Source organism: Mesotoga sp. UBA5847 (genome assembly GCF_002432735.1).
Classification (GTDB): domain Bacteria; phylum Thermotogota; class Thermotogae; order Petrotogales; family Kosmotogaceae; genus Mesotoga.
Genome location: NZ_DJGL01000083.1, coordinates 57672 through 115342 on the forward strand (window position 1 = coordinate 57672; position 57671 = coordinate 115342).

Here is a 57671-nt window from a genome sequence, read left to right on the forward strand (position 1 = left end):
CTGATCTTCTCACTCGCACTTTCTGCAACAACAATCCAGTTCTGGCATGCAATGGGTGGCTGGAGAATTGACTTTCTGCAGTCTCAGGCAGATGCATTTATGGAATTGCACCCTGACATCAAGGTTGAAGTGCAGTACACCGGAAGCTACAGAGACACTCTGAACAAGATGATCGCCGGTGTTCAGGCAGGAACGGCTCCTCATGTAGTTCAGGTCTTCGAAATTGGTACTCAGATGATGATTGATGGAGAGGTCGCAATTCCAATCGAAGAGATGATGGAGGCCGATCCGTCCTTTGACATCGGGAAGTTCATGCCTCAGGTGCTGAACTATTACAGAGTGAACGGCAAGCTTTATTCTATGCCCTTCAACTCTTCTAATGCCATCGTATTTTATAACAAAACGCTTTTTGAGAAAGCAGGCTTGAATCCCAACGATCCACCAACGACTTTCGAGAGCTTCATCGATGTGGCGCGAAAGCTCACTGTGAAGGATGCCTCGGGGAATGTTGAGCAGGCAGGCTTTACTGTATCTTTGAATTCCTGGTTCTTTGAACAGCTTATGGCAGCTCAAGATGCTCCGCTTATCAATCAGAACAATGGTAGAACGGGGAGACCTACTGCAGCTGTGTTTAACACGCCAGAGGGTCTTGCGATTTTTGAATGGTGGAATGCCATGTCCCAAGAAGGCACCATGATTAACACGAAATTTGAGGATTGGACCGCAGCAAGAAACCTGTTCATTTCTCAGAAAGCCGCAATGCTCATGACTTCAACTTCAGATGTAGCTCTTATGATGGAATCTGCAGAGGCAAACGGATTTGAACTTGGCAGTGTTTTCTTGCCTAGACCGGCAGACTCAAAGGCCGGAGGAGCGATTATCGGCGGAGGAAGTCTGTGGTTGATTGATGGCCATCCTGAAGCAGAAACAAGGGCAGCATGGGAATTCATAAAATTCATGGCCGGAACAGAGCAGCAGATTGAGTGGCACAAGGCGACCGGCTACTTCCCAGTCAGGAAAGACTCGGTTGAAAAGCTTGTTGCAAGTGGTTACTACGGTGATTATCCCGATCACCTAACGGCGTTACTGCAGCTGCTGCTTTCTGTGCAAAGCTACAATACAAACGGTGCAATAACTGGCGCTTTTCCTGAGATCAGGACGGTTGTGACCACTGCCATCGAGAAGATGATTGCAGGGGAAATGACACCTGCACAGGCGCTAAAATATGCCGAGGACGGTGCAACAAAGGCAATTCGCGATTATAACGAAGCTAACTACTGATACTTTTCTTTAGTTGGAGCGGGCTGGCTGCCCGCTCCGCTTAATGCTGGAGGTGTAGAATGCGAAAGTGGTTACCATACCTTCTGCTGGTACCTACCTTTCTAGTTATTGTTTTATTCATTTATTATCCTGCAGTAGAAGCATTCAGGATGAGTCTCTACAGAGTCTCCACCTTTGGCAACAAAACGACATTTGTGGGAATTCAGAATTACATAAACCTTTTCAACAATGAGCAGTATCTCTCCTCAGTGAAACTAACGGTGGTCTATGTTGGGCTTTCTGTAACACTATCTGTATTCCTCGGCTTCATAATTGCTATGCTCCTTACTCAAAACGTCCCGGGGACGAAGCTTTACAGAACCTTTCTCTTTGCGCCTTATGCTGTTTCTCCGGCGATTGCCGGCACACTGTGGACCTTCCTTCTCAACCCGGTTGTTGGTCATGTCAACTATGTGTTCATGAAGCTTTTCGGAGTTCAGGTCGAATGGTTGACTTCGAAACCGTATGCATTCTATGCCTTGCTCTTCGCCACTGTCTGGAAGATACTGCCTTTCAATATGATATTCTATATCGCGAGTATTCAAAACGTCTCGGGAGACCTTCTCGAAGCTGCAACTCTTGATGGGGCAGGGGTGATGAAAAAAACCTGGAGAATCATCTTCCCCATGGTTTCTCCGATAACTTTCTATCTGGTAATTATGAATATTGTTAGTACGATGTTTTCCTCATTTGCAATAGTAGACGTGATGACAAGAGGAGGTCCTGCAGGGTACACGACAAACATGATTTATAGACTATATCTGGATGCCTTCACTTTCCAGAAAAGAGGACCTGCCTCGGCTCAGAGCGTGATAATGTTCATGATAATGGTAGTTGTTACTATCATCTACTTTGCCGTTGCAGAAAGGCGAGTTCACTACCAATGAGGTGCGGCTATGAAGAAGTCTACTAGGAAACTACTGAATACAGTGATTATTGAAGTCGTGCTGATTTCGGTCTCTTTCATTTTCATCATGCCGGTGATCTTGGCTATTACAATGAGCCTTCAGCCGCCTCAAAGTGTCTTTTCCTTTCCTCCGAAGTTTTTCCCGACTGCGTTTTATATCAAGAACTACTTCGATGCTTTCAAGACAGTTCCTTTTGCACGCCTTCTTCTGAACAGCGCAATCGTGTCAACAGCGATTACTCTTGGCAAGCTCGTAACGGGAACACTTGCGGGATACGCCTTTTCAAACTTTAGGTTCACCGGAAGAGGACTGGCCTTCGGTTTTCTGTTTGCAACGCTGTTCCTGCCGGCAGAGACGATAATGATAGTTCCTCTCTTCTCGCTTATGAACAGATTTGGATGGGTAAATACTTACTGGGCGCTGACTATCCCATTTATGGCCAGCGCAACAAACACTTTTCTGATGAGACAGCAGTTCATGACGATTCCCCTATCTCTGGAGGACGCTGCAAGAATCGATGGAGCCGGTCCTATCAAGTATTTCTTGAAGATTCTTCTGCCTCTTTCAAAATCGGTTATCGCAGGCTCGGCGATCATAAACTTTGTTTATTCTTGGAACATATATCTGTGGCCCCTAATAGTTACGATGGAAGATAAGATGAAGACTGTGCAAATTGGAGTGAAAATGCTTATCGATGCCGAATCTGCGAACAATTGGGGTATTATTATGGCCGGCACGATGGTTGCAGTGATTCCCACATTACTGGTCTTCTTCTTGCTGCAGAACCTCTTTGTGAAAAGCCTTGTCGGCACAGGCATAAAGGAATAAGTCGACCAGGAGCGCGCATAAGATAAGCAAGAAAAAACAGATAAAATTCCGTGTTATCAACTTCTTCAGGGAGAATAGAGAAACGATAGATCTCTTGACATCTTCTGCAGCAGAGCAAAACAGTGCTTATTGCAAAGCGACAAAGCGAGACCTCTCTTGGTTCTTCCGCTTTCAGGGTCTAGTCTTCTTTGGCGCTTTTTGCGCCAGTCAGATTCGATATCGAGTCGTTGAGTATGAGATACTTCGACGCAGCTATCTGCTGTATGGAATCTTTATATCCGTCCAGGCAACTGAAAGGAACTATCTCTATACCGCTCTTCCTGTCAATTGCTTTGCTGTTCTTAAGTATTCCATCGCTTGACATTATGAAGACCCTATTATCGTCTATGAATGATCCCTCGGGGACGTAATGGGTGAGAGCGGCGAACCCAAACGAGATGTTTAGTAGATCCCTTCCAAACAGAATCCCATTTCGTTCCACTATTCCCATAAGATTGAGAAGTGTCGGGAACAGATCAATCTGTCCTCCTACTGTTGAGCTAGTTACCTGGATTTCGGAACCGGGTATGTGAAAGATCAGAGGTATGTTCATAGCCTGTGTGAAATCGTATTCTGTTTTCAAGAGTTCGGTAAGTATGTCCTTGTTTTCCTTGTTGAACGGGTATAGACCCGCATGATCACCGTAAAGGACGATCACGGAATCCTCGTAGAGACCTGATTCTTTCAGCCCCTCAACGAAATGACCGAGCGCTTCATCCGCGTAATGAACGGACTGAATATAGTTACCAAAAAGCGTGTCTTCATGTTCGGGCAGCAAATTCAGTCCCCTCAGTTCTTCTGGCATATCGTATGGATTATGGCTTGTAAGCGTTACTATGAAGGCAAAGAACGGTTCCTCAAGAAGCCCTAGATGCTCCAGAGTTTGTCTGAAAAGAGAGGAATCACTAAGCCCAAATCCGATGATCTCGTCGCTTTCCATGTCTTCAAGGCTTACGAAATCCGAAAACCCTAATGAAGGGTAGATATTCTCTCTGTTCCAGAACCATCCGTTGTTTCCATGAAATGCAACTGTATGATATCCATTTGATTTCATTAGTGAAGGCAAAGCATAGAAGCTGTTGCTTTCTCTTGTCTGATAAACGGAAACCTCCCCAAGAGCGTGCATTGAGTTGAGCACAACAAACTCGCAGTCAGATGTATTGCCAGCACCTATTTGCTGATAGATCTCCTCGAAGTAAATCGAATCTCGTGAGACAATCTTATTTATATTAGGAGTTACTTCCTGTTCATTGTACTCAAAACCTACCAAGAAGTCCTGAAATGACTCTAGTTGGATCATGATGACGTTCCTATCCTTTGCAACGGAGAAGTATTTTCCCTTATCGGCCATCTTGTTGATATAGCCTTCGTAAGAGACCCTTTCATCAACTTCTATTCCTCTATCAACTCCTGGAATCGCTCTTACCAGGTCGAACACGTGATAGGCAAACACCCCATATCTGTTGAAGACAAAATAAGGCTGCAAAGCCTCTGACGAGAAAGGGATGAGCAGACTAATGAGCAGAATTATCGTCACAAGAGTATCTGGATACCCCGGTTTTCTTACTGTTCCTTCCGAGGCTCTCAAAGTCTTCTTCCTTAGATACAGTCCTGTTGGAATCAAGTCGAAAATGAAGATAAAGCTAATAGGATTAAGGACATACATAATGCTTTCTCTTACGGCTCCAACTTGGCCTACATGAATGAGCTCCTTAACTGAAGGTAGAAATCCGAAATACTGGAAGTATATGAAATCTACGAATAGTATACACGAGATTATGCAGTAGAGCAGGAAGAACTTTCCCCTGAAAACAATCCAGAAAAGCAGCATCAAGAACGACATCCATGCTAGTGTTCCAAGCAATATCGATGCTCTTGCAAGCTCTGCAGTATAACCGTAAAATATCAACGATTTTATTAGGATCAGGACGATCATAACGGTAATTGTTTTGGTTGTCCATTGATGAATCCTTTTCATGCGAATCGCATCCTAAACTCAGATTTTTGCGGGCAGTAGAATTATACTAATTTAGGCCGAAACGTTCAATGCGTAGTTGGTTGATGGCACAGAGTTGCATGATCCAAAAAGCAGGAGGATGATTATGGATGTGTGACGAATTACATTTCTTCGCAGATGGATTTGACTCGGAAAGCCCCTATTCTTCAGTGAAAGAGAATAGAGAACTCGAACTTGTCTTCGGGTTATATGATGGCAGGACAATTCTTGAGAAAATCTGTGGTCTAGATGAATCTAGTCCGCTTTTTACTGAGATTTTGCGGGCAGGAGAAGATTTTGACAGATTATCCTCAGTTCTTGGTGTGGAGGATCTTTCCTCTATCATCCTCAGCGCACATTCTAGGAGGGAAGTTGACTTCGCGTTTCGCTCAGAGGTTCTTGACGAGGGCAGGTATTATCTGGGTCATGCGGAAAGGAGCGATGAAAGTCTCGTTTCGGTAGTGTTCGAGGAGCTCGAGCACTACTTGGCAAGAAACAAGAACCGGGAACGCCTATTCGCTAACCTGGTCAGAATCTTGGAGAATTCTCCCGTTGCTCTTTGCTTTTACGACAGCAACTTTGACTCTGTATTTTTCAACAAGAGAGCGAAGGAAGCAGGTTTTGACATTTCCGCCTTATCGGTTTCGTCTGAAGGGAAGCCCTTCATTGAGTCAGTTGGATCGGAAGAGACCAAGAGATATTTCAGGAGCCTCATTGTCGACTTTCAGTGGGATGGTTCGCATACGGGCCGGGCAAAGTACTCGGTCGACATAACAGATAGCGAAAGAGCTAAGCTTAAGCTTAAGAAAAGCAGGAACAAGATCAAGAAGCTTCACGAAATAGCTCTGAAGCTTTCAAAAGCCGATAGTGAGGAAAGGGTGTATGACCTCATCGTGGAAGCTTCGCAGAAGATACTGGAGTTCGATGTATATAGTCTCGATATTGTGGAGGGGGATTTTCTGGTAGTAAAGAGAGTTACAAATTCCGTTCCCGATAAAGGGGATGATTGCTACAACAAGCACGAGGGAATTGCCGGAAGAACTCTGAGGGAAGGCAAGACACTTGTCTTCCCGGATATCTCAATAAGCATCGAGGCAAAACCTAAAAGCAGTGATTATCGCTCTGCTTTGAGCATTCCAATAGGCAACTTCGGTGTGTTTCAGACGATTTCTACCGAGCTTGACGCTTTTGATAGTGAAGACGTAGAGCTTGCAGAGATTTTGGCCGCTCATGGGGCCGAAGCCATCAATGGAATAAGGAACAGAGGAGAAATCACAAGACTCACTTACAATGATCCTCTAACGGGAGCACTCAGCAGGAATGGTCTGGAGAAGTTCACTTCTGTAGAGATTGAAAAATCAATCAGACACTCTGTGCCCTTGTCGCTAATGATGCTCGACATTGACGATTTCAAAGGGATAAACGACTCTTTCGGTCACGTTTATGGTGACTCGGTTCTCTCCTGGTTGGTAGAGTCGGTTAGAATGATTATCAGGAGTACCGATCAGGTTATTAGATGGGGAGGCGATGAGTTCTTGATTGTCTTGCCGGAAGTAACTCTGGAGGGAGCGGAATCTATGGCGGAGAGAATACTTGACCACTTGAAGAAGAGAACCATTGAAGAAAGGGCAGAAATAACCGTCAGCATTGGAATTACCAGCTTTCTGGGTGATGGGGATGATATTGACCGTATGATACACCGCGCCGATTCCGCATTGTATGAAGCCAAAAGTAAGGGTAAGAACCGCTTACACGTTTTCAGAGAGAGTCAGAGCTAAATAGAAGGGACTGTTCTCACGATCGAAAAGTTGCCATCGGGACCCTCTTCAAGGTAGACAGAAATCCTTATGTCCTTTATCCAGTTTCCCTCGCGAGAACCCAACGAATTCCACTTGCAGCTGTTGATATCGAGAGGCTTAATGGAAATCGATGCGGTTAGTATGGCTATACCGTTGGATTCCTCATGGACCTTCATATTCTCAATCAAGAATCCCGTCAGTCTCGACTCCGGAGGAAGCCCACGATCTTCGTATCGCTTCATGTATTCACGAAGAAGAGAACTGCCGGTTTCTCTTATGCTTGCCTCGCGAGCAAAGGAGCTTTCTACAGAAGAGTGAAACAGAGTGTCGCCGAAGAAAAGCACAGTACCTAAGAGAGCTGCCTGCAAAAGGATTATCAGATAGATCCATCTGTGATCTTCCACTAAAAATCATCTCCTCTGACTCCTGACAAAGATCTCTACGCGTAGATTATACCTCATTTGTCTGTCTTATCAGAGTTCACAACAGTTAGTCAAGCACGACCAGTTGAGCAAGAGCATCATTATGGTTATTAGCCTTTTCCCTTTGAACTAATGAAAGTCATAGTCTGAAAAAGGCTGGTGCCAAAAAAACTCAAGCCTTAAAAACGGCAAGAGTTAAATTGCACAAGAACTTCTTCACAAATCTAGCTGATTGACTTCAGCACCTGCCTAGCCCAGTTGACGCTGGCGTTGGCCGCATAATTGACGCCAGATCCGATTGGATCGTAGAAATCAACAGCTCCAATTATCTTGTTGGCCGACAGTTTGCTAATCATCTCCTGAAAAACTATCCCCATAAGGCCCTCATGAGTGCAGAAAAGAGCTATCTTCTTTTCAGAGAGATTTGCTTCTTTTAAAAAGCTCTCCATCGGTGGTGCGTAGCTCATCGCCCAGACAGGCGAACCAAGGAATATCAGGTCATATTGATTCGGATCGATCGAATAGGGTTCAAGCTCAGGCACGGGATCCATGCTGACGCTTTTGCCTTCCCAGATATACCTGACCTTTCTTCCGCCCTTCTTCTCTATAGGTCTTAGCTCTAGCAAATCTGCATTCGTTTCGTTGGCTATAGACTCTGCAATCGATTTAGTACTCTCATCGTGAGAGTAATAGACAACGAGAATCTTCTTATCATCTTCATTAAACATAAATCTTACCTCCTATATCCGACTATTATTCTCGTTATTATTCTCTCACATATTTCCTTTTCTTCCAAGTGGTTTCCTTTCTCTTTCGAATACTACTCTTGGGTGAATCTCATTTCCGCGTACTTAGTTTTGAAACCCATCTTCTCATAAAGGAATCTTGCAGGATTATTCTGCTCGACATGCAAGGCGATATCTCCGTTGCATAATCTCTTTATCTGTTTGATGAGCTTCTTTCCGATGCCGGTACCTCTCGCCGTTTTGTCGACAGCAATATAGACCAATATGTGTTCAGGAATGTACCCCTTCATTCCTGTATCGTTGATAACCGAAACACCGAGAACCTTTTCGCCCTCCATGGCCGCCAAAACAAATCCGCCTTTTCCTTCTTCGTTAGAGAAGGCGTAATCTATGGATCTTCTTATGGCCTGTCTATCGTCACCGTACTCTTCCAAATGCTTGTGAAGGAATTCGACGATCCTGCCTATTCCTATATCACTCTCAACTTTCTCTAGATTCTTAAATCGTTTGATCGTTATTTTGTCGGTTTTTGTTAGCAACTTCAAAGAACCACCTCCGTGTGAAATAGCTATTCGTTTGTATAACCAAAATCATTATAACATCGTCAATTGTTAACGTGTGTAAAGTCCTATTATGAGGATTTCCGTTATCCGGAGTGATGAGCAGTTATCCCTAGACGTGTAAGATGTTGTTCATATTGACTAGAATACCAACCAATAACAACTCCCATCGGGCCTTCGATCGATCAAACCGTATTCAATCAGATATCTCCTAAGAAGAGCGTAGTCATCATGGAACTTTCTCAGATTCTCATTTGTCTGTTCTTCGGTATACTTCACACCTGGCTTGAAGACTTTAGCAATCTCTCTCAGGACAATCACTCTGTCCTTTTCTCTCTTTGGAAATCTCGCCAATTTCCGGTCTTCACCGAAGAATCTCGCCACTCTTTCATTGCGCTCGGCCTCGGTCACAGCATATCGTTCATCGATCATGGTGGCGTTTCTATGTACGTCAACAATTCTGTCTTCCTTGCCGACGCTTCTTTCCATCATAAGATGGAGTACAAGGAAGATTTTTGCCTGCCTTGCCTTTTCCTTCAACCTGAAGCGATAATTCCTAACAGTTGACTGACTAAGGCTTAGTTCTCTTGCGATCTCCTTATCACTCATGCCCTTGTAGAATAGCCGCATCAAGGTCTGTTGTTGTTCAGATAGGCCTGTGTACTTGCGATCGAGTTCCAATAGGGTATTAAAGGCCGACCCGTGGCAGGAAGAAATATGTTCATTTACTGCCTTCTCGGCATCCATCAACAGATCGTTACTGCTTTTGAAGACAATACCCTTTTCGAAGGTCTTCCCACAAGCAAGACAAACAAATGAATCGTTAAGGAGTTTGTAGCCGGCTTCAAGTTCTTCAATGCTGCTATCCCAGAAAAGCTCCGATGACTCCATTATCTCACCTCCCGAATAAGAGTATAAGAGAAAAACAAGGTTTTGCAAACAATGTAGAGCAATGTTTACTTATATATAGACAAAAGAAGGATTAGCAAATGTAATGGGTAATCATCTGGAGATGACTGACTGTGATCTGGTCGTTCACTCTACCTCGGTGAAAGTACTCAGATCTCTACAGACAGCACTTCCTTGCTATATGTTGTGGTGAAACCAGCATCTTCGTAGATGCGTTTTGCCGCGAGACGGTCAGAAGTAACAGAGAGCAACGCCTTCCTTTTCCCGGCCTTCCGGAGATAGTCAAGGGCATTAGAGACCAGTGCCCGCGCGAGACGCTTTCCTCTCCATTTTTCAACGACAAAGATCTCTTCCGTGAAGCAGTATTCGTTGTTCAGTCTGTCAGGATAGATCATCACACTGCCTGCAATTGAGCTTTTGGCGTCCAGTGCTGCAAGGATCACTCCCTCTTTCTTCCAGTAAGGTCTGTTGAAGAAGTAGTGGAGATACTTGTACTCGAGCGGCGAGTCAGGGAAACACGATTGCTCTGCACGTAGATAATTGATAATCTCAGGTTCCTTTCTGGGCCTAAGTCTTGACATTGATAGACCTTCGGGAAGTGGATAAGAAATGACTTCATCCTTCAAGTCTCTTTCCATGTAATTGAAATCTTTCCATCGACTGAACCCCAAAGACGAGAAGAAATCTCTCTTTGTCTTTTCGCTTTCGGCAATCCTTACACAGATTCTAGTTCCAGCTGCAGGGAAAAAAGAGTTTGTGGATTCGGAGATCAAAGGGAGTGAAGCCTCGAAGAGAAGTGACATCAAGTTGGTAGCGGGAGAGTCGGCTACATTTATGTCGAGCCATATGTGATGAAAGTGAACTCTTGAGAAGTTCTGTCGGGAAAGAAACCTGGAGAAACCGAGCACTCTTCTTTCGTTTATGGCCAAAAGAATGTTTCCTCTCCCATTTAACAAGGGGTTCTTGAGATCATCCGCGGTGAACCTCTCCGCATAGGGGTGATCTTTCTCGTAACTGCTCTGAATGGCTAACATTTGATCTGTGTATTCTTTAGAGTAGCCGACTATTCTCACAAAATCGCCTCCGTGAAACCGAGAAGCATTCGCCGCTTCATAGGATTCTGATAATCACCACTTACATTATAAGTATATTGGAATTTGAATTCGTGCTCAGCTTAATTCATCATAGTTCATCTTCTCGAGAACCAGTCGGATAACTCTGAGGTAAAAGTGGCATAATATATAAATAATAGAATCTATTAGAGTCTTTCAAGTACACCAAAGCAGATAAAGATGACAGGGTGTGATGAGATGAAGGGAAACGGAGGCTCTAGTAGATTTGCTAGTATTCTGATGCCCGGAGGTGGACCTCTTATGTTCTTTGGTAAGAAAGAAGTGGCGATTATTCAGCTTTTTCATGAGCATCTGGATTTCATCTCAAGAACTCTGGAAAACCTTGAAAAGGTATTCATTTCCATCCAGAATGATGACCTATCTTCTGTGGAGATCTATTCGGAAGAGGTACGAAAAATGGAATCGGCCGCCGATGCAAAGAGACGCGAGATGGAAAACGCGATGTATCAGGGTGCTTTTCTTCCAAACTTCCGCGGAGATTTTCTTGGTCTGGCGGAATCCTTCGATAAGGTGGCCAATGAAGCAGAGAATGTCGTTGACCAGATTGAGCTGCAGCGTCTTGTGATCCCGGCAGAACTGAAGGCCGATCTTCTGAAACAGTTACAGCTTGCTGTTGAGACATATGAGACATCAAAGGAAGCGGCTATCAATCTCTTTCAAGAGCTAAGCATTGCCGAAGAGAAAATCAAGGAGACTGAACGACTCGAAAACATTGAAGACAGTCACGAGCGAGCTCTAGTCAAGAAGATCTTCGAGATGAATTTGTCCCTCGCAGAGAAGAGGCAGCTCCGGGAACTTGTTCTATCAATAGGTGATATTGCGAATCTCTCTGAAGACTGTTCCGACAGAATGGAAATTATCGTGCTCAAGAGAAGGGTTTGATCAAAAGAGAGCTCTGATAGCGTTAATCGAAAGGTACAGCCCAACTGAAACTAGTCCAGCGATCAAAGGGGTCTGTAGCCAACCAAGAACGATGTTTCGAAGGATTTTGTAGTTGATGTTTGTCGAGCCTCTTGCCAGTCCAGCACCAATTACTGCACCAACGATTGCCTGTGAAGTTGAAACAGGGACTCCAATTAAAGCGTAGATCCATACCGTAATTGCCTGGGCGAGAACAGCTATTACGGCCGAGAAGTGATCTAGCTGGATAATCTGCTTTCCAACAGTGTACATGACCCTCTTGCTGAAAGTCAACACGCCTAGGCCGATGCTCAATCCGCCTACGAGAGCGGCGACTTCCAGGGGTATGATTCCGGCATACGGTCCAGTAACATTTGCAACATTGTTGGCGCCCAGAGCGTAAGAGCCATACGCGCCAATGATCAAAGCTCCTACCTTCAGAGACAAGTCCTGGGCCTGGATAGTCTTTATTCTTCGAAAGAATACCGCCGAAATCTTATAAAGGAAGAACGCACCTGCAGCGGCTCCTATGGGTGTTGTTACCCAGCAAGTGACCACCTTTGTCAGTACTGACCAGTCTACAGTGGAATTCAGAATTCCGATTCCGAGAATCGCTCCCATCATTGCCTGAGATGAAGAAGAAGGAATTCCCAAATATGTCATTACAATCATGGAAAGAGCGGCTCCTATGGTACTTATTGAAGCAGTAAGAAGCGTCTGGGTGCTTACACTCGAGATCGCTTCAAGACCTCGGGAACCCTCAAGCAGTGAACCGATTAGTATGAATATCGCCGACAACACGACCGCAACACGATATTTCACAAGTCCCGAAGTAACCGCCGTACCGTATACATTTGCAGCGTCGTTTGCCCCTAATGCCCAGCCAAAAACAACTGCCGGAATTATCGCAAAGAACATGTTAGCCTCCATAGGGAGAAAGAAAAGTTGATAGATTATATCACGGTATTACATAGATTCGAAGCCATCTTTGAGAGATCGGGCAGAAAGAGACGAAGGTAGCAGAAACTGAAGGGAAATCCATTGGAGAATAGGCGGAATTCAGAACTCGATGAATAAGATCTCGGGAGGACTTGCCAGTCTTCCGGGAAACCAGCCGCCTATACCTCTAGTAACGAAAATCTTTGTTCCGTTTGTTTCGTAAAGCCCGCGATAGTAATCGCCACTAAAACCTCTAGAGCTCTTCAGGATGATTTCTGTAAGCCAGGGTATGTAGAATTGACCCCCGTGAGTGTGTCCTGCCAGCACAAGATCGAATTTTTCAAGAATGTCAGGATGTTCTTCGAGCATATTAGGTGCATGGACCATGAGTATCTTCAGATCATACTCATCATCAGGAAGGAACTTAGTCCACGAGAAGTAATGATGGGACGGAGTGCCCGTCAATCCCAGCTTTTTTCCTGCAATTTGAATCACAGTCGAGCGGGTATGAATCACGTTTATCCCCAGCTCCTCGTAGATCTTCCCCATGACATCTGTCTCGGATTCCTCCCAGTTTCCATATACGGCATAAACGGGCGCTATTCTGACTAGTTGCGAAAAGTAATTCTTCATAAACTCCATATCTGTATAAGGAGACAAAACATCGCCCCCAAACAGAATCAGATCTACACCTTCGTCGACGAGCCTTTCAAGAAGATGATCGTGAATGGGTTTCTTCATCCAAATGTGAATATCGGCAAAGAAGGCAATTTTCGCCGAAGGTTCTTCCGAGAACGTAAGCCTTTCGATCGTCAGAATGTTTGGTTCTATCAAAAAAACGTAGGCGATTATGCCGGCAACAATTAACCAGATCTTCCAATGCTTCAAAAAACCATTCCCTCATAAAGTTGTGTCATGCGAACCGATTCTACATGATTATTCAGCAGTCGGTTCAGGCAGTCACTAAAATAACCGTGATTTCTTCTTTACAAGCACCCTACCTTTCCATTTCGTAGCTCCACAAAGGTGAGCAACTATCGAATGGAATCCGATAATTGATGAGACGAGTGTGATCAGCGGATACAGAATAATCACCAGGGGTCTGAGTGAAAACTTCACGCTGGCGAGAAGCCACATACCGAATGAGAGTGTCAGACTAATCAGAGACAGAATCCCGGCGGACTCTGGAACGGCGGCTCCAAGAATGAATAGTAAAGCTACAGTGAGAGGAAAGAAATCCAAAGTAAGCATCCAACCCCAAACAAAGGCAGCGGGGACTATTCTGTAGTCAAACAGGGAGAAGTAATTCTTGAGAAAGCCCAAATATGCGGCTTTGAATCCATCGTACATCTTGCACTCTACAAGATCTGAAGCATCGTACAGTCTCCACTTCATCCCAGCCTTCTTTATCAGCCTGCCAAGAGAGATATCATCGACCCCGTGGTCCTTCACGGCCTCATGGCCTCCGATTGAGAGATAGGATAGCCTCCTGAACATCATGAACTGACCGCTGGCTGCCGCGAGTGATTTGCACCTCTTGCCATACGTGATAATGAGTGGAAAGATCGAGAAGACACTGTGAATCATAAATGGTATAGTTATCAACTCACCCAGCGTGTCGGTCTTCTCCTTAACCACGGCCGTCAACAGATCTGTTTTTTCTCTAATCATGACGCTTACAGCGTGTGAAATTGTGGGGGAAGCGTGAACGGTATCGGCATCTGTGAAAAGGAGGATCTCTCCCTTCGCTTCTCTTGCAAGCTGGTGGCATGCCCAGTGCTTCCCAAGCCATCCTTCTGGCAAAGCTTCTCCCTTAATTACTCTGAGGTTGTTAAACTCACTTCTCATTGATTCAAGGATTTGGAGTGTTGCGTCGGATGAGCTATCGTCGAGTACGATTAGTTCGAGATTGCGGTAATCTTGATGGAGAAGGGAGTAAACGCACCTCGAGATGTTTTTCTCTTCGTTTCTGGCAGGAATCAGTACTGAAACCAGAGGGCCATGCAGAACCCTTTCGAAACGGCTGATCTTTTTCATCAGAATCGCGTTAGAGATTGAAATTAAAAACATCATACCTAGGAAGAGAGCAACTGAAACTGACTGGGAGAGAAGAGAGGTCATTTTTCCTTCCTCCGAAACCTGAATGCTATGGGAAAAGCAAGCTGATCCCTGTGTTTGAAAGCAAGGATTGTTGTGTTTATTGTCCAAATTGAGATAGCAATAACGTCCTTCTGAACGACGAGAAAGATCAGGAGGCCGCACATGCTAAGAATTACCTTCCAGCCATCGGTCCTGGGATTAATGACGAACGAGAATAACAACATAAACGCTCCGATTATTGAAGGTCCGACCCATTGGGTTACACCTGACCAGATGCCGAAAGAGACCGCTACAGCCTTACCTCCATTCATTCGCAGAAAGGGTGAAAAGGCGTGACCCAGAACCGGAGAGACTGCGACGGGTACTATCTCCCAGCCGGAAATTCCTCCAATCGAAAGGGCGAGCAGCACGGGAAGATACCCCTTGAAGTAGTCGAGCGCCATCGCTAACAACCCAAGTGCTAGTCCTGCTCCCCTTATCACATTGGAACATCCCGGGTTGCCGTCGCCAATCTCCCTGATCTTCTTACCGGTCGTCTTCTCATAAATCATTTTAGAAAACATTATTGAGCCTGAAAAAAAGCCAATGAGAGTCCACAGGATGAACATCAAATCTTCCTCCGGCATAGAGCATATTACTTTCCTCATCTAAATGCCCCGAATGCTTGACGAGGAGGGATCTCTCCTCTTGTTGACTGTCCAAACTTCTTTCCGAGCTACGATTTCGCTTATTACTTGGTATCTTCTTCCAAACAACTTACAAAGGAGAGAGCCACTTGTATGTCGACTGAGCCCAGGATTCACGATATCAACTCTCTGCTTCTATTGAACCATGAGAAGTCAATTATACATAGCAAACCGGGCAAAGCGCTTCTTCTTGAGAGCGAATAGCTTGATTTCTGCAAGACCTGAAGTAAATGATAAAATCTCATCGAATATCGGAAAGGATGGTAAAGATGAAGAGAATTCTATCCGTGTTTCTCCTCTTGTTCTCATTAGCACTGCCACTTCTCGCACATAGTTTGGAGGATGTATCTGTAAAGGAGTGGAGGCAGGACATCGGGTTTCTCGAAGAGAAACTGTCGAGCACTCACCCTAATCCCTATTTCAAGACGGATGAGGGTACGTTCAGACAGCTTCTGCGAAGTCTGGAACGCGATCTGGAGAATCTGTCGTCCAGCGAGATCTACACAAGGCTTACAGAAATCGTCGCATCGATTGGAGACGGCCACACTGCGATCTATCCCGATAGCAGGCTTGCCGTGTATCCAATTTACACTTACTGGTTTACTGACGGGCTTTATATAGTCGCCACATCTGAAAGCGAAAAGCACCTGCTGAACTGCAGAGTAGTTGAGATTGCAGGCCTGGAAGTCGAAGATGTCTTTGAACGGTTGAGAAAGGTTGTATCATTCGACAATGAATGGGGATTTCTCCAATCTCACTCTGACTATTTGAATAAAGAAGAGATTATGAAGGGCCTGGGGATGGTTGACATGGATGGAAATCTTCTTCTTAAGGTCGAAAAGGAAGGAAAGATAATTGAAGCCTCCGTAAAGCCTCAAAGAGAAGTATTTCATTGGTTACAGAAGAGAGCGGATGAGATAGACAGAACCTATCAAGGAAGGAAGTACTGGTATCAGTACTACCCTGATTCCAGGATCTTGCATTTTCATTATGCTTCATGTGGTTCGGAAAAAGGAAACCCGTTCATACTGTTTAATTGTAGAATGTTTCTATTCACCTGGACGAACCCAGTAAGCAAATTCGTCCTTGATCTCAGGGGAAATGGAGGAGGCAGCTCTGTCGTTCTGGCTCCTTTCATTCTTAGAATGATGTTTGATTGGAGGTTAAACAAAACGGGAAAGCTCTTTGTTCTAATCGATCGCGGAACCTTCTCTTCGGCAGTTCTCAATGCCATTTCCATGAGAAAACGCACAAACGCGATCTTTGTGGGTGAACCGACCGGTGGCAGTCCGAGGCACTATGGTGAAGTAGAGAAATTTCAGCTGCCTAACTCGGGAATTTCCGTAAGTTGTTCAACCACTTATTGGAAGACTACATCCGATACATCGGAAGCTTTTATGCCGGACATATTGGCGGTGAGATCCTTCCAGGACTATTACGAAATGCGCGATCTAGCCTTTGAAGCCGTTATGACCTATGGATGGGAAGGGGAGGAATAGATGTTAACTCTGTTTAAGAACGTTGAAGTATTTGCTCCAGAACCTCTCGGAAGGAAAGACATTCTGATTTCTGGAGAGAGGATTGTCGAAATCGATGAAGGGATCGACGAATCGGCCGTTCGGTCGCTCAGGGGAGATGTATTCGACCTAGGTGAGGCGTATGCGATTCCCGGATTTGTTGACGGGCACGTGCATCTAATCGGGGGAGGCGGAGAAGGAGGCTTTTCAACAAGAACTCCTGAAGGTTCTTCGCATCAATTCGCCGAAGTCGGTACCACGACAGTTGTTGGAATGTTGGGCACCGATGGTGTTACCAGAGATCACGCTTCTTTGCTTGCAAAGGTTAGGGACTTCCGAAACTCGGGGATAGATTCTTACATGCTGACAGGCTCTTACAGATACCCTTTGAAGACGCTTACGGGGGATGTCATGAGGGATATTGTATTCATTCCCGAGATAATCGGCGTGGGCGAGGTTGCCGTCTCGGATCATAGAAGCAGTAACCTTAGTTCCACAGAGCTTCAGAGATTTGCTATGGACGCGCGTGTGGCCGGAATGCTTTCCGGCAAGGCTGGAGTGACCGTGCTGCATCTTGGAGATGGACAGGAGAAGCTTAAACCTCTTTATGAAGCAGTTGCCGACGGTACTCTCAATCCACGACAGATTATCCCTACACACATCTGTCGATCGGAGGAACTCCTAAGTCAGGGCATCGACTGGGTGAGCAACAAGGGCGGATATATTGACATCACTGCAGATGAACAAAGCACACACCTGGTTCTGAAAGACATCTACAGCAAGAAGATCAGATTCGACAGGATCTGTGTCTCTTCTGACGGCCTCGGTTCTCTTCCCAGATTCGATGATGAAAAGAACCTGGTCGGGATAAGGCCGGCACCGGTCGATACTCTTCTTAAAACCTTCACAAGATTGGTCAAAGGCAGAGGTCTTCCGATACATGAAGCTCTGAAGCCTTTTACGGCAAACCCGGCTGCGTTCTATCATCTGCAGAGAAACGGAATTGGGCTGCTCAAGAGGGGAGGCTCTGCAAACATCTTATTCATTGATCGGGATTTCCAGATAGTCGAAGTGATTTCCAGTGGAAGATCAATTTTGGAAAAAAGGCGATGATCGGTGTGAAACTATGTGCAGTTTATTACAGTAGATCTGGTTCGACAAAGGAAATTGCGGAAAGCTTTTCCGATTCTATTGGTGCAGAACTCTTCAAACTTGAAGACAAAAAGCCCTTGAAATCGATATCCGGTCTCTATGCGCTGCTTGGCCTCGGAAGTCCGTTGAAGGAACCGCTTCCAGATATCGGCAGTTTCGAATTCCTGGTGCTGTTGACTCCAATTTACGCCTGGCATCCTTCGCCTCAGATGAATACTTTCGTGAACAATGCCGATCTGAAAGGCAAGAGCGTGTTTCTAGTAGGTGTAGGAGCAGGTGAGACAAATGAGAAAGCTCTAAAGAGATTCTCCGCAAAAGCCGAAAAGGCCGGCGCGAAAGTAGTCGGGACGAAAAACTTCAAAGGATTGCAGATTAAACAGGATTTGAAGGAGGTCAAATCGAATCTTATAGAAAGCGGGAAACAATTAGCCGGAATCATCGAAAGACTTGTCCAATAGACCTAAATAGACCTAGTAGAGATGTTCGAAGAGGATCTTTAGTCCAATCGAGATTAGCACAATTCCTCCGGTTGCTTCCATCAACTTGCCGAATTTCTGACCCAGTCTCTGTCCGCCCGTTACACCTAGAGCGGAGAGCGTTGCAGTTATCAATCCCGTCATCATAGCAGTGAGGATGATTGGTTTTCCAAGGAATGCGTATGCACTCCCTACAGCCAGTGCATCTATAGAGGTAGCTATCGAAAGTAAGATGAGCGTAAGGCCTCTGGTTCGATCCTTGCATGAGACTTCTTCTTTCCTGTCAAGAGATTCGAGCAGCATCTTTCCGCCGATACTTCCAAGAAGAATGAAGGCAATCCAGTGATCGAAATCCATTATATAGTCTCGAAAGCTTGCTGCGAGGAAGTATCCGATGATCGGCATTCCAAACTGGAACAGTCCAAAATGAAATGCTACCCTGAAAACATGTCTGCGGGTTACATCCTCCAGAGAGATTCCAGCACATATTGAAACGGCAAATGCGTCCAGTGCTAGACCGGTTGCGACGAGCAGGTTCTCCATCTGAAGCTCCTGGTGTGAGATACCTAGATGGTAACACACCGAGAGACGAGAAGTCTTCAGAAAGAAGCAAAAGCATACTCACTACTGCTTTCAATCATGCGGAAACCGGTTTTCCTCTCGGCGTTTCATTCACTTCACCGGTCTTTCAGCAGAGGTCCTCTGGAGACAGAGAACGTGTGCTCTCCACCACCAGATTGTCTGACGATTCTCAAGAACCACTCTGCTCCTTCTGCGAAATTTGATAGCTTATATTCTGTGAACCGCTATAACTGACTCAATAAGCGTACCGGTATGGGTAGCGGCAGACCGGGTGGAGCCGGCAGCGGGGAAATTCTGGACGAGAGTCACCCGCGTCACGTCCGAAGCCTGCATCGTTTTGATCGCTTATGCTACGTAAAGTTCGTACAATCCTTCTCCGGAGGACGATACTCTGCCTTGAACCTGCTGTTGTTATAGAGCATCTTGATAAAGACGCCCCTTTGCTCGAAAAGCGTGGTTGGTCATGACAAGGAAGAATCGAGACTCTCAATCAAGTACAGGGTGTTATTCGCCACCGAGAGTGTGGCCGCCACCTTTGAGCGGCCTCCGAAGTCAACCAGCCAGTTCAATCATCCTAGTTGTTCAGAGGTTGATGGCTTTTGGCCTTCGGGTAGAACGATTTTTGTGATCTTCGTGTGAGTAATTGCTCCGTCACTGAAAGATCCTGGAATTCTTTAGAGGGCTTCCCGTGAGATTCGAGAAATACTGTTTGAAACATCATCTGTGAGAAAACCAGTAGAAATACTCCTCCATCATCTGCTAAGCAGGTCCTTCTCAGTTTTCCAGAAATCATTTTCAGAACTGTGAACTGAAAATCCATTTATCTGTCCTTCCATAGTTCTGAAAAGTGAATCTGTTTCACGATCCCGCTGAGCAGAATTCCAGGCTAACTCACCCGGAAGCAGGAATTTCAGTTCCGTTGATGCCTGTGAAAAGAAGTCTTGTTCTTCCCCGAGCTTTTCGACATATTCCCAGTGAATTCTGTACAGTGAAGCAAGGGCAGAAGGGGGAACAAATTCTACTCTCGATATTCTAGCGTTTCCACTGCCGTCAATTACTATAGTGTCTTCTCTTTCATACTCCATGGAAATTGCGCTGCAAGCCACAAGGAGTAAAAACAGAACAATAAGAAATTGCTTCATATCGAACCCTCCCAGTCCATTGTCGAGGGAGTGGCTTTGATTGAGGTGGCAAGGGTAATTGGTTCGATAGGAAACTGGCAGTGAGAAGTCGACTCCCCTACGCTTTCATTATATGCTTTTGGAGTCCCAACACAATACGACCGATATGACAATCCAACTGGAACGGACCCTATGTAATCCGTTCGCTCCAGTGGAGTTATCGCAGGACTATTACTTCAATCTTATAGGCCGATAGCTCATATTGCTGAGGAGCGAAAAGCTTCATCTGTATGATGGATCGCCAAATGACCGGGGTGTTATCATTGAAGAAGGGAGTACAATGTGGTTCGTAGGGGTGCAAGGATGGAGCTTGTCTATGGTAAAAGAAACCCGGCAAAAGTGACGAGCACTAAGACGATGCTTGATGGACTGGATCTCCAGATAAAAGACCTGTGTTCACTCGATCATCTTCCGACTGTTGAGGAGTCCGGAATTAGTCCTCTCGAAAATGCCAAAACAAAGGCGGAGGCTTACTATCGCTTAATTGGCAAACCCATCTTTACTTGCGACTCCTGACTTTACATCGAAGGCCTAGATTCTGAACTTCAGCCTGGAGTGAAGATCAGAAGGCTGGGTGACAAGGTTATGAATGACGACGAAATGATCGACTACTACAGTAGGCTTGTAGCCGGACTCGGAGGGCGGACAGTGGCTCATTATAGAAACGCCATCTTTCTTGTCTTGAGCGACGATCGAAAACGCTGGCTGATGGATGACACGATAGAAGAGACGTTTTATCTTGTGAGCAAGCCGCATTCGATAAGAGTTGAAGGGTTCCCTTTGAATTCGCTCTCTGTTGATGTTCAGTCGGGTAAGTACTTTGTTGACCTTACCGACGAAGAAAGGGCCAGTGCTTATAGCTGTCGTAATGGCTTCAGGAATTTCTTCAGCGAAGCAATCCGTTAATATGTTGATGTGCATTCTATAAGAGCAATATCGTATCCCGCAGCTCATGAAATGCTATTAAGCAGCAAGGCAATAAAGGGAGGACAAAATGGCTTACAAGACAATTAATGGAACTCGACTTTACTACGAGATTAGAGGCAATGAAGGAGGAAGCGAGACGGTCGCCTTTTTCAATGGAGTCATGGCTTCGACGAACAGCTGGTCGCTGCAAACAGGTGTCTTTGAGAGATTTGGGTACAAGATTCTCCTTCACGATTTCAAGGGCCAGCTTCTTTCGGAAAAACCGGCTGGGCCTTACACGTTCAGTGAGCATGCTGAAGAGGCTTTGCTTCTAATGAAGGAACTGGATATTGACAAAGTGCACATAATCGGTACTTCTTACGGAGGCGAAGTAGCTCTAAGATTTGCCATTGATTTTCCTGAGATGGTTAAGTCAATTTCAATCATTGATTCGGTGAGTGAGCTCGACGAGGTTCTAAAGCTTTTTATCCGCAATTGGAAAGAAGCAGCTGGCAAAGGTGACCCTGTGAAATTCTTCTGGAATATGGTGCCGACAATCTACAGCAATTCCTTCATCAAGAGCAATATCAAGATGCTTGAAGAGCGAGCGAATGCATTGAAAAGGGTATCAGAGGACTACTTCGAGGGCCAGATAACTCTATATGATACGTTCTTGAGCGACGTGTACATGAGCGATTCGCTTGGAAGAATCAGCTGCCCAACGCTTCTAGTCTGTGGCGAAGAAGATATTCTGAAGCCCAGGAAGTTTTCGAAAATCATGGCGGACAGGATCCAGAGATCGGAATTCGCTGTTATTCCTGATTGTGGTCACGTGACAATATTTGAAAAGCCAGACGTACTGAACAGCCTGCTTCTAGGCTTCATTATGAAGAACTCAGATCTTGAAGCTTAATTAGTTTTATGACCGTTATCAGTTAAGAGCTTCTTCTTTGAAATAGCTTGAAAAGCTCCATCACTACCAACAGAGGCGCTGCACATGCCAGCAAAATCAGCCACTGGGAGATCGAAACAGGAGAAACACCGAGCAAGTTCTGGAATAAGGAAGTGTTCATTGCAATCAGGTGGAGGCCGTGTGCTGCAATAACTCCAAAAACCAGAATGTAGTTTCTCCTAAGGGGTACTCTGAAGGCCGACTCTGTTTCTGATCTGCAATTGAAAACATGAACATTTTGCATAAGGACAAACAGAAGAAGAAGTAGATTTCTTGCGGAGTCCTCTTCCATTCCGGAACCCAGAAGCACCATCCAGGCAACAAATGCAACAAGCCCCATTGAGAACCCTGACAAGAGTGTCTCTCCAATCATCAATCTGTCGAAGATCCCCTGGTCTGTTCTTCTTGGGGGATTCTTCATCACCCCGGGTTCGCCTTTCTCGAAGGCAAGGGCAACGTCTTGTATTCCATTCGTGACAAGGTTTAGCCAGAGAATCTGAACCGCAACTAAAGGGAGAGGAACATTGAAGATCACCGCGAGAACAAATAGCAGAAGTTCAGCGGCGCCAGTCGATATCAATAAGTAGATCACTTTGCGAACGTTTGCAAACGCGAACCTACCCTCCTCTATTCCCGATACTATCGAAGCAAAATTATCATCTGTGATGATTATCGAACCGGTATCTTTGGCAACATCTGTACCCGAGCCCATTGCTACACCAATGTTTGCCCTTTGCAGTGCAGGAGCGTCATTCACACCATCACCCGTAACTGCTACGAAGTGGCCTTCTCTCTTCAGTGCTTCAACGATATGAAGCTTCTGGACTGGAGACACTCTTGCAAAGACATTAGAAGAAAGGCATAGGTTGGCAAATTCTTTGCTTTCGTGGTCGCCAGCGCTCTCGAGGTCTTTGCCCGTAACTACTTTGTCGTTCTTTCCTATGATTTCGAGTTCTTCTGCAATTGCTTTGGCCGTAGACGGGTGATCTCCAGTTATCATAATGACTTTGACTCCAGCATCCTGGCTTTCTCTGACCGCACCTTTGACTTCCGGCCTCAGCGGATCTATGAATCCGACTAGTCCGATGAACACAAGGTCGTTAATCTCATCAATCTCAATATCATCACGGTCTACTTCACCTGAAGCGAAGGCGAGCACTCTGTAGCCGCCTTCAGCCAACGAAAGCGCTTTAGCCTCAATTTCTTTGCTGTCGAGCTCATTGGTGCTACCATCATCATTCAACACAGTTTTGCATCTCGAAAGGATCGTCTCGACCGCTCCCTTCATAGCACATATCTTTTTTCCCTGGTATTCATAAATGGCTGCAGAGTATCTCTTCTCCGATTCGTATGGAACTTCTCTCAATATCCGAGTCTCTTCACGAAGCGACTTCGGTGAAAGACCCGATTTGTAGGCCATTGAGAGAAGAGCAACGTCCATTGCGTCACCACTTTGATGCCACTGGTCGTTCTCCTTTTCGAGAACACCTTCATTGGCTATAACGGAAATCTTTATTAGTTCTTTCAGAGCTTCGGGAATCTCATGTTCGATTCCTTGAAACTCTCCTTTGTCGTTATATCCTTCACCACTTATTTCATAGTCCTTTCCAGAAGCTAGTCTTACAATTCTTGCAGTCTGCTGGTTAACTGTGAGTGTTCCGGTTTTGTCACTGGCGATGACGGTGCAACTTCCGAGACTCTCAACTGCTTCGAGCTTTCTGACAATAACGTTCCTTTTTGCCATCCTGCTCGTTGCGACTGAAAGCGCAACAGTTAGAGCAACGGGAAGCCCCTCGGGGATGGCGGAAACAGAGAGCGCCACGGCGAGAAAGAATACGTCGGAAAGAGGGTATCCTTGCAAGAGTCTGAGCAGAGCGAATCCGGCAGCTGCTATCAGCACAATATATGCAATCTTGCGCGTGAATTCCTCCATCCTAATCACGAGAGGAGCCTTTCCTTGCTCGGATCCAGTTACGACTTCTGCAATCTTTCCAATTTCGGTGCTGTTGCCTGTTGCGACTACGACTCCCTTTGCTCTACCCGTTATCACTGTCGAACCGGCAAATGCCAGGTTCTTTCGATCGCCTATCTCAAGATCTTCGTCGAGTTGATCCGTGTTCTTCTCAACGGTAGTAGATTCGCCTGTTAGAAACGACTCGTCGACAGAAAGATTGTTGGTTTCTATTAACCTGATATCAGCGGATAACCTATCACCCGACTCGGCAAGAACAATGTCTCCAGGCACCAGTTCATTTGAGTTTACCGTTCTCGTCTCCCCATTGCGTATTACTCTTGATTCCACTTTCATGATTTTCAATAGAGCCTCGGCGCTCTTCTCGGCCTTGAATTCTTGAGTTGTTCCGATAATTGCGTTCAGGACAACTACGGCAAGGATAAAGATTGCATCATCGGGTTCACCAATTATCACGGAAATGAATCCGGCAATCAGGAGTATGTAGATCAAAGGGTCCTTGAACTGCGAGAGAATTATCTGGAGGATAGTGACGGGTTTTTTCTTTGGGAGTTCATTTGGACCGAATCTGTTTAACCTCTCTTTGACTTCTTCTGATGAGATTCCCTCCTTCGAGCTATCCAGATTCTGGAGGGTTTCCTCTACCGAAAGCTTATACCACTTTGTGTTTTCAATACTCTTCTGCATTGTTCCCCCCTGCATCAACAGGAATTCGAATTTCCTGGTTTTGAGAAGGCCCTCAATGAACTGACCTCAATTGCTCTGGGTAACGAAATACTTCACCCAAGGACTGCTATATCTAGAAGTATCCTTGAATCCAAATTTCCTGTAGAACTCGACAGTCGAATTCATGAATGATCTTTCAATGCCAAATGATTTCATTCTTCTAATGCCTTCCAAAAGTAGTTGAGTTGCAAAACCGAGATTTCTGTAGGCAATGTGTGCCGACCGGTTCAAAGTTTCCATATCGGTTTTCCAGATCGAGCCAAATCGTACAAAAGGAGGCATGCTCGCCATCGGGACCTACAACAAAAAGGTCTAGCTCTCTCCCATAATCAGGAGCTTTCTGAATCTCTCTGAAAGCGTCTGCTGGAGGCCAATGTGAAGGTGGACAAAAACCATGAAAGGCCATCGCCTTTGCTCTTGATCTCTTGATCGAATCGTCTTCTTCAGCAACACTGAGTACTTTGTATCCTACCGGGAAGGAAGGAGTCTCTACATCATCGTGAATCTCATAGACAAGATAGGGATTAGGTGTCTCCAGTCTGATGTAGACTCTCTCCTCTACCACCGATTCAAGATCTTTGACATAGAGTTTCACGAGCCCATATCCATTTGCCCAGTCTGCACAAGGTCCTCTTCAATGTAATCGATAATCTCAGGACAAAGAAACCCGTAATTCGGATGGACTTGTATCCAGGCTTCTCCGGGCTCTTCGTTTTCGGAATGTGCTACTGCAACTACTTCTCCATCGCCGGTTTCCCAGATTCCAATTCCGTTTTGCCAGAGAGGAGGTTCGTCTCTGTGGTCCACATGTGGTCTCATCGGAACGCCGAAATAACTCGGTGAATAGTACTTATGGAGAGGTATGATGTGAAATCTACAGATATTCCACCTGTCGATGGTCCAGTTGAAAGGTCCTCCATAGAGTGGGAAAGTCTCTATTATCAGGTCTCTTATCCTCATGTAGTCAATTTCTGGCACATAGCCTCCTCATGGTGACATCTTTCTTCAAAGAGATCCCTCCCTGAACATAGCATGAGACTTTCTGCACCGAATAATCGTTAATTATACCATAGCAGCAAATCCAACAACGTCCCCAAGTCTCTCGCTACAGTACAACCAAAAGAAAGGGCCGGAATTTACCCGGCCACTTTTCATCAGTCTCGAGCTGTTGAGCTTATCTGAGGAGCTCAGTACTGAATCGCTCTAGGAAGCTTCTTGGCCTGCTCAATCCAATTCAGAATCTGTTTCTTGGATGGTAATTTGCGCACGAGTCTCTTTGCTGCATTTACTTCCACTACCTTTTCATAAAGGTTATCACCGTTTCTCTTAGAGAGTTCTGGCACTGTGTCGACTCCAGCTGCTTCAAGTAGTTCAGAGTATTCTCCCCCGATTCCCTTGATTCTCATCAAGTCTGCGTGATTCACCCAGGTAAGGATGGTCTCTTCAAGAATATCGGTTTTCTTAGCAAGTTCGGCTCGTGCCTTCTTTGTTTCGCAGGTCTTCAGAAGCGCTTCGATTGAGTTTACACCCGCATCCTTGAGCTTCTTTTCAAACACGGGTCCAATCCCTTCTACAATTGTGAGTTTCGCCATTGATCTTCCTCCCTTCTATATAGTGGTTTTGATTTCAAACTATCCCGCAACTGCTCTGTTACAACTACATGATTCACTTGGCCATTTCTTGAGCAAGTCCCCAACGGAGGAACTCTCGCAATCAACAACTTGCCCCTCTTTGCTCTTGTCAAGCAAATAGGATGACATCCTCTAAACATCTCCGCCGCTGCCCTATTTACAAAGCAATCACTTGTTGGCTCGGAATCAGCATTTTCATCTTTTTACTCCTTGTCAAGGACCACCAGAAGCAACTATGCCAGTTGCCGAAGAATGTCTGAAACACGATTGGGCTATAGTTTTGTCGGCTCCCAAGATTCTTCTTCATTTCATTTTCCACATAGTCCTGTTTAGGCATCTCAGACTCTTTGGTCTTGTGAACGGCTGAGATGGATATACGGACATTCTCTGGAGTATCTTCCCGATGCTTCTTCAACCCTTTGCTGAGAGATTCAAAACCTTGCTCAGTCGAGCAGTAGAGCAAAAGCCCCTTTAAAAGCGTAGGGACACAGGTTAAGTGAGTTCTCTGACCTTCTCCGGAGTTGTATTAACGGATCGGGCTAGTTCCGAAGCGTCATCTTCTTCACAAAGCTGCTTCAGCTCGAGATCAAATAGCCTCACAAATGGCCTCCTTTGAAATTAGGTAACACCAATGTTATTATACTTCCTTGTTATAAAAAGAAAGGTACTTGGAGAGAGTCGACACTCGAGGAAATCAATACTCCTGGATTCAGTCCTTCCGAAACCTACTAATACGGACTTTAAGACTAGCAGATTCTATTATTCAGTATGTTGGCTGTGAATCATTGGAGTTCAAAACTCTTCCGAGAGCTGAATTACGAGCGCACCGAATTCTTCGATACTAGGAGCTCAAAGTGAAAAGGAAAGTGAATCTGATTTCTCAATTATCGTTGTTCTGTATCTCTCTTTCTGGAATAGCCTTTCAACTGTTATTGTCCAGGAATCTTTCGGGAGCACTGATGCAATTGAGCTACTACACTTTGCAGACGAATCTGATAGTCGCAATAGTCGCCCTCTTGAATGCAGTATTCTCCGTAAAGACAGCAAAATCACAAATAACAGCCGGATTACTGCGCATTATCACGGGTGGTTCGGTGTTGTGGATAACAGTGACTATGACTATTTACCATCTCCTTCTTTCGGACCGCTATAGGCCCTGAGGACAGGCTCTGTTCGCTAACAACCTTTTGCACTACGTTACACCGCTTCTCGCGATAATCTTCTGGCTAATCTTTGAAGAAGGGAAATCATATAGGTTTTTCTATCCCTTGCTCTGGGCAGTATATCCTCTTTCCTACGCGGTTGTTTCGGTGATTCGAGGAGCCATAACAGGTTTTTTCCTTACTGGTTTCTAGACCCCGCTGCGACCTATCCAAACGGAATTGGTTCATATCTAAATCTCTTCATCTTCACTCTTGTTGTCGGTCTGATTTTCATTGCGACCAAGTATCTAATGGTCTTCTTGAACTATCTACATCTTTCTGGCGGTCGCTTTGCAAATCTATTCAAGAATAATAACCGGATTTGATTAGAAAACTGACCTAGAAGTCAGTTTGTATTGATTCATATCTCTTGTCCTTATGTAAGTTAAGAAAAGGAGGGCTAGGCCCTCCTTAAGAGAATTAACAACTCGCTGTTAGCGTGTTCCCAAACCTTTGCGGTATCCTCTTCCTTCGCCGAAAGACTTCCCCGCTTCGCAACTACCATTTCTCAAGCGTTTCTGAAGCATCTCTCCGTCATTAGGACATGACTCTCCTACGTTGGCTTCAGTTCTTTCAGCAAAACGCGGGCACTCTTCGGAAGCAAGTCTAGCGCCCTTGTTTCCTCTGAGTTGCTGACCAACAGCATAGGTTAGAGTTGCCGCCAGGAAAAGTACAAGTACGATTATGACTACTTTCTTCATCCCTATGCACCTCCTTCATTCAAGCAGTACACAAGATATTACTATCCATTCCTTAGAGTTTCCTTAGATTCTCAACTTGGACGGAGCGAATAGCATCACCTAATCAGCAAACAGATCGTGGAGTTCCACGTAGATTTAATTATGCTGTTCATTGAATAATCGAGATTCGATATCACTGCTTTGACCGAATCCCTTCAAGAACAAAGAGGAAATACGAATTGAACCAAGTGATCTCTCCTTTCTTCCCTAGAGTAGTTGAGCATCTCTAGTTCCAAAACGTATGCTAGAACTCCCTCAATGCATTAGCATCTGCATTCCAAAGCTTTGTAGGTGATTGCATTTTCCAATTGTCGCTTTGCTAGAAGAGTTTTCGTAATAAACACTAGGGAGAATTTGAAAGGATTTTCGCTCGTTAACATTATGTTCTGCTTGAAACCCGTGAATCAATGTTCTGACATTCTGTGTTCTTGGGGACTTCTTGGAGCTCCTAGTAACCGCTTGGTCTTTCCTGCACTATCATTCTATGACTTCCCTAACGGTATTGTTCATCTCGTGAAGAATGAGAACCTCCAAGTAACCTTCTATAACATCCCTCCTTTATTGAAGGGTGACCTAAAACTACCCGCTAGCAAAGCCCCTTGAAAATCGTGACGCATTTATCTTTCGGTTCCACCGCTCAACAAAAACCTTGAAATAGAGTTTTGTCGATTTCATGCCGATTATTTCGTAGATCTGTTCAGTTTGAAAGCGGAAAAGAAGAGGGCCCTGATGAGCCCTCTCTACAAGATTCAGTAGTAAATCAATTCAAGAAGCAGGTAGAAGGTATTTATGCTTTCATGGTATCCATCTATCTCCCAGTAATACAGATCGTAGCTGCCATCGTCATATACTTCGAATTGGCAGTACACTTCTGCTGGAATCCCTCCAAGGTCGAAGGTTCCATAGAACTCTACAATATCGAGATCATCTGTTGATAGAAAGTAGTCCCAGTATGGATCGTAGAAGAAACTGTCAAAGGCTTCCCCTAGCGTCATCCAGTTGTAGTACACGTCGAAATATGAGTTCTTGACGTCCGTGATTTTCGATGCAAAGATTGAGTTCAACAACGTATTAATCAACGTATCGTCCTGAGTAACATCGTCAACTCCGAGGTAAGCGATCTCGAAGGTCCGTTCATCGACGTTTACTATGAACTGGAAGAGAGCTTCAACAAGCTCGTCGTTGCTGTAGAAGAAGCCCGAGAACTCTACAACGTCTAGATTGTCGGAAGTAAGGAAGTAATCCCAGTAACTATCGGCGAAAAAGCTGCTGAAAGACTCTCCTATTACCCTGTCGGGGAATTCGTAGAAGAAACCGTCTCTTACTATGGAGATTGCTACAGCAGCCCTATCGGGAAGAAAGATCCTCTCCAAAAAAGCGTACTGGCCGCTATTATCCTGAGGAACTCCATTGATCTCCCAATAGCTCAATGTGAAGGTAGAGTCCTCTTCTACAACCGAGAATCGCATCAGAACCGTTGAACTTCCCCTATATTCATCCGCGAAGCTGCCGTTGAACTCAACAATGTTTTGCGTTCCTTCCTTCAAATGCTTCCATCTTGACATCTCGAAGAATGAGTCAAAGGCTTCGCCTATGGGCACATCGGGGAAATTATTGAAAGTTCCGTCAGTTACAATACTGATGAACTTCGCACTGTCTTGTGGCAATAACCGCTGGGAGAAAGCGGAGCTGGCGATAAGGACTATCAAAATCAGCAAAACAGAAAATTTCTTCATAAACCAACCTCCTTTGTCCTATACCTTGATTAGTAATTGATCTTGAATCTTTGAATCCTATTTCCTAATTGCTCCAGTACAAACACATTGTCTTTACCGTCGACACATATATTGAAAGGCTTCGTAAATAAACCACTTGTAGTTCCTACACCTCCCCACTCAAAGAGGAAGTTCCCGTCCGGATCAAGAACTAGTATCATACTTGTCATTTTGTTTATAAAGAACAGATTTCCAAAACGATCTACCACAGACTCTCCAGGCTGGCCCCAGTTGCCTTCATAGGTTGAGGCCCAGTTCGAAATGTAGTTCCCTTGGGAATCAAACTTCTGGATTCTTCTCATTATGTCGTCCGATACGTAGATGTTTCCATTGCTGTCAACGCTCAACCCCGATATTGAGGCGAGATTGCCGGGGTTCATTGCCTCGAACATGTTTACCTTTGCGCCTACTGTCAGCAGAAGAGTTCCTTCCCCGTCGAAAACCTGAACTCTTTGATTGAAAGCATCGCCTACATATATTGTGTCTGCGCCATCGATTGCAATATACATAGGTCCGTCAAACTGACCGGGTTCTGCACCTTTACTTCCCCAAGACTTCACAAACTTGTTCTCGTTATCGAACTTCTGAACTCTGCCATTCTGGGAATCAGCGACGTATATACTGCCTTTTGAATCTACGACAACATCATGCGGGAAAAGGAATTCACCTCGCTCGCTGCCAAACCTTCCGAAGGACATTTGGTGCTTTCCGGTGCTGTCGAAAACCTGAATTCTATGATTAAGTGTGTCGGCTACGTAAATGAAATCTTTCCCGTCTGAGGCAAGCCCCTGAGGGTCACTGAACTGTCCGTCCTTGTTCCCTTGAGACCCCCATGACTTTTCGAAAGTCACGGACAAACCTAGCAACGAAATAGAAGAAATAATTAGAATTGTAAGAATGGCAAACCACTTCAAAAAATCCACCCCTTTTGGCATCTCATTTTGCCTGTCTGATCTTATCATCCCTGATGCTCAAAACAGAACGATTTCATACACTCGTATCGGGTGATTCCGGGTCTTCGGCCGCAAATGAAAATGAAGGAACGAGGAAGGCGCAAAACCAAGTATAAACGTGATGTGATGCTTCTACCAACAATCATTGTCCTTGTTTGAGGTTACCGGGCGTTGCCACATAAAGCTACGTGTTCTAAACTATAGATGAGATGTCGCTGATTATTTCTCATAATCGATGGTGATTCAATTTAGCAAGTACATACCCTAACATAGAATGAACACCAAAAACCAAATTAAATTGGAGGTGCCTCAATTGGCAAAGATGATTAAGAAGAATTACCTACTTGCTCCCGGACCGACACCGGTTCCTATCGATGTACTACTTGAAGGTGCTAGGGATACTATTCATCACAGAACTCCACAGTTCAAAAAAATCTTTGAAGATGCGGTAAGCGGCACTAAGAATGTCTTCAAGACGGAGAATGATCTATTCATTCTAGCTTCTTCAGGAACAGGTGCCATGGAAATGGCCGTCACGAATATTGTAAATCCCGGCGAGAAAGTTATAGTTTGCAGTGTTGGAAAGTTTGGCGAAAGATGGCTTGAGCTAGCAAAGACTTTTGGTGCAGATGTTGTCTTGTTGGAGAGGGAGTATGGAGATTTCTACACTCCGGAAATGGTTGAAGAATCCCTCAATGCCAACCCGGATGCGGTTGCAGTTCTGACAACTCTTAGTGAGACATCCACAGGCACTGTAATGGATATCGAAGGTATCAGCAAAGTTGTGAAGAAGGCCGGCAAGCTGATTGCGGTTGATGGTATAAGCGGTCTTGTTGCAGAGCCCTTGCTAACGGATGAGTGGGGACTGGATATCGTTGTCTCCGGTTCCCAGAAGGGTTTCATGCTGCCTCCTGGACTGGCCTTCATATCATTCAGCAAAGAAGCCGTTGAAAAGGCTAAGAACACGAAATCCACAAGCTACTATTTTAATCTGAAGAAATATCTCAAAGACCCTCTTCCATGGACGCCCGCAGTTAATTTGATCTATCAGCAGAGCCTTGCAGTAAAAATGCTCCTTGACGAAGGCATGGAGAATGTGTGGGCACGACACGAACTGATGGGAAAGGCAACAAGAGAAGCCATAAAAGCAATGGGGCTGGAGCTTTTTTCCAAGAGACCGGGAAACGTCCTCACTTCTGTCAAAGTACCTGAAGGAGTCGACGGCGGCAAAATCGTCTCTATTATGAGAGACGAATATGGCGTAACAATCGCAGGAGGACAGGGCACGATGAAAGGTAACATCTTCAGAATTGCACACCTCGGCTACATGTCCGACTATGACGTAGTAATTGCCCTAACGGCTCTTGAGAAAGTCTTGCGAAGACTCGGCTTCAATGTCGAGTACGGGACCGGAGCGAAAGTCGCTATGGAAGTATTCGAAAAGGAGGGTGCGTGATGCTCAGACTGCATGCTAACGATCCTCTGGACAAAACCGCTATGAAGATACTCGAAGAAAGCAATCTCTTCCAGATATCTGCAGAGCATCTCGATAGAGATCATTTGCTTGAGATAATGCCTGAGGTTGAAGTGCTCGTTGTCAGGAGTGCGACGAAAGTCACATCAGAGATAATCGAGGCAGGGAAGAAACTCAAGCTAATCGCAAGAGCCGGAGTTGGGTTGGACAATGTAGATGTCGAGGCGGCAAAGAAACACAATATCCTTGTTAGAAATACGCCTGGCGCGAACGCGATATCGGTGGCTGAGCTGACTTTCGGATTGCTTCTTGGACTGGTCAGACATATTCCAAGAGGTACTTACGGAATTAAGGAAGGAAAGTGGGAGAAGAAGGAGCTCAAGGGTACCGAGATCTTTGGCAAGACTATAGGATTGATCGGGTTTGGAGCAATAGGCAGGGAAGTAGCAAAGAGAGCATTGGCATTTGGAATGAACGTCTGTGCGTACGATCCTTTTGTTAAGGAAACCGATTTGGAAGTCGATCTGATGGACACCGTTGACTCACTTATTGAGAGATCGGATATAATATCGCTCCACATACCCCTCACTCCCGAAACGAAACACATAATTGGCGAAAAAGAGATCTCCCTGATGAAGGACGGCGTTATTATTATCAATGCAAGCCGAGGCGGGACCATAGATGAACAGGCACTCTACAACGGATTGGTTTCAGGTAAGGTTTCTGGAGCAGCCCTTGATGTTTTTGAGGTAGAGCCGCCGTCCGACGAGTTGAGAAGGAAACTTATCGGACTGGGGAACGTAATCTGCGTTCCTCATGTAGGAGCAAGTACATCGGAGGGTCAGAAGAGAGTTGGCCTGGAGATGGCCAAGATAATCGTAGAAGAATGCAAGATCATGATATAATGCACATGATTTTTCTGGTGGAGGTGTGAGTGTGAAAGTATACGTAGACAAAGATACTTGTATTGGATGTGGCGTGTGCGAAGGAATATGTCCCGAAGTCTTCAGAATGAATGATGATGGAAAGGCAGAGGTGATTGTTCCGGAGACAGAAGCGGCTTGTGCTCAGGATGCCGCTGATTCTTGTCCAGTTCAGTCAATAAAAGTAGAATAGTTTCCAATTCTTAACAATCACATGTAGGGGCAGACAAATGGTCTGCCCCTTTCTATAGTGGAACACAAAATTTGTCTATTTTTTCTGCGTGTTAAGTCTGGTATAGTAGTAATTGCTTCGGAGCTACATATTATTCGTTATTTCCTATTATGCGGTTCGCTTCAGGGTTACAGCTATCATCCGTGGAGGTCGTTGTGTCTAATTCTATAATAAGCACTCTTAAGAAGAAGGTCTCAAAGAAAACGTGGGACAACTGGTTCTCCACATTTGAATTGAAAGAAGTCGAAGATGAGAAAGTGGTTTTCTCTGTTGCCAATCTATTCATAAAGGATTGGCTCCAGACAAAATACGGAGGAGTCATTTCCGATTCAATATCAAGTATCCTTGGAAAGAAAATGCCTTTCGAAATAATCTACAAAAGCAAAGAGACCCACTCGGAGGAGCAAAGCGATTCAAGAGTTTCCGGTTCTCTGTTGAAAAGAAAGCCGCTGATGATTTCCAACCTAAACCCGGAATACACATTCAGCAATTTCGTTGTCGGGAGCGAGAATAAGGCGCTCTACCAAGTTGCGCTTGATGTTGCCCAGAATCCGGGCAAATATAATCCCTTCTTCGTATACGGAGATGTTGGGCTGGGTAAGACACATCTCCTGCAGGCAATCGCTCAAGAGACGATGAACAGTTTTCCCGACAAGAAGGTGCTATACATAACAAGCGAGCAGTTTATGAACGACATGATCCAGTCTATTAAAGAAAACAACATTCAAAAATTCAGAGACCACTACAGAAAGAAATCCGACATTCTGTTGATCGACGATATCCAGTTTCTAATTGGGAAGAAAGGAGTTCAAAACGAGTTCTTTCATTCATTTAATGAGCTTCACGATTCGGGAAAGCAGTTGATAATATGCTCTGATAGAAATCCTGAGGAGCTTGATACTTTCCATAGCAGACTCAAATCAAGATTCCAGATGGGCATGCTTATGTCGATCCAGGAACCCCAGCCTTCTACGAGATTTCATATTGCTAAACAGCTTGCTCAGAGAGAGTCCGTTTCACTTCCGGACGATGTGGCGAAAGTTTTGGCCGACAATATCGACGGAAACTTAAGAAGACTTAGAGGCGCAATCATAAAGTTGATAGTTCACAGCAGTGTTTTCAGATCACAGATAGACCTTTCTCTGGCAACTCAAATACTTCAGTCTTTTACGGGATCAGTGAATGTTCCTGTATCTCAGAGACCGATAGACCAGATCTATGCTGCTATTGAGAAGATTATGAAAGTTACCAGAAAGGAGATTGAATCGGGAAGTCGAAGTAAAGATATAGTTCTTGCCAGACAGCTGACAATGTACATTCTGAAAAACCACTTCGGCAAACAAGTAACGGAGATAGCAAGGGAAACCGGTAAGCAGCACTCAACAGTGATTCACTCTCTGAAGAAGATTGATAAAAGCGTCATGATGGGTAAGGGTGCCACAAAGCTCTTGTTTGATGACATTATCGGGATGCTCTCTTCGAATTCCGCTGCCGTTTGACCTCTTGGACCTGAATCAGAAATGAGTTACGTGATTTTCGGAAAATAGCCGATAAAAGTAATCCGAATATTTCATTCAGGAAATCTCTCGGGTTGTGATGCGAGGGATAATTTCTTAACAAGCTTTTTATGGATGGGAGGTATCGATGAAATACACGATTAGCGTTTCGATTTTCTTGGCTCTCGCTATGGTGATAATCGGAGTAGTATTCAACTGGCAAGTCAATAGGCCTGAGAAGATTCCACAGATCAATTCACAACCATTTGGCAATCTGGAAGATGGAGTGTATGTTGGACGAGAAGGTTACGTTGGACTTGAGGTTGAAATACTGGATGGGAGGATAATTGAGATAAGAATTGTTCAGAATCGTTCAGACAGGTATGCTAGAAGTGCAGAAGCCTTAACCGAAAGAATTGTTGAAGCTCAGAGTCTCGATGTAGATGTGATTACCGGAGCCACAGCGACAAGTGAGTCAATTGTTGCAGCGGTAAAGGCGGCAATAGGCGGAATCGAAGATTAGATCACCGTTCATGAAGAACAGATAGATTCCAAAGCAAAAAGCCGATATAGTGCGCTGCATCGTCTTACGTGTTTTGTAAAGAATATGAATACCACTTCATATTATTATATTATTGCAATTACATGCTAGCAGGCTCAAATAAACTGATAATCGGATTGTTGAATTCTCCGGAAATCTTCCATTGACTATCAATTCCCGTCAAGAAGATCATACTCTCGCCGCTCTTTGAATACTTCTCTTCCCCAGATGAATAGTCGAGAGTGAAGGACACAGTCATTGTTGCTTCTCGGGAGTCTCTTTCAACTCTATCTACTTCAACAGTGTAACTAATGCCATCGTAGAGTTCGAAGAAGTCCGCATAGAAGGAGGCAACGGTGTCTTTTGGAAGCGTTCTTCCTAATGGACTTCCCGAAGTGGCGATCCAAATCTCTTCTGCGTAGAGCTCAAGAATTCTGTCTTCCCTGCCCCTGTTGATCTCGCGCTCCAGCCTCGCAATCAAGCTGTCGGGTCTTGCCAGTATATATCCAACGCAACCAGAAGTGAGAATCATAGAGATAATCATCACCACTGTAGCAAAAAAGGCTCTTCTCCTTATCATATCGTCACCCCCCGCTCATCTTCTTCTCTTAATAATAACAGATTTGCTTATCCAAGAATCTTTCAAAAGAATAAGTGAACCTACAAATAGGGGGATCAAACTATCTGCTTTTCCCGAACAAAAACCTCTATCCAAAGTCCTATCATTGAAGGAGTATGATGGTTTACAGAGGGGGATTGCATTGAAAAGAATCAGTCTTGTGTATTTCGTTCTGGCTCTCTTGATAACTACTTTCCTATCTGCGACATATTTGAGTTTTAGAGGTAGTTTTGAACGGATAGTAGTTGATAGAAACGGTATTAGACGTGGCGACGCTTTCACAGTTAAGGTTCCTGATTCGCTTTTCGGAAGGCCTTCCTTAACATACGTGAGAGGAGCAACCCTGGAAAGCTTGTCAGCCGATCGAGGGTATACTCAATACTCTTTCGTTGCTGACGATAGCGACGCGGTAGTTGTTATTTCGTTTCAAGGACTATTCAAAGCACGTAAGACTGTCTCTCTAGAGTTCGAGGATTTCATCGATATCAATTCAGATGGCTTCCCCGACAATCTAGTGCTTGATTTGGAAGATACAGAGAACTTCAGAACTTGGTTTGTGAATATTTCAGCTTATCAGGTTATTGAGTTTTCCAGCAGGTGGAGCTCTCAAGAGCGGGATTGCAGCGGGCTAATAAGATTCGCAGCTAGAGAGGCTCTCAAAAGGCATGATGAACAGTGGTTTCTTGATTCGGGTATTGACAAAGAGCTTTGGTACGAAAAGACAGGAATAGACTTGCAAGCGGTACCTGACGTTAAGAAGTACAACTACCCGGATATACCAATTCTGAAGAATAGAATCTTCATCAGTAACACCGGAGAATTCACTTATTTTGCCGATGCTTACAACCTGATTCGTAGTAGTATGGTATTTGAGGGAAGAGATCTCAGCGTTGCAAGACCTGGAGATATAATCTTTTTTCACCACCCCTCTCCATCAACTTTTCACTCGATGATATACACTGGCGATGGGTTGATCTATCATACCGGACCTCTTTCCGAAAGTGATTCAGGTGTTCTGAAGCTCTGGAGAATAGATGATTATTTACGAACGATGCCTTATCAATGGTTGCCAATATACAACAACGAAAACTATCTCGGGGTATATTCCTTCAAGTTTCTACCCCGCAAGTGATGGAGAGTGAAGGCAATGAGAAGAATCTTGGTGTTTCTTATTATTCTGTTATTCACAGGTTTAACGGCACTTGCTTTTCAAATTCAGCAGTACGGTTATGAGCTTAGATCATCTTTCGTAGAGTTGTACTCTATGGACTATCCACCTACCATATACACAGACGACAAGGATAGCTACATCGATATCAAGATTTATGATTTGGACGAGCAGGATCTTACTGGGGCGATCACCATCGGGGATGTCGGAATCTCCGGCGATCCACTCTACGCTTTCAGGCAGACAGTAAAGGAGAAACAAAGGATATACTTGCCCGAGAAAGCTCTAATGGGCCTAAGACTGATTGTTGTTTCGTCGCAGTCAGGAAGTGCCAAACTGATGACAAGCTATCGTATGGTTGGAGCTCAGCTGCTTGCTTATGAAGATGGAGCGATGATGAGACTCTGGAAAAAGGAAGATTCCAGCTTCATTGACAGCTTCTCCCTTTACAGACTCATAGACGGGGAGTTATTGGGACGGACAGAAAATGGAGTGTTCGTTTTTGACTATCTTCCCACGACAGGAGATGCAATACTTGTTCAATCTGCCAATGGATCGATCCTGTGGAGGCCGGGCGAGTATGATTACTATTTCTCGTCTCGAAACATCTCTCTGATATTCACTGATCGACCGGCATACAAAGCCGGTGAAGTTGTTAATTTCAGAGCTTTCATAAGGGAGATAACATCTTCGGGCTATCAAATACCTAGAACTAATTCTGTAGAAGTTGAAATAGTAGATCCATTAAACAGGAGCGTCTTCACTGAAGAGTTGAGCCCGGATAACCTTGGCTCTGTTAGTGGTACGTTCCGAACATACTCCGAAATCACCAGGGGATCCTACAGGATTATCATCCGGTGGGAAGGAAACGAGGACTACTATTACTTCCAGATTGCCGACTACAAAAAGCCTACGTTCTTCACAACAGCGGAATCTGCATCAAAGGCATTCAGAAAGGGAGAGGCAGTTACAATCAACGTTTTGTCCGAGTACTACTTCGGAGATCCCGTCTCGCTTGGCAAAGTAGACTACACGATATACAAGGGCAGTCAGTATATTGACAATGGATCTGCGAGACTTGATGGCCTGGGTAAAGCGGTGATTGGCTACTCTGAAGAGCTTGAGAGCGGTTCATACTACGCGGTTATTACTGTCTCAGACGATACCGGTATGCAGTCACGAAGTACGGTTGACTTCAAGGTAGTACAGGGAACATTCGACTTCAATGTTGACTACAGATTCACCGATAAAGAAGCACTCGTGAAAATCGAAACAAGATTGAACAACGATACACTTGTTTCCAAGGCATTTGAGATGAAGGCGTGGTATGAAGAACCTGTAATTCTAATGGACGAAGGAAAACAGGTTGAGAAGAAGCTTAAGATCAACATTTTCAGGGAAGAACTTTCCACTGACAGTGGTGGAAGGGCAGAGATTCTGATCAATCTTAGGGACGTCCCGCCGGATACGGTTGTGTATTTCGAGGCCAACGGGGCTCCTTCAAATGAACCGGAAGTGGTTAACAGATATTCAGTCTATACTAGTGGGTACTATGACTACTACGGGTCTATTCTGGTGGATTCAGTTGAGTCTGCTGCTCCTGGCTCCAAGGCAAGAGTATCATTCTATACATCATCTCCAATGGATCTTTGGGTCATTGGTGATTTTTCGGGTGAATTCAAGCAGTTTCCTTTCAGTTCTACGGAGGGCAAGAACACTATCGAAATAGAGATCCCCGAGAACTATGGTTACGAGAACTTCATGCTCTTTATCGTTGGATATAAGAACTATCAGATTATTCAGTCAAGAGTCATCGAAGTTGAGACTGCTTCAAGAGATCTTTCAATCAATGTGCTTACTCAGGATAGATATGAACCTGGCGATACCGTCAATATGAAGCTGCAGGTCCTCGATGATGAAGGGAATCCCGCCGTTGTAGGACTGACGGTTTCAGTAGTATCTCAGGCAATGCTTTCTCTCTTTGAAGGCGATTCCGATCGGTGGAAGGAATCACTGGGCAGTCCCTTCAACAGGGGTTTCAACACTATAAGCATAAACGACCTGTATTATTCTGCCTACCCGTCAATAGCCAAGCTAGGAGATCTACTGGAATCTCAACCACCCGCGGCCGAATCTAAGGTGATTGGTGGTGCTCCTTTCGGGATGGGCGATCGTGGTGGAAATGGTGAAAGCTTGACTTCGGACGTGAGAGCCAGGAAACTTTTCAGCGACAGCGCCTTCTGGTCTGTTGGAACTTTCACCGATGAGAGCGGCTTTGCAGAACTGTCGTTTGTTGTGCCGGAAGATCTCGATACATGGACTGTCAGAACTCTTGCGGCCGACTTTTCGGGAGATTTCAGCTACGAGAAGTCTAGTTTCGAGACTTGGAAGCCCATGACCGTTAGCAGTTTCCTTCCGGAGTTTCTGATCGCTGGCGATACAGTGAATCTAGTCTTTTCCGTGAAGAATAATCTTGACACTCGTATGCCTGTCATCACCGGTTTCTATGTTGATGATGAAGTCATTGAGGAGAAGGGAGCAACTATTGACGCCTTCGGAAGTCTTTCCTTCAGCTATCAGATGGTTCTAAGAGATCTCTTGCCTTCGGAGAAGGAAGAGAGTCTCAGAGTTAAGTTTGTTGTTGAAGGAAGTCGCGGCTCCGACGGTGTTGAATACGAAATTCCTTTGAAGCCAAGGTACTCATATATCCGATTTGGCGACCTTGACTTTCTTGAAGGAAATAGAGTAATTGAATTTATGGAAGACTCAATTGGTAGTGTTACCATCTCTTCCACAATTGATCCAATTCTTCTTGAAGCAATAAGGTATCTGGTAGATTATCCCTATGGCTGTGTGGAACAGACAATGAGTAGGCTTCTTCCAGCATTGGCGGCTTCTCAACTACTTGCAGGTGCCGATGAGTCTTTTGCAGACAAAGTCTCGGTTGTAGTTGGCGATGGTCTTGAACGCCTCTTTGGCTATCAGCACTACGACGGAGGTTGGGGTTGGTGGAAAGATGACCAGAGCACTCCATTCATGACGTCTTACGTGATGTTAGGTCTATATCTTGCCACAGAAAACGGTTACGATATAAATAGGGATGTAATCGCGATGGGGTACTCGGCATTGAAGAGTCTTAACAGAGACAAGCCGGATCCTTTCCTTCAGTATGTCATTACACTGTTCAGCAGGAAACTGCGAGACCCGATAAGCTCAATCGTAGATTATAAGAATGATGTTGCTTCGATCGTTTTGACCGCGCTGACATACGAGACTCTAAACATGGACGCCAAGGCGGTTGCACTTTTTGAGGAGGCCATGGAGTATGTCGACCTAGGCGCATCTGACGTTATCTCGGGTAGCAGTTTCAACTATTTCTTTGACGATACGGTTACTCTCTCTTTCCTTCTGAAAGCTGCGGTAGATCTAGATGTACCTTCTGCAACAGTTGCAGAAATTTCCAAAAGACTCCTGAAGATGGGAAACGGCAGTTATTGGTATAGAACATCATCGACCGCTATGGCTATTCTCTCACTTTCATCAGTTAGCAGCTCGCTTTCAAAGGATGCGGAAGTTGAAGTGGTTTTTGAAGACGGGGATGTAGTCTTCGAAGGCGGGTTGGAGGATTCAATAACAATACCGATTACTGGAAAGACGATTGTTATTGAAAGCTCTGAAATGGTAGCGGTATCGATTAACGGAGAAACGGCAGTTAGGTCAGAGGAAATCAAAGCCGAAAACGCGGGTCTGATTGTCGAAAGGGTTCTGAGAAGAAAGGTAGCCGTGCCCATGGATGATACTCACGTTCTCACCACACCTCAGATAGACTCGCCTGCCGTAGTTACTTCGATCAGGACGCTGTCGGCTGACGAAGTAGGTTCTCTTGAAATAAGTGCCTCCAAGACTATTGAAGGGATGGTTGTTGCGATAGTAGACGGTGAGCTGAAGCTTTCAAACTTTGGACTCGGTCTCAAGATCTACGAAGGCGATGTTCTCGGTATTAGCAATGGCGAGATAATCGTCAGGTCGGTTGAATACAGTTACTACAATGACGCCACGATGGAGCTTTTCGCTGTTAAGCTTGGTAAACCCGGCCCGATAAGAGTCGGGGAGACGATAGTCTCCGAAGTGAGAATAAGGATTCCCGATACCGTTCCCTATGTTGTGGTCGAAGATATGTTGCCCTCCACAGGAATCTCCGTTGAGGAGAACATTGAGGGTGACACACTCGGATACACAAAATTCTACTATTTTGACTACTACTGGTGGGGATACACCTTCAAGGATGCAAGATACGACCGCATAGCCTTCTTCTTCAATGACGGAGGAGAGTTCGTGACGAAAAGCAGCTGGAGAATTCTCACCAGAGGGGAATTCATTATTCCTCCTGTACAGGCATGGGCAATGTACGATGCAGACTATCGGGCAAACACAGAATCGGTAATGCTGAACGTTGAATGAGAGCACTAGCTATTGTTGTCATTTTGCTACTTCAAGTGACGGTTTTTTGTTTCACAAGCGCGTATGTCTCATGGGAAATGCCAGAGCTTGAAGGCTATAGAAGCTTGCTTGAAAGACTAACGGGAAGATCTGTAAACGGTACCTATATTCTAATTATCGCTTCCTCGGCCGGAGAGTTCTCTGAACTCTCCGGCATAGGTTATTGGTTTCTCGCTGCAGCAACTGGAAACACGATTATTGTGCAGCCGCTTAGTCTAGTTCAGAACCTGCCGCGAACGCTTGCACATGAGATGAGCCATCTCATTCTGAGGGATTACCAACTTCCCTATTGGCTAGAAGAAGGTATTGTCTGTTATATTACGGGTGAGTGGGTTGGTCGAGAAGAAATCACTCTTGACGAGGTCAAGACTCTTGATTACTCGAAGATGGATTTCATGACATATCGTTCGTACAGTTATACTTGTTGGGTAGAAGTATCCAGGCTTCTTCGCAATAGATCTTTTGGAGAATTGATTGCAGAATTTGGAGAAGGAGGTAAACGAAGAATTGAGTGACGGGAAACTGGTTCAGTGGGATCTCACAAGATTGTACGGTTCGCCGGACGATCCCTCCCTGGAAGAAGACATACGAATTCTGATAAGTGAGAGTGATAAGCTTATTAAAGACTTCAAAGGGAGAATTCAGACCGAGAGTGTCAAGGCTAGCGAACTGAAGATAGCTATTGAAAGAGAAGAAGACCTTATGAACCGTTTTTTCAGATTATCGATGTTCTCGTTCTTGAGCCACTCAACAGACTCTAAGGAACCAGCTGTTCAGAAGCTCCTTCGTAAGATAGATGATCTTGAATCGCAACTTGAAAGCAAGCTTCTCTTTCTGAAACTCGAACTTTCGAAAGTCTCCGAGGACTTCTTTAATAGTCTTATGAATTCTACCGAACTAGCAGATTACAGACATCATCTCGATCTCATTCGAACTCAAAGGAAGCACATGCTTTCTGAGCCGGAAGAAAGAATTATGGTTCTAAAAGAGATAACGGGCAAGAAGGCGATTCTGAATCTCTATGATGAATTCACATCGAGTTTTACGTATAGAATTACTACCGGTGCATCGGAAGAGACGCTCACAGAGAGTGAAGTGGAGACTTTAAGAAGAGATCATGATTCGGAGCTTAGAAAGAAGGCCTTTGAAAGCCTCTTTAGAAAGGCGAAGGAAAACAGTATTGTTCTGACCAATCTTTACAATTCTCTTTCCAGAGATTGGGACTTGGAAGCAGACAAGAGGGGATATGATTCCCCTATTTCAATGAGGAACGAACTGAACGAAGTCTCAGATGAGGCAGTGAATTGTATCATCGACGCCACCACCGATGGTTATTCTGTTGTTCACGACTATTACCGACTGAAGGCGATAATTATGGGGAGGGAAGCCCTTCTCCACAGCGATATATATGCTCCTGTTGGAACTTCAGACAGGACATTTGATTGGCAGGAAGCGAAGAAGATGATTCTGGAGGTTATGGGAAACTTTGATCCCCGGATTGAAAGTATAGTTGCTAGATTCTTCGATGAGGATTATATTCATGGATCGATCATGCCGGGAAAGCGAAGTGGAGCTTACTGCGCGTATGCCTCGCCAAGAATGCATCCGTATGTGCTCGTCAATTACAATGGCAAGATGAGCGATGTTCTGACACTGGCACACGAACTAGGCCACGGCCTTCACGGCGTTCTGGCGTCCAAACAGACCCTAGTTAACTATGATACGCCGCTTACAATGGCCGAAACAGCCTCTGTTTTTTCTGAGATGCTTATGACGGACTTTCTTTTGAAGAACATTGAAGAAAGAGAGGAGAAGATCTCTTTTCTGGTCAACAGGATTGAAGAGATATTTGCAACAACCGCAAGGCAGAACATGTTCACCAGGTTCGAGATCTCTGCCCACGAGAAAATGTCAGGCGAGTATCTGGCGTTTGAAGAACTATCCGAGCTTTACTCCAAGGAGCTCAAACTCATGTTTGGCGACACCGTTGATTTTCTCCCGGAAAGCGAGTTCGAATGGGCTCGCATCCCTCACTTCTTTCATACCCCTTTCTATTGTTATGCTTACAACTTCGCCCAGCTTCTCGTAATTTCTTTGTACAGGAAATACCTTGAGGATGGGGCTGTCTTCAGAAGAAAGTATATCGCTTTACTTGAAAGCGGTGGATCGGAATCTCCCAAATCTCTTCTGCAGAAAGTAGGCATAGATGTCTCAGATCCTGTCTTTTGGCAAAAGGGAATTAGTTTTATCAAGGAGAATTTCCTTGATACACTGAGGAAGATGATCTAGACCTGTTCCGATCTCTAGAAAGGGTGTATAATTCCTGTGTCCATTTTGGACTCGGGCATTCTTTCACATTTCTTCACAAGGTAAGCTAGGGGGCAAAAATGGCAAGGGATCTTACTCAAGGGAGCATTCTGAAGAATCTTCTTATAATGTCTGTGCCTACAATGATAGGGTTCAGCGCACAGATGGTTTACGACATTGTAGACATCTTCTGGATTGGGCGCATCTCAGGCGAAGCAATTGCAGGAGTTACGATTTTCACCACTCTTTTTTGGATTGTGGATATTCTCAATTCGATAATCGGGCAGAGCTCAATCTCCTTGATCTCTCAGGGCTTCGGAAAAAAGGACTTCGAAGGAACAAGTAAGGCGATAGAACAGACAATTACTTTCAAGTTCATTGTTGCTCTGATTTCCGCTGTTCTAGTTGCCTCCTTCCTAAAACCATCGCTTGGATTTTTTACTGACGATATGAAAGTAATGAGATCAGCTCTTGATTACGGCTATATCAGACTGTTTTTCCTGCCAATGATGTTTTCGTCTTACTCTGTCAACACGGCTCTCAGATGCATAGGGGACGCAAAGAGTCCAATGTACATAATGATGTTCGCGAGTGTTCTCAATATTTCTCTCGACCCAATAATGATGTTTGAAAAGATTCCGGGGACATCCATTCCCGGATTTGGCCTGGGCGTTTTTGGTGCGGCCGTCGCTACGGTAATCGCTCAATCAGCAGCATTTCTATTGGGATTCTACATTCTTTTCTCAGGAAAGGAAGGCGTAAAACCAAGACTGTCCGGGCTTTTCAGGCTTGATAGAGCTATAGACAAGAAGCTCTTGACTATAGGGCTTCCAACTGGGCTGGAGGGGTTCTTCAGGAACTTGTCAGCTGTAGTAGTTCTGAAGTTCGTTGCCTTCTACGGGACTGCTGCGGTTGCGGCAGTAGGAGTGACGGGGAGGCTTTTTGGACTAGCGTTTATGCCTCTTGTAGGGCTTAGCATGGGCGGCTCTGCGATGGTCGGTCAAAACCTGGGAGCTGACAACGCCGACCGTGCAAGAACCACAGCCAGAACCGCTGCCTTAATCGGGTTCTTTTTCATGTTTTTCTTTGCACTAATAGCCTTCTTTGCAGGCGAGCATGTTATCGCTGTGTTCAATAAGGATCCGGAGATAATTGCTTACGGTGCCAGTTTCCTGAAGTACGGCTCACTCGGCATTTCTGTCTTGGCATACGGTTTTGGTCTCTCATCGGTCTTCGGAGGGTCCGGGTACAACTTCCCGTTCGTAGTGGGGAGCGTAGTATCCAGGTGGCTTATTCAAGTGCCAATACTGGTCATTGCAGTGTTCGTGTTGAAGGCCGGCATAGTTTGGGTCTGGCTTTCATATGTATTCTCGGATATTGCAGAGGCTGCGGTGATGGTCTTTTACTATTTAAAGGGTAAGTGGGTGAAGAGAAGGGTCTACTAGCGAAAGTCGAATTCATTCCCAAGTGCTGCAGATGGATGAGTTAGTTATGAATTTCACTAACTGTTTCACTTCGGTCATCTCTGCAGCAAACAAACTTTGGGTGATCTGCTATAATTCAGATGAACGGGTGATTAAGATGTCTGAGGTTTTGTATAGGAAATATAGGCCTAGAAAATTTAGTGAATTGGTTGGGCAGGATCAAGTGAAAGAGATCCTAGGAAGAGCAATAGAGAAGGATTCGGTTTTTCATGCTTACATATTCTCTGGCTCTAGAGGTACCGGGAAGACAACTAGTGCAAGGATCGTCGCCAAAATGCTGAACTGTCTTGCAGAGGATTCTGAGAAGCCTTGCGGTATTTGCGATTCATGCAAAGCGATTGATGCTTCTTCACACATGGATGTCATTGAGCTGGATGCAGCTTCTTACAGAGGCATTGACGAGATCAGGAAAATCCGGGATGCAGTATCGTATAGACCTGTCATGGGCAGATTCAAAGTGTACATAATTGATGAATTCCATATGCTGACCAGGGAAGCTTTCAATGCACTTCTTAAGACTCTTGAAGAACCTCCCGATAAAGTGATTTTTATTCTTGCAACTACCAATCTTGAGAAGGTTCCTGAAACAGTTCTTTCACGATGTCAGATCTTCTATTTCAAACCACTCATCGAAAGAGACATAGCTATTTATCTGGAAAGAATCGCAAAATCTGAAGGTTTGGAATATGACGACAAAGCATTGAGGTTCATTTCGAAAGCCGCACACGGAGGCATGAGAGACGCGGTTAATCTTATGGAGAGAGTTGTCTCTTATTCGGGTGATGTTAGTGAAGAATCTGTTAGAGCTACTCTTGGTATTCTGCCCGAAGAAGTTGTTAAGGAGTTCATTACTGCATTTTCTTCGGGAGAGCCGGCTTCGATATTGAAAATCTCTGAAGAGATCCAGTCTGCAGGATATACTTACGAAGTCTTCCTTGAACAGGTGATCGATACTGTGAAGGATCAGCTGATCGCTGAATCAACTGATGAGCGTTTCAAGCTCTTGCTTTCTTTATGGGAGATCACTAAAGAGCTCAAATTTGCCGAGGATAAGAGAGGAACATTTGAAGTAATGGTCCTTCTGAAGAGTGGTTATGAGAAGTCGGCAGTAGAGAGAATTGGTAAGTCTGAAAACGTAAAAAGCGAAGTTTTTGAAACGAGTGATAAGTCCGAGAAAGCTCCAAAAAGAGACACTGCGGAAGAGAATAGTTTGTCCAAACTTATCGACCATCTTCGAAATAACAACTTCGTTCTGCTCTGGACTCTTCTAAGTCTTTCGAAGATTACTAGAAGCGAATCTGGCGGGGTATTAACTCTGGAAGCGGACAGCAACTATTCTTACGATCTTCTGAAAGATAGACTTGAGTCGCTGAACGGGATTGCAGAAGATTTAATCGGGAAACGATTCCTTCTCTCCAATGAATCAGTTGGAGGCAATCTCTTTGAAGGTCTGGATAAAGATTCTCAGGAATACGTTAACTTTGTGATTTCAAGCTTGGGGCTGAAGGACGACATATATAAAGGAAAGATAAAGATAGACCTTGAGGAGGACTAACAATGGCAAAGAAATTTAGAGGTCTCGGCGGAAAGAACTATGGAGGTTCCAGGAAGGGATCAAACATGAGTGAACTTCTGAAACAGGCTCAGAAAGCACAGGAAGAAATGGAGAGCCTGGAAGAAACCTTCAAGACTTTGGAGGTGACGGCTTCTGCCGGAGGAGGAGCGATAAACGTTGTTGCAACTTGCGACTATCGCATTAAGTCGATCGAGGTCGAGCCTGAGATAAGAGAAGAGGATTTTGAGATTGTTCAAGATTTGATAATTGCGGGGATAAACGAGGCGTTAGCAGAGGTAGCGAAGAGAAGAGATGAAGAAACGGCTAAGGTTACAGGATCGCTCAATCTACCTGACAATATACTTTAGGAGGTGTAAGAGATGTACAAAGTAGCAATTAACGGTTTTGGAAGAATTGGAAGACTTGTTTTTAGAGAGATGGTAAAACGCGGGGATTTCGATGTAGTTGCAATCAATGACCTAACCGATGCAGCTACCCTGGCTCATCTTCTCAAATATGATTCGGTTCACGGGAGATTCAAGGGTTCAGTGGAGGCTAAGGATGGAGCGATTGTTGTAAATGGCAAGGAGGTTAAAGTTTTCGCAGAGAAGAGTCCTGCAAACCTCCCCTGGAAGAACCTTGGCGTTGAACTGGTCATTGAGTCTACAGGCGTCTTCAGAAACAGAGAGAAGACAATGCCCCATATTGAAGCCGGGGCAAAAAAGGTATTGATTACTGCCCCTGCAAAGGGTGAAGTGGATGCGACAATCGTACTTGGTGTCAACGACGATATGCTGAGGCCGGAGATGAAGATTGTCTCTAATGCCTCCTGTACAACTAACTCTATTGCGCCAATAATAAAGATCTTGAACGATAGTTTCAAGATTCAGAAAGGTTATTTGACGACGGTCCATGCTTATACGAACGATCAGAGAATTCTTGATTTGCCTCACAGTGACTTGAGAAGAGCGAGGGCTGCTGCCGCCAATACGATACCCACTTCAACAGGCGCCGCTAAGGCAGTAGGGCTTGTCATTCCTGAACTCAAAGGCAAGCTTGATGGAATAGCTATGAGAGTTCCTGTAACTGACGGTTCAATAACTGATCTAACCGTGGTTCTCGAAAAAGATACAACAGTGGAGGAAGTAAATGCGCTCGTGAAGAAAGCGGCGGAAAACGAACTGAAGGGAATAGTCGAATATACTGAAGAAGAACTCGTTTCCTCGGATATTGTCGGAACAACGGTGTCTTCAGTATTTGACAGCAAGCTTACTGCAGTGATGGGTAATCTTTTGAAAGTTTGCGCTTGGTATGACAATGAATATGGCTATTCTTGCAGGGTAGTCGATCTTGCTGAGAAAATGATGAAGATGTAATTCTCGATTTTTTCTGACGGGGCCTGGAGGCCCCGTTTTATTGAGGAAAGGAGGTAAGAGATGTCTAAAGTTCTAACACTAAGAGATGTTGATTTGAGTGGAAAGAGGGTGCTTGTAAGGGTCGATTTCAACGTTCCTCTAGATAAAGAGACTGGTGAAGTGAGTGACGATACTAGGATTGTGGCTGCAATACCAACGATAAAGTACGTAGCCGAAAATGGTGGAAAGACAATCCTTGTTTCCCATCTGGGGAGGCCCAAGGGCAAGAGAGACCCTAAGTACTCAATGCAAAAGGTTAGCAAAAGTCTGGAAAGGCTAATCGGCAAGCCCGTTGCCTTTGTCCCTGATTGCATCGGAGATGAAGTGGAGAAAGCTGTCTCAAAGATGAACAACGGAGATATTCTTCTTCTGGAGAATGTTAGGTTCTACCCTGAAGAAGAGAAGAATGATCCGGAGTTTTCGAAGAGGCTCTCTGCGATCGCGGACATTCACGTAAACGATGCTTTCGGAACAGCACATAGAGGTCATGCATCGAATGTGGGTGCTGCCCAGTACTTGACCAGTGTACCTGGTTTCCTTATGCAGAAGGAAATCGAAATGCTTGGCATGGCCGTTGAGAGTCCCAAGCACCCCTACGTAGTCATTTTAGGAGGAGCAAAGGTTTCCGATAAGATCGGAGTCATTACGAATCTTCTGGAGAAGGCCGATAGAATACTAATCGGCGGTGCGATGATGTTCACATTCCTTAAGGCTCTGGGGAAGCAAACTGGTGACTCCCTGGTTGAAGAGGACAAGATCGAGCTGGCAAAGGAGATAATGAGGAAAGCCGAAGAGAAGAAGGTTGAGCTCGTCCTCCCTGTTGACACGGTTGTGTCCAAGGAAATCGCTGCAGGTAGTGAATCGAAGACGGTTCTCATAGATGAAGGAGTCCCATCCGGCTGGAAGGGACTTGACATCGGGACATCAACTATTGAGCTATTCAGAAGCAAGCTGGTTGACGCCAAAACCGTTGTTTGGAACGGTCCTATGGGGGTCTTCGAGATCGATGATTTTGCGAAAGGAACCGAATCGATCGCGAAGACGCTGGCTTCGCTCAAGGGTGCAGTAACGATTATCGGAGGCGGAGACAGCGCAGCCGCTATCAACAAGTTTGGCTTGGCCGACAGAGTTTCTCACGTATCAACCGGTGGCGGGGCTTCTCTTGAGATGCTTGAGGGAAAAGAGATGCCTGGTATAAGGAGTCTAGCGACTAAAGAAGGTAAAAAAAAACGTAGAATAATGGTCGCCGGAAACTGGAAGATGAACAAGTCGCCCAATGAAGCGCGAATGTTCGCCGGTTTCCTTGCATCTTCAATCGGTAACGAGAAGGCCGTTGATGTTGTAGTATTTCCAACAAGCCTTTCAGTTGCTGGGGTGGCAGACATCCTCAAGGACACGTCGATTAAGGTCGGAGTCCAGAATGTCTATCCTGCAGATAGTGGAGCCTTTACAGGCGAGATTTCTGCGCCTATGCTTTCGGACCTTGCGGTGGAGTACGTTCTTGTTGGTCATTCAGAACGAAGGCACATATTCGGCGAGACAAGCGAGATGACTAACGAGAAAATCAAGGCAGTATTAAGAGAGGGCCTAGTTCCAGTATTCTGTGTTGGGGAAACTCTTCAAGAACGGGAATCAGGCAGGACGGAGCAGGTTCTCGAAGAACAGATCAGAAAAGGTCTTGCCGGCCTTGACAAGAGTGAGGTTGAGCAAGTGATCATAGCGTATGAACCAGTATGGGCGATCGGAACTGGTGTTGTGGCTACTCCCGAACAGGCCGAGGCTACCATGAAGTACATAAGGAGTTTATTATCGTCGCTATACGAGTGCAGCGTGGCAGAGCGAACAAGAATTCTCTATGGTGGCAGTATCAGACCGGATAACTTTGATTCCCTAATCGCTATGGAGAACATTGACGGTGGTTTGGTGGGAGGGGCCAGCCTTCAAGAGAGCTTTGTCCAACTGGTAGCGATAGCAAAGATTTACGCTTAATCAGAGCGATATAGCAACCGCCCGAACGGGCGGTTGCTCGCGTTTTCTTTCTCTGTTGAGGTGTTATAATCTCAAAATAGGGGGTGTCGTTCTTGGACAGTTATCAGGAGCTTGAACTAGTCGTAGACAAGATGGTTGAGGAATTCAACCGTCTCAGGAAGGAAAACGAACAGCTCTGGACGCAGCTCGAGACAGCACAGAAAAAAGTTGAGGAATCCGAGCTAAGAATCCGGGAACTTGAACTCCGCCTTGAAAGTGAGTCAAGGACAATTTCTTCATTAATAAAAAGGGTAAGAGGCAGCCTCGTCGAAGACAGCAAGAAAGTATAAGGAGTCGAACAATGAAGCGATCAGTCACTCTGGACCTCGGAGGAAGGAAGTACACTTTTCTTACAAGCGATCCTCAGGAACTCGTGGATCAGGTCTTTTCAAAGATTACGGAGATGTACATTTCAATGAGCAAGAACGAAGAGGAAGTGGGCTATGAGAAGTTGCTTGTGGGGATTTCTGTGAACCTTGCACACGACCTTGCAAGAAGTCAGAATGAACTACTTAGGCTAAAGGTGAAATATGAAGAGGTTCTTTCGGAATACTTCCAGGGACGTGACGAGGTTGAGAAATAGTCTGAGGATCGGAGTCTTCGATTCTGGAATTGGTGGCCTCACAGTTGTGAAAAGACTATTGGAAGCCTTTCCCGAGGGAGTAAGCCTGCACTACTTTGCCGACACTGCGAGGGTACCCTATGGCTCAAAGCCAGTTGAGACACTGAGAAGGTATGTCAGTGAGATCTTCGACTTTTTTGCCCAGTTGGGTGTCGATGCAATCGTCACTGCCTGTAACACTTCCGATTCTATACTCTCTCAAAGGGAGAAGACGGAGCTGACTACTCCATACTTCAGCATCATCGATCCAACAGCGAAGTTTCTTGGGGAGACTGCACCCGACAAGTCGACAGTTGCAGTGATCGCAACTGAGAATACTGTGAAGAAGTCTCTATATTTAAGAAGGCTGTTTCGTTATGAAAGCATCAGCAAAATCTTACAAAGGGCCTGCCCGCTTTTCGTTCCTTTGATAGAAGAGGGAATCTGGGAGGGTGAAATCGTTGATTCGATCGTCAAGTATTATTTGACAGACCTCGCTAAGATTCAACCGGACTTCTTGATTCTTGGATGTACTCATTATCCGTTTATTAGGAGTTCGATCGAGTCGCTTTTGTCTCCCAGGACAAGGATCATAGACCCCGCGGAGTACATTGTCAAGAATGTTGCCGATTGGGCAACGATTTCCTCGCATGATTCATCTACTGTTGAGTATTATGTAAGCGGTAATATTCGCTTTTTCCAGGAGATTCTTGGAAGATATCTAGGAAAGGCGGAAAACGTCAGGGGCGTTGACCTTACGTCTTCAGGGATTGCTTTGAAGGAACGAGTTACATCATGAGCAAGACGGTTTTGATAGGTGGCGGAACTGGTCTCTCTACCTTTGCAAGGGTCCTGAAGCATTACGATAGTAGTTTAACGCTTGTAGTTGCAGTTACGGACGATGGTGGAAGCTCAGGATTTCTCAGGGAAGCCATGAGCATGCCCCCGCCAGGGGATGTAAGGAATAACGTGATTGCTTTGGCTGATGATGAGGAATTCCTAACAAAAGTCTTTTCGTACAGATTTGAGGCTCGCGCTATGAATGGTCATTCTCTTGGCAATATAATTATTGCAGGTCTTACTGAGATGTTTCAGAGCTTTCCAGAAGCGGTCCTCGCAGCCTCAAGAATGCTGAATATCAAAGGGAGAGTCTTGCCCGTAGCTGACGATCTTGTGCATCTTGTGGCTGAGATTGATGATGGATCATTCATTAAGGGAGAGTCAAAGATATCGGCTGCCGGAAAGAGAATTGAAAGGGTATTTCTCGATAAGGCTGTGAAGGCACTTCCAGAGGTTTTGGACGCAATAGAATCTGCAAAGACGGTAATTGTGGGCCCCGGCAGCCTGTTTACAAGTGTTGTACCCAATTTCCTGGTTTCCGGGGTCAGAGAGGCCTTCGGGAAGTCTAGAGCAAATAAGGCCTACATATGTAACATTATGACCCAACCTGGGGAGTCTACAGGTTTTTCACTTGCCGATCACGTCAATGTCGTTGAAGACTATAGTGGGGTGACTTTTGACATGATCTTTTGGACTGAAGTGGGAGAAGTAGAGCCTGCCGTGCTGAATAGGTATTATGAAAGGGGTTCTATGCCGGTGAGAAACGATATGCTTACCGATACTCGAGTTAGGGTAGTTTCAGGCGGTACTGCAGAGCTGATTGATGACGGACGGAGCCGTCTGGTCGTTCGTCATTCGAGAGACAGCATTCTGTCGATCCTGAAAGAGCTGAATCTATTGGGAGAGGAAAAGATGTGAGCTATGCCGACAAACTCAAAGAAGAGCTTTGTCATCTCCCGTTGGACGACCAAGACGAGTGCAGATCTGAATATCTGGGTTTTGTTAAGTCGAGAGGGACATTACGATTAAGAGGAAGTACCGCTTTCCTCGTTATCCCGCTTACATCTATAACGAGTCTTAAAAGGCTGTTTCAGATTTCGAAGAAGCTTTCCATGCCGATTCATGAAACACAGGTAATAGAAGAAATCAGATTAGGAAGAAAGAGAGGCGGAGAGCTTAGTTTTCGCTTTGAAGAGGTAGAAGAGTTCCTCCGAAAGAATGGCATTTCAGTCAGAGATGACTCCATACCAGAACCCGTTAGAGATGATCCGGTCTACTTCGGTGCGTTCATCAGGGGACTGTATTTGGCTGGAGGTTCGATTGTTGATCCATCCAAGGAGTATCACCTGGAAATAACGCTTGATACTACTGAGGCTTTTGTTAGTTCACTGAAGGAGTACATATCAGACAATTTCAACATCAAGATCGGAATAGTAAGAGTAAGAGATAAGTTCAAAGCATATGTGAAGTCATCGCTTGACCTAATAGAACTGCTTTCTCTCATGGGGGGAAAGAAGACGGTGACGAGACTTTCGAGCGCGGTCGAAGTAAGAAAGATCAGGAGCGATGTAAGCAGGACTCTGAATTTCCTTACAGCAAATGCAAACAAGTCTGCTCAGGCAATGGCAAAGCATGTAAGAGCCATAAGAATCATCGATAGGAAGTACGGCATCGACAGATTGGATGAGGATCTTCGTCAAGTTGCAATCCTCAGGATTGAAAACGAGGATCTTAATCTGAGAGAGCTGGGCGAGATTATGAATCCGCCGATGAGCAAGTCAGCAGTATATAATAGGTTGAAGAAGCTCATGGCATTGGCGGAAGAGTTGGGAGATAGCTAGATGAAATGTCCTTTTTGTGGTGGAGATTCGACAAGAGTTCTTGATTCAAGGCCGACCGATGAAAGCACTTCCATTCGGAGAAGAAGAGAGTGCGAGAGTTGTGGTGCAAGATTTACTACCTACGAAAGGTATGAGAGGCTTCCTTTCTTAGTTGTTAAGAAGGATGGAAGGAGAGAGAAGTTCAGCAGGGAGAAACTCCTAAACGGGCTACTCAGAGCCTGTGAAAAGAGGCCCATATCTGTAGACACAGTCAACAGGATAGTAAATCAAGTAGAAAACGAGGTAGTGAAATCGGGAAAATATGAAGTAATCTCAAGCGAGATTGGTGAAATGATAATGGCGGAACTTAAGTCCCTGGATAGGGTTGCCTACGTCAGATTTGCATCTGTTTACAAAGAATTTAGGGACATAGACCATTTCATGGATATAATTGAGGAACTCAGAGACGATAGAGATCGTTGAATGGAGGGATTCAGTTCGTGAAAAAGCAGGTTATCTACCTCACGCAGGAAGGTTTCGACAGAATGAAAGAGGAGCTCGAGAGCCTAAGGAAGAAGCTCATGTATGATATTGCGGAGCGGATTAAGGAGGCAAGGGAGCTCGGAGACCTTAGCGAAAATAGCGAATACGACGAGGCTAAGAACGAACAGGGAAGAATCGATAGCAGGATAAAGCAGCTTGAGGAAATTCTGAATAATGCCGAGATTATTGAAGATGACGGAGATACAAGCTCTGTGAAGCTCGGTTATGTAGTTGAGCTTCAGAATATAGAGACAGGCGAAAAATCTCAGTTCAGAATTGTTAACGCACAGGAAGCCAACATTTTCGAGGGAAAAATCAGTTCCGATTCTCCGATTGGGCGGGGAATCCTGACTCACAAAGTGGATGAAGTGGTGAGGGTGAAAACCCCTGCAGGCTGGGCTAAGTACAAGATTCTTACCATCGGCAAGTGATGGGGGATATTTATGGGTGAAGAAGCACGAAGACAAAGAATTGAAGAGATTAATCAGATGCGCAATGAAGGAATCGAGCCGTTTCCGTATCGTTTCGACAAGACTCATTGGGCAGATCAAATCAAGAGAGAGTTTTCCTACCTCAAGGACTCCGAAACAAAGGAAGATACGACTGTAAGAATCGCGGGAAGAATCGTGGCGATGAGAAACCACGGAAAATCAGCCTTCTTTGTTATCCGAGATAATTCCGATAGGATCCAGGCCTATGTAAGGCTTGATGGGGTCGGTGCCGAGAACTTCGAAGTCTTCAAGAAATTTGTGAATATCGGAGATTTCGTCGGAGTAGTCGGTTTCCCATTCAAGACTCATACAGGTGAGATGTCGGTCTTCGTCAAGGAATTTGAAATACTCTCAAAGGCGATACGAATGATGCCCGAAAAATGGCACGGAGTAAGGGACAAGGAGATAATCTACAGGCAGAGATACGTCGAAATGCTTTCAAGCGATGATGCTCTCAGAAGGTTCAAGGTTCGTTCGGAACTGTTCAGGCTTGTTAGAGAGTTTCTTCAGTCTAAGGATTTCATCGAAGTGGATACACCAATGCTCCACTACTTGACGGGAGGGGCATCAGCAAGGCCTTTTAGGACTTACATAAACGTTTTTGAATCGGACATGTATCTTAGAATCGCCGAAGAGCTATTCCTCAAGAGGTATCTCGTTGGTGGATTTGAAAGGATATTTGAAATCGGAAAGAATTTCCGCAATGAGGGAGTATCCTACAAGCATCATCCTGAGTTCACTATGATGGAGCTGTATTGGGCTTATGCGGACTACAACGACATAATGGACATCACCGAAGAGATGATCAATTACGTCGTGCGTGAAATCACGGGTTCTGAAAAGATTACATATCAGGGAAAAGAAATCGACTTTTCCAGACCATGGCGAAGAGTGAGGATGGCAGATTTTATCAAGGAGAATCTAGGCGTAGATATTTTGAAAGACTCCGATGAAGAACTAATAGCCATTCTGAAAAAGAACAATACTGAACTCGAAATCAAGGAAAGGGGCCACTTGATTGAGAAGCTCTGGGATCTCGTCGAACATAATCTTGTGAATCCCACTTTTGTGACCGAGCATCCGGTGATAATCTCCCCACTGTCGAAAGTCCACAGAGAAGATTCTAGAGTGACCGAAAGATTCGAGTTGATAATCAGCTCAATGGAAATGGCCAACGCCTTTAGTGAACTGAACGATCCGATAGAGCAGTACAACCGTTTTCTTCACCAGGCTAGCTTGAGAGATATTGGAGACGAGGAAGCTCAGATGATGGATCAAGACTTCATAAGGGCTCTTGAATACGGAATGCCGCCTACTGGAGGCTTGGGGGTGGGTTGGGATAGAGTAATCATGCTTGTTACAGATTCGCCGTCAATTAGGGATATCATTCCGTTCCCGCTCGTGAGACCGATCTCTTTTGATGAAGAAGAGTCGCTAAGCGACATCGAGGATCTGTAGAGGTGATTTTATGAGTCTGTTTGATCGAATCCAACAAGAGATGAAAGAAGCCATGAAATCCAGGGATTCCCTGAAAACCAACACACTTAGGGGAGTTATCGCTTCAGTGAAGACATATCTTGCGTCTTCTGAAGAAACAAGAGGCGCAGAAGTTACCGATGAGTTGCTGATAGATCTCATTGCGAAGGAAGCTAAGAAACGCGAAGAATCTATTGAGGCTTACGAGAAGGCCGGGAGAGACGATCTCGTTGCAAGCGAATCGGCAGAGCTGGAAATCCTTAAGCGATTTCTTCCTGAGGAAATGACCGTTGATGAAATTCGGAAACTTGCATTGAAGACGATTGATGATTTAAAGGCCAATAATCCGTCAGATCTGGGCAAGGTAATGAGAGAACTGATGGCTAGACTGAAGGGAAGAGCAGATGGCAAGCTGGCCAACAGGATCGTAAGGGAGCTCCTTGAAAGCAGATGAGAATTGAGTTCCTGACTGCAGAAATCGGGAGCACCACTACGGTGCTCTCTGCTTTTTCTTCTGACGCTTCTGGATCGATGAGGTTTCTTGGACAGGGTGAATCCTATACTACAGTTGATGAGCAAGATGTGACAATTGGGATAGAGAAGGCTTTGAGAGCTCTTAAGATATCTCTTCGCATTGACAGTCTTGAATGGGATGCATTCCTCGCATCTTCGAGTGCGGCCGGTGGACTCAGAATGACGGTTCATGGACTTGTTTATGATATGACAGTAAAAGCCGCCAGAGAAGCGGCGCTTGGGGCTGGCGGAGTTATCAAGTTGGTAACTGCTGGCAAGCTCTCAGAAAGAGATCTGAAGAGGATAATGGAAACAAGTCCTAAATTGATTCTTCTTGCGGGCGGGGTAGACTATGGGGAGAGAGAGACGGTAGTGCGCAACGCTGAAGTTCTAGGAAACATAGATCACGAAATCCCCATTGTCTATGCAGGCAATTCCGCGGCAGCCGATGAGGTGGAGGAGATAATCTCGCAGAAGGGGCGAGATATTCACATTGTAGATAATGTGTACCCTCGCATAGATGAACTCAATGTCGAGCCTACCAGAGAAGTAATCAGAGAGGTTTTCTCGAAAAACATTGTAAAAGGACCTGGTA

General features: G+C 45.1%; 58 protein-coding genes (2 of these 58 cut by a window edge). 37 read left to right on the forward strand and 21 right to left on the reverse strand.

Annotated features, from left to right (window positions below):
• The 3 genes in view from B3K91_RS10585 to B3K91_RS10595 are tightly spaced (at most 59 nt apart) and all read left to right on the forward strand, a layout consistent with a single transcriptional unit that may run on beyond the window.
• Positions 1–1281 carry the 3' portion of an ABC transporter substrate-binding protein gene (locus B3K91_RS10585; RefSeq protein WP_214061563.1) on the forward strand. Its footprint begins 30 nt before the window's first position, so only the last 1281 of its 1311 coding nucleotides appear in the window; its start codon lies off the left edge, out of view; it ends in the stop codon at positions 1279–1281.
• 59 nt (positions 1282–1340) lie between these two features.
• The gene (locus tag B3K91_RS10590) at positions 1341–2207 is read left to right on the forward strand and encodes a carbohydrate ABC transporter permease (RefSeq protein WP_214061564.1); all 867 of its coding nucleotides are present in this window, start codon (positions 1341–1343) and stop codon (positions 2205–2207) included.
• Between the two features lie 9 nt (positions 2208–2216).
• The gene (locus tag B3K91_RS10595) at positions 2217–3056 is read left to right on the forward strand and encodes a carbohydrate ABC transporter permease (RefSeq protein ID WP_103134404.1); all 840 of its coding nucleotides are present in this window, start codon (positions 2217–2219) and stop codon (positions 3054–3056) included.
• 178 nt (positions 3057–3234) lie between these two features.
• Here B3K91_RS10595 and B3K91_RS10600 read toward each other — a convergent pair whose 3' ends face one another.
• On the reverse strand, positions 3235–5073 hold the full coding sequence (locus B3K91_RS10600; protein WP_292595099.1) for an LTA synthase family protein: 1839 nt from the start codon (positions 5071–5073) through the stop codon (positions 3235–3237).
• Positions 5074–5201: 128 nt separating this feature from the next.
• Between B3K91_RS10600 and B3K91_RS10605 the strand changes: the two genes are divergently transcribed.
• A complete protein-coding gene (locus B3K91_RS10605; protein WP_292595102.1) occupies positions 5202–6869 on the forward strand; it encodes a sensor domain-containing diguanylate cyclase in 1668 nt (555 codons plus the stop codon).
• On the opposite strand, the gene B3K91_RS10610 is transcribed toward B3K91_RS10605, so the two are convergent.
• The 5 genes from B3K91_RS10610 to B3K91_RS10630 all read right to left on the reverse strand — a co-directional run bounded on the left by B3K91_RS10610 (position 6866) and on the right by B3K91_RS10630 (position 10600).
• Positions 6866–7294 carry a hypothetical protein gene (locus tag B3K91_RS10610; RefSeq protein ID WP_103134401.1) on the reverse strand — a complete coding sequence of 143 codons (429 nt, stop codon included), beginning with the start codon at positions 7292–7294 and terminating at the stop codon, positions 6866–6868. The genes B3K91_RS10605 and B3K91_RS10610 overlap by 4 nt on opposite strands.
• 242 nt (positions 7295–7536) lie before the next feature.
• Complete coding sequence (locus tag B3K91_RS10615; protein WP_214060125.1) at positions 7537–8040, reverse strand: flavodoxin family protein; 504 nt, start codon at positions 8038–8040, stop codon at positions 7537–7539.
• Positions 8041–8132: 92 nt separating this feature from the next.
• Positions 8133–8603 carry a GNAT family N-acetyltransferase gene (locus tag B3K91_RS10620; RefSeq protein WP_214060126.1) on the reverse strand — a complete coding sequence of 157 codons (471 nt, stop codon included), beginning with the start codon at positions 8601–8603 and terminating at the stop codon, positions 8133–8135.
• Positions 8604–8759: 156 nt separating this feature from the next.
• Positions 8760–9509 (reverse strand): DUF2087 domain-containing protein, encoded by a 750-nt coding sequence (locus B3K91_RS10625; RefSeq protein WP_292595108.1) that lies wholly within the window; start codon positions 9507–9509, stop codon positions 8760–8762.
• Between the two features lie 167 nt (positions 9510–9676).
• A complete protein-coding gene (locus B3K91_RS10630) occupies positions 9677–10600 on the reverse strand; it encodes a GNAT family N-acetyltransferase (RefSeq protein WP_292595111.1) in 924 nt (307 codons plus the stop codon).
• Positions 10601–10900: 300 nt separating this feature from the next.
• On the opposite strand from B3K91_RS10630, the gene B3K91_RS10635 reads away from it, so the two are divergent.
• Positions 10901–11542 carry a TIGR00153 family protein gene (locus tag B3K91_RS10635; RefSeq protein WP_292589867.1) on the forward strand — a complete coding sequence of 214 codons (642 nt, stop codon included), beginning with the start codon at positions 10901–10903 and terminating at the stop codon, positions 11540–11542.
• On the opposite strand, the gene B3K91_RS10640 is transcribed toward B3K91_RS10635, so the two are convergent.
• The 4 genes from B3K91_RS10640 to B3K91_RS10655 all read right to left on the reverse strand — a co-directional run bounded on the left by B3K91_RS10640 (position 11543) and on the right by B3K91_RS10655 (position 15207).
• A complete protein-coding gene (locus tag B3K91_RS10640; RefSeq protein WP_292595114.1) occupies positions 11543–12478 on the reverse strand; it encodes an inorganic phosphate transporter in 936 nt (311 codons plus the stop codon).
• 141 nt (positions 12479–12619) lie between these two features.
• Positions 12620–13387, reverse strand: coding sequence for a metallophosphoesterase (locus B3K91_RS10645; protein WP_243392204.1), 768 nt, complete (start codon positions 13385–13387; stop codon positions 12620–12622).
• A 75-nt stretch (positions 13388–13462) separates the two neighbouring features.
• The gene (locus B3K91_RS10650) at positions 13463–14620 is read right to left on the reverse strand and encodes a glycosyltransferase (protein ID WP_292595118.1); all 1158 of its coding nucleotides are present in this window, start codon (positions 14618–14620) and stop codon (positions 13463–13465) included.
• Entirely contained in the window at positions 14617–15207 is a 591-nt protein-coding gene (locus B3K91_RS10655; protein ID WP_292595121.1) for a glycerol-3-phosphate acyltransferase, read from the reverse strand. Before B3K91_RS10655 ends, B3K91_RS10650 begins: the two co-directional genes overlap by 4 nt.
• A gap of 347 nt (positions 15208–15554) precedes the next feature.
• Here B3K91_RS10655 and B3K91_RS10660 point away from each other — a divergent pair, with 347 nt between their 5' ends.
• Genes B3K91_RS10660 through B3K91_RS10670 form a run of 3 tightly spaced genes read left to right on the forward strand, consistent with a single transcriptional unit; the run spans position 15555 to position 18412 of the window.
• Positions 15555–16784 (forward strand): S41 family peptidase, encoded by a 1230-nt coding sequence (locus B3K91_RS10660; RefSeq protein WP_292595123.1) that lies wholly within the window; start codon positions 15555–15557, stop codon positions 16782–16784.
• Complete coding sequence (iadA, locus tag B3K91_RS10665; RefSeq protein WP_292589861.1) at positions 16785–17915, forward strand: beta-aspartyl-peptidase; 1131 nt, start codon at positions 16785–16787, stop codon at positions 17913–17915.
• Between the two features lie 5 nt (positions 17916–17920).
• Positions 17921–18412, forward strand: coding sequence for a flavodoxin family protein (locus B3K91_RS10670; protein ID WP_214079057.1), 492 nt, complete (start codon positions 17921–17923; stop codon positions 18410–18412).
• A 12-nt stretch (positions 18413–18424) separates the two neighbouring features.
• Here B3K91_RS10670 and B3K91_RS10675 read toward each other — a convergent pair whose 3' ends face one another.
• On the reverse strand, positions 18425–18973 hold the full coding sequence (locus B3K91_RS10675; protein ID WP_214079058.1) for a manganese efflux pump MntP family protein: 549 nt from the start codon (positions 18971–18973) through the stop codon (positions 18425–18427).
• Between the two features lie 791 nt (positions 18974–19764).
• Complete coding sequence (locus B3K91_RS10680) at positions 19765–20154, reverse strand: hypothetical protein (protein WP_292595126.1); 390 nt, start codon at positions 20152–20154, stop codon at positions 19765–19767.
• Between the two features lie 342 nt (positions 20155–20496).
• On the opposite strand from B3K91_RS10680, the gene B3K91_RS10685 reads away from it, so the two are divergent.
• The 3 genes from B3K91_RS10685 to B3K91_RS10695 all read left to right on the forward strand — a co-directional run bounded on the left by B3K91_RS10685 (position 20497) and on the right by B3K91_RS10695 (position 22012).
• On the forward strand, positions 20497–20709 hold the full coding sequence (locus tag B3K91_RS10685; protein ID WP_292595129.1) for a non-canonical purine NTP pyrophosphatase: 213 nt from the start codon (positions 20497–20499) through the stop codon (positions 20707–20709).
• 69 nt (positions 20710–20778) lie between these two features.
• Positions 20779–21099, forward strand: coding sequence for a hypothetical protein (locus B3K91_RS10690; protein ID WP_292595131.1), 321 nt, complete (start codon positions 20779–20781; stop codon positions 21097–21099).
• 88 nt (positions 21100–21187) lie between these two features.
• Positions 21188–22012, forward strand: coding sequence for an alpha/beta fold hydrolase (locus tag B3K91_RS10695; RefSeq protein ID WP_292595134.1), 825 nt, complete (start codon positions 21188–21190; stop codon positions 22010–22012).
• Positions 22013–22034: 22 nt separating this feature from the next.
• Here the strand turns inward: B3K91_RS10695 and B3K91_RS10700 are convergent, their stop codons facing one another.
• The 5 genes from B3K91_RS10700 to B3K91_RS10715 form a co-directional block, all read right to left on the reverse strand.
• Positions 22035–24710, reverse strand: coding sequence for a cation-translocating P-type ATPase (locus B3K91_RS10700; RefSeq protein WP_292595136.1), 2676 nt, complete (start codon positions 24708–24710; stop codon positions 22035–22037).
• Between the two features lie 66 nt (positions 24711–24776).
• Positions 24777–24989, reverse strand: a complete 213-nt coding sequence (locus tag B3K91_RS13700) for a GNAT family N-acetyltransferase (protein WP_414674587.1) — start codon at positions 24987–24989, stop codon at positions 24777–24779.
• Positions 24910–25344: a hypothetical protein gene (locus B3K91_RS10705; RefSeq protein ID WP_292595139.1), complete on the reverse strand. Its 435-nt coding sequence runs from the start codon at positions 25342–25344 to the stop codon at positions 24910–24912. The genes B3K91_RS13700 and B3K91_RS10705 overlap by 80 nt, the downstream gene beginning before the upstream one ends.
• Positions 25341–25727 carry a hypothetical protein gene (locus tag B3K91_RS10710; RefSeq protein WP_214079066.1) on the reverse strand — a complete coding sequence of 129 codons (387 nt, stop codon included), beginning with the start codon at positions 25725–25727 and terminating at the stop codon, positions 25341–25343. The genes B3K91_RS10705 and B3K91_RS10710 overlap by 4 nt, the downstream gene beginning before the upstream one ends.
• A gap of 209 nt (positions 25728–25936) precedes the next feature.
• Positions 25937–26341 carry a DUF4332 domain-containing protein gene (locus tag B3K91_RS10715; protein WP_099828708.1) on the reverse strand — a complete coding sequence of 135 codons (405 nt, stop codon included), beginning with the start codon at positions 26339–26341 and terminating at the stop codon, positions 25937–25939.
• 893 nt (positions 26342–27234) lie between these two features.
• Between B3K91_RS10715 and B3K91_RS10720 the strand changes: the two genes are divergently transcribed.
• Together B3K91_RS10720 and B3K91_RS13705 are read left to right on the forward strand one after the other, a co-directional pair.
• Positions 27235–27540 carry a hypothetical protein gene (locus B3K91_RS10720; RefSeq protein ID WP_292595142.1) on the forward strand — a complete coding sequence of 102 codons (306 nt, stop codon included), beginning with the start codon at positions 27235–27237 and terminating at the stop codon, positions 27538–27540.
• A gap of 9 nt (positions 27541–27549) precedes the next feature.
• Positions 27550–27735 (forward strand): Pr6Pr family membrane protein, encoded by a 186-nt coding sequence (locus tag B3K91_RS13705; RefSeq protein ID WP_414674286.1) that lies wholly within the window; start codon positions 27550–27552, stop codon positions 27733–27735.
• Positions 27736–28016: 281 nt separating this feature from the next.
• Here B3K91_RS13705 and B3K91_RS10725 read toward each other — a convergent pair whose 3' ends face one another.
• The 3 genes from B3K91_RS10725 to B3K91_RS10735 all read right to left on the reverse strand — a co-directional run bounded on the left by B3K91_RS10725 (position 28017) and on the right by B3K91_RS10735 (position 31011).
• Positions 28017–28283, reverse strand: a complete 267-nt coding sequence (locus tag B3K91_RS10725) for a hypothetical protein (protein ID WP_214079068.1) — start codon at positions 28281–28283, stop codon at positions 28017–28019.
• A gap of 788 nt (positions 28284–29071) precedes the next feature.
• Positions 29072–30058, reverse strand: a complete 987-nt coding sequence (locus tag B3K91_RS10730; RefSeq protein ID WP_292592945.1) for a hypothetical protein — start codon at positions 30056–30058, stop codon at positions 29072–29074.
• Between the two features lie 29 nt (positions 30059–30087).
• Positions 30088–31011, reverse strand: coding sequence for a 6-bladed beta-propeller (locus B3K91_RS10735; RefSeq protein ID WP_292592947.1), 924 nt, complete (start codon positions 31009–31011; stop codon positions 30088–30090).
• A gap of 352 nt (positions 31012–31363) precedes the next feature.
• Here B3K91_RS10735 and B3K91_RS10740 point away from each other — a divergent pair, with 352 nt between their 5' ends.
• The 5 genes from B3K91_RS10740 (at position 31364) to B3K91_RS10760 (ending at position 35698) form a co-directional block, all read left to right on the forward strand.
• Entirely contained in the window at positions 31364–32506 is a 1143-nt protein-coding gene (locus B3K91_RS10740) for a pyridoxal-phosphate-dependent aminotransferase family protein (protein ID WP_214060718.1), read from the forward strand.
• The gene (locus B3K91_RS10745) at positions 32506–33429 is read left to right on the forward strand and encodes a hydroxyacid dehydrogenase (RefSeq protein ID WP_292589858.1); all 924 of its coding nucleotides are present in this window, start codon (positions 32506–32508) and stop codon (positions 33427–33429) included. Before B3K91_RS10740 ends, B3K91_RS10745 begins: the two co-directional genes overlap by 1 nt.
• Positions 33430–33460: 31 nt before the next feature.
• Positions 33461–33640 carry a ferredoxin gene (locus B3K91_RS10750; protein WP_214060720.1) on the forward strand — a complete coding sequence of 60 codons (180 nt, stop codon included), beginning with the start codon at positions 33461–33463 and terminating at the stop codon, positions 33638–33640.
• A 194-nt stretch (positions 33641–33834) separates the two neighbouring features.
• Positions 33835–35178: a chromosomal replication initiator protein DnaA gene (gene dnaA / locus B3K91_RS10755; RefSeq protein ID WP_292589857.1), complete on the forward strand. Its 1344-nt coding sequence runs from the start codon at positions 33835–33837 to the stop codon at positions 35176–35178.
• Positions 35179–35323: 145 nt separating this feature from the next.
• Positions 35324–35698, forward strand: a complete 375-nt coding sequence (locus B3K91_RS10760) for an FMN-binding protein (protein WP_292592949.1) — start codon at positions 35324–35326, stop codon at positions 35696–35698.
• 118 nt (positions 35699–35816) lie between these two features.
• On the opposite strand, the gene B3K91_RS10765 is transcribed toward B3K91_RS10760, so the two are convergent.
• Positions 35817–36296 (reverse strand): nuclear transport factor 2 family protein, encoded by a 480-nt coding sequence (locus B3K91_RS10765; protein ID WP_214059889.1) that lies wholly within the window; start codon positions 36294–36296, stop codon positions 35817–35819.
• Positions 36297–36477: 181 nt separating this feature from the next.
• Here B3K91_RS10765 and B3K91_RS10770 point away from each other — a divergent pair, with 181 nt between their 5' ends.
• The 19 genes from B3K91_RS10770 to B3K91_RS10860 all read left to right on the forward strand — a co-directional run.
• Positions 36478–37467: a DUF1175 domain-containing protein gene (locus tag B3K91_RS10770; RefSeq protein WP_292592952.1), complete on the forward strand. Its 990-nt coding sequence runs from the start codon at positions 36478–36480 to the stop codon at positions 37465–37467.
• A 15-nt stretch (positions 37468–37482) separates the two neighbouring features.
• On the forward strand, positions 37483–41964 hold the full coding sequence (locus tag B3K91_RS10775; RefSeq protein WP_292589854.1) for an MG2 domain-containing protein: 4482 nt from the start codon (positions 37483–37485) through the stop codon (positions 41962–41964).
• Entirely contained in the window at positions 41961–42518 is a 558-nt protein-coding gene (locus B3K91_RS10780) for a hypothetical protein (protein ID WP_292595145.1), read from the forward strand. The genes B3K91_RS10775 and B3K91_RS10780 overlap by 4 nt, the downstream gene beginning before the upstream one ends.
• Entirely contained in the window at positions 42511–44292 is a 1782-nt protein-coding gene (locus B3K91_RS10785) for a M3 family oligoendopeptidase (protein WP_292589852.1), read from the forward strand. Before B3K91_RS10780 ends, B3K91_RS10785 begins: the two co-directional genes overlap by 8 nt.
• 98 nt (positions 44293–44390) lie before the next feature.
• A complete protein-coding gene (locus B3K91_RS10790; RefSeq protein WP_292592956.1) occupies positions 44391–45755 on the forward strand; it encodes an MATE family efflux transporter in 1365 nt (454 codons plus the stop codon).
• A gap of 136 nt (positions 45756–45891) precedes the next feature.
• Positions 45892–47349: a DNA polymerase III subunit gamma/tau gene (gene dnaX, locus B3K91_RS10795; protein WP_292592958.1), complete on the forward strand. Its 1458-nt coding sequence runs from the start codon at positions 45892–45894 to the stop codon at positions 47347–47349.
• A 2-nt stretch (positions 47350–47351) separates the two neighbouring features.
• On the forward strand, positions 47352–47717 hold the full coding sequence (locus tag B3K91_RS10800) for a YbaB/EbfC family nucleoid-associated protein (protein ID WP_214059979.1): 366 nt from the start codon (positions 47352–47354) through the stop codon (positions 47715–47717).
• Positions 47718–47729: 12 nt separating this feature from the next.
• A complete protein-coding gene (gene gap / locus B3K91_RS10805) occupies positions 47730–48725 on the forward strand; it encodes a type I glyceraldehyde-3-phosphate dehydrogenase (RefSeq protein ID WP_214079079.1) in 996 nt (331 codons plus the stop codon).
• A gap of 60 nt (positions 48726–48785) precedes the next feature.
• Entirely contained in the window at positions 48786–50753 is a 1968-nt protein-coding gene (gene tpiA / locus B3K91_RS10810; RefSeq protein ID WP_292589851.1) for a triose-phosphate isomerase, read from the forward strand.
• An 83-nt stretch (positions 50754–50836) separates the two neighbouring features.
• The gene (locus B3K91_RS10815) at positions 50837–51082 is read left to right on the forward strand and encodes a hypothetical protein (RefSeq protein ID WP_292592961.1); all 246 of its coding nucleotides are present in this window, start codon (positions 50837–50839) and stop codon (positions 51080–51082) included.
• A gap of 11 nt (positions 51083–51093) precedes the next feature.
• On the forward strand, positions 51094–51375 hold the full coding sequence (locus B3K91_RS10820) for a cell division protein ZapA (protein WP_214079081.1): 282 nt from the start codon (positions 51094–51096) through the stop codon (positions 51373–51375).
• Complete coding sequence (gene murI, locus B3K91_RS10825) at positions 51365–52192, forward strand: glutamate racemase (RefSeq protein ID WP_214079082.1); 828 nt, start codon at positions 51365–51367, stop codon at positions 52190–52192. The genes B3K91_RS10820 and murI overlap by 11 nt, the downstream gene beginning before the upstream one ends.
• Positions 52189–53151 (forward strand): gluconeogenesis factor YvcK family protein, encoded by a 963-nt coding sequence (locus tag B3K91_RS10830; RefSeq protein ID WP_214060784.1) that lies wholly within the window; start codon positions 52189–52191, stop codon positions 53149–53151. Before murI ends, B3K91_RS10830 begins: the two co-directional genes overlap by 4 nt.
• Positions 53148–54074, forward strand: a complete 927-nt coding sequence (gene whiA / locus B3K91_RS10835; RefSeq protein ID WP_214079083.1) for a DNA-binding protein WhiA — start codon at positions 53148–53150, stop codon at positions 54072–54074. Before B3K91_RS10830 ends, whiA begins: the two co-directional genes overlap by 4 nt.
• The gene (gene nrdR / locus B3K91_RS10840; protein ID WP_214060782.1) at positions 54075–54536 is read left to right on the forward strand and encodes a transcriptional regulator NrdR; all 462 of its coding nucleotides are present in this window, start codon (positions 54075–54077) and stop codon (positions 54534–54536) included.
• A 17-nt stretch (positions 54537–54553) separates the two neighbouring features.
• Positions 54554–55027 (forward strand): transcription elongation factor GreA, encoded by a 474-nt coding sequence (gene greA / locus B3K91_RS10845; RefSeq protein WP_099828686.1) that lies wholly within the window; start codon positions 54554–54556, stop codon positions 55025–55027.
• A 12-nt stretch (positions 55028–55039) separates the two neighbouring features.
• Entirely contained in the window at positions 55040–56545 is a 1506-nt protein-coding gene (gene lysS / locus B3K91_RS10850) for a lysine--tRNA ligase (protein ID WP_292589850.1), read from the forward strand.
• A gap of 10 nt (positions 56546–56555) precedes the next feature.
• Positions 56556–57017: a GatB/YqeY domain-containing protein gene (locus tag B3K91_RS10855; RefSeq protein WP_214060780.1), complete on the forward strand. Its 462-nt coding sequence runs from the start codon at positions 56556–56558 to the stop codon at positions 57015–57017.
• Positions 57014–57671, forward strand: partial view of a GlmL-related ornithine degradation protein gene (locus B3K91_RS10860; protein ID WP_292589849.1) — the 5' end (the start) only. Its footprint extends 713 nt past the window's final position; only the first 658 of its 1371 coding nucleotides appear in the window; the start codon lies at positions 57014–57016; its stop codon lies beyond the right edge, outside the window. Before B3K91_RS10855 ends, B3K91_RS10860 begins: the two co-directional genes overlap by 4 nt.

Excerpts from the sequence above, each read along its gene's own strand:
- B3K91_RS10680 (WP_292595126.1), bottom strand. The coding sequence starts at position 20,154 with ATGAAGCAATTTCTTATTGTTCTGTTTTTACTCCTTGTGGCTTGCAGC.
- B3K91_RS10595 (WP_103134404.1), top strand. The coding sequence starts at position 2,217 with ATGAAGAAGTCTACTAGGAAACTACTGAATACAGTGATTATTGAAGTC.
- B3K91_RS10775 (WP_292589854.1), top strand. The coding sequence starts at position 37,483 with ATGAGAAGAATCTTGGTGTTTCTTATTATTCTGTTATTCACAGGTTTA.
- dnaX (WP_292592958.1), top strand. The coding sequence starts at position 45,892 with ATGTCTGAGGTTTTGTATAGGAAATATAGGCCTAGAAAATTTAGTGAA.
- B3K91_RS10715 (WP_099828708.1), bottom strand. The coding sequence starts at position 26,341 with ATGGCGAAACTCACAATTGTAGAAGGGATTGGACCCGTGTTTGAAAAG.
- B3K91_RS10790 (WP_292592956.1), top strand. The coding sequence starts at position 44,391 with ATGGCAAGGGATCTTACTCAAGGGAGCATTCTGAAGAATCTTCTTATA.
- B3K91_RS10745 (WP_292589858.1), top strand. The coding sequence starts at position 32,506 with ATGCTCAGACTGCATGCTAACGATCCTCTGGACAAAACCGCTATGAAG.
- B3K91_RS10590 (WP_214061564.1), top strand. The coding sequence starts at position 1,341 with ATGCGAAAGTGGTTACCATACCTTCTGCTGGTACCTACCTTTCTAGTT.
- B3K91_RS10730 (WP_292592945.1), bottom strand. The coding sequence starts at position 30,058 with ATGAAGAAATTTTCTGTTTTGCTGATTTTGATAGTCCTTATCGCCAGC.
- B3K91_RS10615 (WP_214060125.1), bottom strand. The coding sequence starts at position 8,040 with ATGTTTAATGAAGATGATAAGAAGATTCTCGTTGTCTATTACTCTCAC.
- B3K91_RS10605 (WP_292595102.1), top strand. The coding sequence starts at position 5,202 with ATGTGTGACGAATTACATTTCTTCGCAGATGGATTTGACTCGGAAAGC.
- B3K91_RS10650 (WP_292595118.1), bottom strand. The coding sequence starts at position 14,620 with ATGACCTCTCTTCTCTCCCAGTCAGTTTCAGTTGCTCTCTTCCTAGGT.
- B3K91_RS10635 (WP_292589867.1), top strand. The coding sequence starts at position 10,901 with ATGTTCTTTGGTAAGAAAGAAGTGGCGATTATTCAGCTTTTTCATGAG.
- B3K91_RS10780 (WP_292595145.1), top strand. The coding sequence starts at position 41,961 with ATGAGAGCACTAGCTATTGTTGTCATTTTGCTACTTCAAGTGACGGTT.
- B3K91_RS10625 (WP_292595108.1), bottom strand. The coding sequence starts at position 9,509 with ATGGAGTCATCGGAGCTTTTCTGGGATAGCAGCATTGAAGAACTTGAA.
- B3K91_RS10655 (WP_292595121.1), bottom strand. The coding sequence starts at position 15,207 with ATGTTCATCCTGTGGACTCTCATTGGCTTTTTTTCAGGCTCAATAATG.
- gap (WP_214079079.1), top strand. The coding sequence starts at position 47,730 with ATGTACAAAGTAGCAATTAACGGTTTTGGAAGAATTGGAAGACTTGTT.
- B3K91_RS10855 (WP_214060780.1), top strand. The coding sequence starts at position 56,556 with ATGAGTCTGTTTGATCGAATCCAACAAGAGATGAAAGAAGCCATGAAA.
- B3K91_RS10800 (WP_214059979.1), top strand. The coding sequence starts at position 47,352 with ATGGCAAAGAAATTTAGAGGTCTCGGCGGAAAGAACTATGGAGGTTCC.
- B3K91_RS13700 (WP_414674587.1), bottom strand. The coding sequence starts at position 24,989 with ATGGAAACTTTGAACCGGTCGGCACACATTGCCTACAGAAATCTCGGT.
- B3K91_RS10660 (WP_292595123.1), top strand. The coding sequence starts at position 15,555 with ATGAAGAGAATTCTATCCGTGTTTCTCCTCTTGTTCTCATTAGCACTG.
- B3K91_RS10765 (WP_214059889.1), bottom strand. The coding sequence starts at position 36,296 with ATGATAAGGAGAAGAGCCTTTTTTGCTACAGTGGTGATGATTATCTCT.
- B3K91_RS10600 (WP_292595099.1), bottom strand. The coding sequence starts at position 5,073 with ATGAAAAGGATTCATCAATGGACAACCAAAACAATTACCGTTATGATC.
- tpiA (WP_292589851.1), top strand. The coding sequence starts at position 48,786 with ATGTCTAAAGTTCTAACACTAAGAGATGTTGATTTGAGTGGAAAGAGG.
- B3K91_RS10830 (WP_214060784.1), top strand. The coding sequence starts at position 52,189 with ATGAGCAAGACGGTTTTGATAGGTGGCGGAACTGGTCTCTCTACCTTT.
- B3K91_RS10725 (WP_214079068.1), bottom strand. The coding sequence starts at position 28,283 with ATGAAGAAAGTAGTCATAATCGTACTTGTACTTTTCCTGGCGGCAACT.
- nrdR (WP_214060782.1), top strand. The coding sequence starts at position 54,075 with ATGAAATGTCCTTTTTGTGGTGGAGATTCGACAAGAGTTCTTGATTCA.
- B3K91_RS10820 (WP_214079081.1), top strand. The coding sequence starts at position 51,094 with ATGAAGCGATCAGTCACTCTGGACCTCGGAGGAAGGAAGTACACTTTT.
- B3K91_RS10685 (WP_292595129.1), top strand. The coding sequence starts at position 20,497 with ATGGAGCTTGTCTATGGTAAAAGAAACCCGGCAAAAGTGACGAGCACT.
- B3K91_RS10695 (WP_292595134.1), top strand. The coding sequence starts at position 21,188 with ATGGCTTACAAGACAATTAATGGAACTCGACTTTACTACGAGATTAGA.
- B3K91_RS10700 (WP_292595136.1), bottom strand. The coding sequence starts at position 24,710 with ATGCAGAAGAGTATTGAAAACACAAAGTGGTATAAGCTTTCGGTAGAG.
- B3K91_RS10760 (WP_292592949.1), top strand. The coding sequence starts at position 35,324 with ATGAAATACACGATTAGCGTTTCGATTTTCTTGGCTCTCGCTATGGTG.
- iadA (WP_292589861.1), top strand. The coding sequence starts at position 16,785 with ATGTTAACTCTGTTTAAGAACGTTGAAGTATTTGCTCCAGAACCTCTC.
- B3K91_RS10640 (WP_292595114.1), bottom strand. The coding sequence starts at position 12,478 with ATGTTCTTTGCGATAATTCCGGCAGTTGTTTTTGGCTGGGCATTAGGG.
- B3K91_RS10675 (WP_214079058.1), bottom strand. The coding sequence starts at position 18,973 with ATGGAGAACCTGCTCGTCGCAACCGGTCTAGCACTGGACGCATTTGCC.
- B3K91_RS10690 (WP_292595131.1), top strand. The coding sequence starts at position 20,779 with ATGAATGACGACGAAATGATCGACTACTACAGTAGGCTTGTAGCCGGA.
- lysS (WP_292589850.1), top strand. The coding sequence starts at position 55,040 with ATGGGTGAAGAAGCACGAAGACAAAGAATTGAAGAGATTAATCAGATG.